Source organism: uncultured Allobosea sp. (genome assembly GCF_945957345.1).
GTDB lineage: Bacteria > Pseudomonadota > Alphaproteobacteria > Rhizobiales > Beijerinckiaceae > Allobosea.
Genome location: NZ_CAMFKW010000033.1, coordinates 1 through 54,631 on the forward strand (window position 1 = coordinate 1; position 54,631 = coordinate 54,631).

Genomic DNA, 54,631 nt, shown 5'->3' on the forward strand with positions numbered 1-54,631 from the left:
ACAAGATCGAGGTCGTGGTTCCCGACGAGCAGCTCTCGCTCGCCATCGGCCGCCGTGGCCAGAACGTGCGCCTAGCCTCGCAGCTCACCGGCTGGGACATCGACATCCTGACCGAGCAGGAGGAGTCGGAGCGCCGCCAGAAGGAATTCGTGCAGCGCACGGATCTGTTCATGAATGCGCTGAACGTCGACGAGACGGTCGGTCAGCTCCTGGCCTCGGAAGGCTTCCGCAATGTCGAGGAGCTCGCCTATGTCGATCTCTCCGAGCTCGCCTCGATCGAAGGCTTCGACGAGGACACCGCCGGCGAGATCCAGAGCCGTGCGCAGGAGCATCTCGCTGCCGTCGAGGCGGAGCTGGACGAGAAGCGTCGTGCGCTCGGTGTCGAGGACGCCTTGCGCGAGGTCGATGGCGTCACCACTTCCATGATGGTCGCGCTCGGCGAGAACGATGTGAAGAGCGTCGAGGATCTCGCGGGCTGCGCCACGGACGATCTTGTCGGCTGGACCGAGCGTAAGGACGGCGAGACCACCCGTCACGCTGGCTATCTCGACGGGTTCGACCTGTCGCGTCAGGACGCGGAAGCGATCATCATGGCCGCCCGTATCCATGCGGGCTGGGTCGAGGCGCCGGCCGAGGAGCCTGAGGCGGAAGCCGGCGAGGCGGCCGAGGCCTGAGTGGGATCGTCGCGATGAAGGCGGCTCGGAACGAGGGACCAGAACGGAGCTGCGTCGTGACGCGGACCGTGAAGGCGCCCGACGACCTGATCCGCTTCGTCGCCGGCCCTGACGGCACTTTGGTGCCGGATCTCAGGCGCAAGCTGCCCGGGCGCGGCGTCTGGGCCAGCCTCAGCCGCAAGACCGTGGCCGAGGCGATCAAACGCAAGGCCTTCGAGCGCTCGCTCAAGGCGAAGGTCGCGGTTCCCGCCGACCTTCCGGAGATGATCGATGCGCTGATGCTGCGCGATGCGCTGCAGGCGCTGTCGATGGCCAACAAGGCGGGGCTCGTCATCGCGGGCTTCGCCAAGGTCGAGGCTCTGATCGGCTCTGGCCGCTGCGTCGGCGTCATCGCCGCCAGCGACGGGGCCGAGGACGGCAAGCGCAAGATCGGCCAGGCTGTTAAGCGGCTTGGCGTGGCGCGCGAGGCTGAAGGGCTCAAGGCCCGTGAACTGCCCGTCGTCGCTATTTTCACGGCGGCGGATTTGGAATTGGCGTTAGGGCGGGCACATGTGATACATGCCGCGCTTGCTCCGGGACCGGCGGCCGAGGGTGTGCTCTCCCGCTGGCGTCGGCTCGTCCGGTATCGGACGGACGATACCGCCGCATCCGACCAGAACGACACCGAAGACACGACCGAACCGGCAGGACCGAACGCGGAATGACCGATACCAAGAACCCGGGCGACAAGACACTCTCCGTCAACCCGCCCAAGACCCTGTCGCTGAAGCGGCCTGTCGAGCAGAGCACTGTTCGCCAGAGCTTCTCGCATGGGCGTACGAAGCAGGTCGTCGTCGAGGTCAAGCGCCGCGCCGCCGGGCATGAGGTCAAGGAGCCCGTCGCGCCCCGTGCGCCGCAGGCCCCGGCTCCGCAGGCGACGTCGCCGCGCCCGGCCGCTCCGCAGCCGCCCCAGCGTCCCGCCGGCAGCATGCTGCTGCGCACCCTCTCCGACGAGGAGAAGGATGCTCGCCAGCGCGCCCTGTCGGAAGCCCGCAGCAGCGAGGCCGAAGCCCGCCGCATCGCCGAGGACGAGGCGCGCCAGCGCGCCGCCGCCGCCGAGCGAGAGCGTCAGGAGCGCGAAGCCGCCGCGGCGCGTCAGCGCCAGGAGGAAGAGCGCCGCCGTCAGGAAGACGACCAGAAGCGCCGCGTCGAAACGGCCGCCCGCCAGCGCGACGAGCAGCCGGTCCGCCCGGCGGCCCCGCCGCCGCAGGCTCGCGAGGCCGCGCCTGCGCCCCAGGCCCCGGCGCCGCAGCCGACCCAGTATTACGGCCGTCCGGCCCCGTCCGGCCCGCGCGAGTTCTCGTCGCGCCCGCCGATGCGCGATACCGGTGCCCGACCGCCGCGTCTCGACGGCCGTCCGCCGCGCTCCGATTCGCCGCGCCCGCCGCGTCTCGACACCACGGCTCCGTCCGAGCCGGCCGTCGTGCGCCCGGCCCGTCAGGCCCCGTCTTCCAGCGGCGCCCCGCGCAATCGCTCGGATGATGTCGACGTCAAGGCCGCCTTCCGCCGTCCCGGCCTGAGCGCCGGCGCTGGCCGTGGCCCGGCTCCCGCCGCGCCGAAGACGCCGAAGACCACCAACGACAAGCCGCGCGGCCGCCTGACGCTGTCGACCGCGACCGGGAGCGATGACGAGCGGACACGCTCGGTCGCCTCGTTCCGTCGGCGCGTGCAGCGCATGACCGGCCATCGCGCCTCGGACGCTCAGAAAGAGCGCGTGATGCGCGAGGTGATCATCCCCGAGACGATCACCATCCAGGAACTCGCGAACCGCATGACGGAGCGCGGCGTCGACGTCATCCGCCTGCTGATGAAGCAGGGCGCGATGCACAAGATCACCGACGTGATCGACGCCGACACCGCCCAGCTCATCGCCGAGGAAATGGGTCACACCGTCAAGCGCGTCGCCGAGTCCGACGTCGAGGAAGGCCTGTTCGACACGCCGGACACGGACGAGACCCTGGAGCCGCGGCCGTCGGTCGTGACCATCATGGGCCATGTCGACCACGGCAAGACCTCGCTGCTCGACGCGATCCGCAAGACCAAGGTCGTCACCGGCGAGGCCGGCGGCATCACCCAGCATATCGGCGCCTATCAGGTGACGACGCCGCTGGGCTCGCAGGTGACCTTCATCGACACGCCCGGCCACGCCGCCTTCACGGCGATGCGCGCCCGCGGCGCCAAGGTGACGGATATCGTCGTGCTGGTCGTGGCGGCCGATGACGGCGTCATGCCGCAGACGGCCGAGGCCATCAATCACGCCAAGGCGGCCGGCGTTCCGCTGATCGTCGCGATCAACAAGGTTGACAAGGCTGACGCCAACCCCGACCGCGTTCGCGCCGAGCTGCTCCAGTACGAGATCCAGGTCGAGACGCTGGGCGGCGAGACGCTCGAAGTCGAGGTGTCCGCCAAGACCGGCCACAATCTCGACAAGTTGCTCGAGGCGATCTCGCTGCAGGCAGAACTGCTCGACCTCAAGGCCAATCCGCATCGTCCGGCCGAAGGCACGGTTATCGAGGCCAAGCTCGATCGCGGCCGCGGCCCGGTCGCGACCGTCCTCGTCCAGCGCGGCACGCTGCGCACCGGCGACATCGTCGTCGCCGGCGCCGAATGGGGCCGCGTCCGAGCCCTGATCGCCGATACCGGCGCGCAGGTGAAGGAGGCTCCGCCCTCCATGCCGGTCGAGGTTCTCGGCTTCAACGGCACGCCCGAGGCCGGCGACCGCGTCGCGGTGGTCGAGTCCGAGGCCCGCGCCCGCGAGATCACCGATTACCGCGAGCGTCAGCGCCGCGATCGCCTTGCTGCCCGCGGCGCCGCTTCGGGCGCCGGTCGCTCGCTCGCCGAGATGATGCGCGAGCTCAAGGAAGGCGCCGGCCGCAAGGAGTTCCCGCTGGTCGTCAAGGGCGACGTGCAGGGTTCGGTCGAGGCCATCGTCGGCGCGCTCGAAAAAGTCGGCAACGACGAGGTGCGGGCCCGCGTCCTCTCCTCGGGCGTCGGCGCGATCACCGAGTCGGACATCACCCTCGCCCAGGCTTCGGGCGCGGTCGTGGTCGGCTTCAACGTCCGTGCGCATAAGGAAGCGCGCGAGGCGGCGGAGCGGGCCGGCGTCGAGATCCGCTACTACAACATCATCTATAACCTCATGGATGATGTGAAGGACGCGATGTCGGGCCTGCTGGCGCCGACCCTGCGCGAGACCATGCTCGGCAACGCCTCGATCCTCGAGATCTTCAACGTCTCGAAGGTCGGCAAGATCGCCGGCTGCCGCGTCACCGACGGCACGATCGAGCGCGGCGCCAATGTCCGCCTGATCCGCGACAACGTCGTGGTTCACGAGGGCAAGCTCGGCCAGCTCAAGCGCTTCAAGGACGACGCCAAGGAAGTCGTGGCCGGCCAGGAATGCGGCATGTCCTTCGAGAACTACCAGGACATGCGCGTCGGCGACGTGATCGAGTGCTATCGCGTCGAAGAGATCAAGCGCAGCCTCTGAGGGCTGCGTTGCCTGAAACAGCGCGTCATGGCCGGGCCTTGCGGTCCGGCCATCTCGTGACGAGAAGAGCGCGTCCAGCGCCTCATCTTTGAAGAGACGGCGGGCAAGGCCCGCCGGGACGTTTGGTCCGGTCCGATCCCGGAGAAACGAGAACCATGGCTAAACCTGCAAAACCCACAGGCCCATCCCAGCGGCAATTGCGCGTCGGCGAGCTGATCCGCCATGCGCTGGCCGAGATGCTCGCGCGGGGCGACATTCATGACGACGTGCTGGCGAAGCATGTCGTGACCGTGCCGGAGGTGCGCCTCTCGCCGGATCTCAAGCTCGCCACCTGCTACATCATGCCTCTTGGCGGACTGGACATTGCCCCGGTGCTCAAGGCGCTCGACGCCAACAAGCGTTACCTGCGCGGCGAAATCGCCCATCGCGTGAACCTGAAATACGCGCCGGACTTGCGTTTCCGCGCCGATGAGAGCTTCGCCGAGGCCGAGCGCATCGATGCGCTGCTCGACACCGAGGCCGTGCGCAGGGACACCCAGGTCCAGCGCCTCAGGATCGACCAGGACCACGAAGACGAAGCCCCTGAAGACGACCGCCGTGACGATGACCGCTGAGAACCCATCCGAAGCCGCCCCGAACCGCGACGTTGCGCCGGCGCCGCGCCCCAAGAAGCGCGACGTCCATGGCTGGGTCATCCTCGACAAGCCGATCGGCATGACCTCGACCCATGCGGTCAGCGTCGTGAAGCGCGCCTTCGGCGCCAAGAAGGCCGGCCATGCCGGCACGCTCGATCCGCTGGCCTCCGGCCTGCTGCCGATCGCGCTGGGCGAGGCGACCAAGACCGTTCCCTTCGTCATGGACGGCCGCAAGGCCTATCAGTTCACTGTCGCCTGGGGCACGCAGACCAATACCGATGACACCGAGGGCAGCGTTATCGCGACCTCGGACAAGCGCCCGGACGAGGCCGCGATCGCAGCCCTGCTGCCGCGCTTCACCGGCACGATCCTGCAGACGCCGCCCAAATTCTCGGCGATCAAGATCGCCGGTGAGCGCGCCTATGACCTCGCCCGCGACGGCGAGGAGGTCGAGCTGGAGGCGCGCCCCGTCGAGATCGACGCACTCCGCATCGTCAGCCATGACGGCGCCACCACCACTTTCGAGGCGGAATGCGGCAAGGGCACCTATGTCCGCGCCATCGCTCGCGATCTCGGCCTGGAACTCGGCTGCCTCGGCCATGTCGCGCATCTGCGCCGCACCCGCGTCGGGCCGTTCGCGGTCGCGGACGCCGCAAGCGTCGAGACCCTGCGCGAGAGCCCGGAAAGCGCGCTGACGGCCCTCCAGCCGGTCAAGGCGGCGCTGACGCTGATCCCGGAGATCGTGCTGCATCGCGACGCCGCGGCCCGCCTCAAGCGCGGCCAGAGCGCCCTGCTGCGCGGCGCCGGCGCTCCGATCGAGCTGGAGGCCGCCTACGCCACCTGCGCGGGTACGCTGGTCTCGACGGGCTCGGTCCAGAACGGTGAATTCGTCCCCCACCGCGTCTTCAATCTCTGAGAGCGGATGGGCGAAAGCCGCAGGAAGCAGAAGGTTGGGGGCCTCGCCCAGGATGGCAGGCTCCTGTTCTGGCGCATCGGCTGCGTTTTCGGCATCGTCGCCGTCATTCTCGCGACGGCCTGCTATTTCACTTACAGCCATAACCGCAAGCTCCTGGCGCGCGCCGAGCGCGCCGCCGGGACCGTGGTCGAGATGCGGCATGGCGGTGGTGACTCGACCTATCGGCCGGTCGTGAGCTTCCGTACGGCGCAGGGGCAGGCCGTCACCTTCATGACCTCATGGAGCACGAGCCCACCGGCCTATCGCAGGGGTGATCAAGTGACCGTGCTCTACGACGCTGCGGCGCCGGACAAGGCCGAGATCGAGGGCTTCCTGTCGCTGTGGCTGGGAACCCTGATCCTTGCCGGTCTGGTCACCGTCTTCGGGCTGCTCTCGGCGATCCTGATGATCGTAGCCAAGCGGGGCTAGAGCAACTCCAGCAAAAGTGCGCAGCGGTTTTGCGTCCGGAATTGCGTAAAAACAAAAGCTCTAGCGGCCTCAGGCCGCCCGCTTCAGCCCATCCCTTGCCCAGATCGCGCCTAGCGCCGCTACCAGCGCGTCGATATCGGCGTCGGAATGGAAGGGCGAGGGCGTGATCCGCAGCCGCTCCGTGCCGCGCGGCACGGTCGGATAGTTGATCGGCTGGACATAGATGTCGAAGCGGGCGAGCAACTCGTCGCTGATCGCCTTGCAGGCCTGCGCATCGCCGACCATCACCGGCACGATATGGCTGGGATTGGCGAGATGCGGGATGCCGATCGCGTCGAGCTTCGCCCGCAAAGCCGCGACGCGATCCTGCTGGCGCTCGCGCTCGGCCGAGCTTTCCTTGAGATGCCGGATCGCGGCGATCGCGCCGGCCGCCACCGCAGGCGGCAGCGAGCTGGAGAAGATGAAGCCGGAGGCGAAACTGCGGATGAAGTCGCATAGCGCGGCCGAGCCGGTGATATAGCCGCCGATCACGCCATAGGACTTCGCCAGCGTGCCTTGGATCAGGGTCAGCCGGTCGGTCAGCCCCTCGCGCTCCGAGATGCCGCCGCCGCGTGCGCCATAAAGCCCGACGGCATGGACCTCATCGATATAGGTCATCGCGCCGAATTCGTCGGCGATGTCGCAGATTTCGCGGACCGGGGCGATGTCGCCATCCATCGAATAGACCGACTCGAAGGCGATCAGCTTCGGCCGGTTCGGATCGAGCGCTGCGAGCTTGCGGCGCAGATCGTGCGGGTCGTTATGGGCGAAGATGTGCTTTTCGGCGCGCGAATGCCGGATGCCCTCGATCATCGAAGCATGGTTCAGCCCGTCCGTCAGCACGATGCAGCCGGGGATGCGCGCGGCCAGCGTCGAGAGCGAGGCCCAGTTCGAGACATAGCCGGAATTGAAGATCAGCGCGGCGTCCTTGCCGTGCAGGTCGGCCAGCTCGCGCTCCAGCAGGACATGGTAATGGTTGGTGCCGCCGATATTGCGGGTGCCGCCGGCGCCGGCGCCGCTGCCGTCGAGCGCCTCATGCATCGCGGCGAGCACCTTCGGATGCTGGCCCATGCCGAGATAGTCGTTCGAGCACCAGACAGTGACGTCGCGCGGGCCGCTCTCGCCATGATAGGTCGCGATAGGGAAGCGGCCGGCCTGGCGCTCCAGGTCGGCGAAGACGCGATAGCGGCCTTCACGGCGTAACCCGTCCAGCTCCTCGCGGAAGAAACTCTCGAAATCCATTCCAGCCTCCTGCGGCGCGCTTTCCTAGGCCTTTCGGGCGGCTTGCGGAATGGCGCGCGGTGTCGCGGCTGGAATTGTTCTACTTCGCCTTTTCGGCGAGCTCCAGAATCGTTTCGAGCAGGACGCGAACGGCGATGCCGGCATCGGCCTCGGTCATATTCTCCAGCGGCGAATGGCTGATGCCCTTCTCGTTGCGCACGAAGAGCATGGCGACGGGCGCGACCTGCGCGATCGCCATGGCGTCATGCCCGGCGCCGGAAGGCAGGCGCCGGCCGGCGAGGTTGCTTCCGGTCCGGGCGATGCCGGCGGCGAAGGCATCCTGCAGCCTGGGCTCCATCGGCACCGCCGCGGCTCTGGCATAGGGGACGATCTCGAGTCCGACGCCGCGCCGCGCCGCGATCTCCGCGAAGCCGGTCTGGATCTGCGCCTCCATCGACGCGAGCGTCTCGTTCTTCGGGGCGCGGTAGTCGATGGTGAACTCGACCGCGCCGGGCACGACATTGGTGGCGCCGGGCTCGGGGCGCAGCACGCCGACCGTTCCGACCGCCAGCTCATGCGCGCCGGCGATCCGCTCCAGCGCCAGCGCCATCTCGGCAGCGGCGGTCAAGGCATCCTTGCGCAACGCCATCGGCACGGTGCCGGCATGGCCCGCCTCGCCGGTGACGCGCACCCGCGCGCGGCTTTGCGCGTTGATGGCGGTGACGATGCCGACCGGCTCGTTCTCCGCCTCCAGCACCGGCCCCTGCTCGATATGGACTTCGAGATAGGCCTGGATCGAGCCGGGCTTGCGGGCCAGCGCCGCGATCCCCGCCGGATTGCCGCCGAAGGCGACGAGCGCCTCGCCGAGCTTCACGCCTTCGCTGTCGCGCGCTTCCAGCCAGGCCGGGTCATAGGCGCCGGCCAGCGCCTCCGAGGTCGAGAGATGCGTGGGAAAGCGGACATTCTCCTCGTCGCCGAAGCCGATCACCTCCAGCGGGAAGGGCAGGCTGATCCCGGCATCGCGCAAGGCCTGCGCCGCGAGGATGCCGGCGACGACGCCGAGATTGCCGTCGAAGCGCCCGCCATCCTTCACGGTGTCGATATGCGAGCCGATCAGCACGGCCGGCGCGCCCGGCACGGTGCCTTCGCGGCGGCCCTGCACCGAGCCTGCGGCGTCGATGAAGGCGTTGAGCCCCGCGACTTCCATCGCGCCCTTGACCCATTCCGCCGCCTGCTTGTGCGCCGGCGAGAGATAGAGCCGCGTCAGCTTGCCGGGCTCGTCGCTGAAGCGGTTGAGGCCGGCAAGCGCGGCGAAGGCGCGAGCGCCGAGGACGGCGGCGGAGGGGAGCGTCTGCTTCATGCCGCCAAGCTAGAGCAGGGTTCCGAAAACTGCGACCGGCAATTTCACCAAGCAGCTTCTCCGCCACGGCATCGTCCGCAGCATTCGCGCCGCCTCAGTAGGTGGCGCGGCCGCCGGAAAGATCGAACACGCCGGCCGTGGTGAAGCTGTTCTCGGCCGAGGCGAGGAACGCGACCATCGCGGCGACCTCGTCGGGCAGCAGGAAGCGTCCGCGCGGAATCTTCGCGAGCATGTAGCCGATATGCTCCTCGCTCATCTGGTCGAAGATGCGGGTGCGCGCGGCTGCGGGCGTGATGCAGTTCACCGCGATATCCTTGTCGGCGAGCTCCTTGCCGAGCGACTTCGTCAACGCGATCACCGCCGCCTTCGATGCGGAGTAGGCGGAGGCGTTGGGGTTGCCCTCCTTGCCGGCGATCGAGGCCACCAGGACGATGCGTCCGTAATTGCGCTTGACCATGCCGGGGATCACCGAGCGGCAGCAATGCAGCGTGCCGTCGACATTGAGCTTCATGACGCGGGCCCAGTCCTCCAGCGGGTATTCCCAGGTCTTGTGGTTGGGCCCGGCGATGCCGGCGCTGGTGACGAGGATATCGATGCTGCCATGCTGCGCCTCCAGCGCGTCGCTCGCCTTCTGGACGGCCTCGGCATCGGTCACATCGACGCCGACGCCGATCGCGCCATGGCCGATCTCTGCCGCGGCCTTGGCTGCGAGCGCTGCATCCACATCCCAGATCGCGACCGTCGCGCCACTCTGCGCGAAGCGCTCGGCGACGGCGCGGCCGATGCCTTGCGCCCCGCCGGTCACGATGGCGATGCGCTTCTTTAAATCGATTTGGTTCATGCCCAGCCCTCCCGAACTCTTATGCGAATCACCCTAGCCGGCCGGATTGGCAGCGGCCAGAGGGTGCGATGGCTTCGGACAAATCTGCAGACCCGCCATGCAAGGCGTTAAGGACGATTGCAAAAAAATCCGGAAGGAAGAGCCTCCGTCACGTGCCGGATCGAGGCGGCCAAGGCAGAGTCTGTGCCGGGTCGGAACGAGTCCGGCAGGCGGCGGCGGAGCCGTCGGCGGCTTTCGTTCCGGTTCGGTACAAGGCCTTGTTGCTGCAAGAGGATTGCCATTAACGCGCGTTCGCGGATCGCGGGAATAAGCCGTTCACCTTTGATCCGGCTTTGCCTTGACCCGGACTGCGGAACAGCCAAGACAATCACGATATTCGCAATGGGCTGCCACGCCCCTGACCGAGAACACCGTGAGCGCAACCGCCTCCCTCTCCATCGCCAGCGATGCCGGAAGCCGGAAGCGGCCAGGCTATGCCAAGCGCGATATCGGCGGCATCGGTATCGCCGTGATGGAGCGCGAGACGGCGGTCGCCGAGGTCACGGACGCGGTGCGGACCGGCGGCCACGTGAAGCTGGCCTTCTGCAACGCCAACCTGGTCAACGTTGCCGCTGGCAATGCCGCGCTTCAGCGCAGCCTCTCGACCTTCCTCGTGCTGGCGGACGGCATCGGCGTCGATCTCGGCAGCTGGCTGCTCTATGGCAAGGCCTTTCCGGCGAACCTTAACGGAACCGACTTCTTCCCGGCTCTGTTCGCCTGCCCCGGGCGGCCGATGCGGGTCGCCTTGCTGGGCGGCCGGCCAGGCGTCGCGGAGCGGGCTGCCGCGAACCTGACGCAGCTCTATCCGGCGCATCGTTTCAGCGTCGTCTCGCACGGCTATTTCTCCGCCGGAGAGGAGAGTGCGCTGCTCGACAGGCTGAAGGCGCAACGCCCCGACCTGCTGCTGGTGGCAATGGGCAACCCGCTGCAGGAGCGCTTCATCGCCGACAAGCTTGGGCCGCAGCATTGTTCCGTCGCGGCCGGTGTCGGGGCGCTCTTCGATTTCTTCGCCGACGAAGTCCCGCGAGCGCCTGAGCTCCTGCGCCAGGTGCGGCTTGAATGGCTCTACCGGTTCTGGCTCGAGCCGCGCCGGCTCTGGCGGCGCTATGTGCTCGGAAACCCGGCTTTCCTCCTGCGCATGGCCCGGCAATATGCAGCCGGCGGTCGGCGGAACGGCTGAGCTCCCGAGCGTCGCTTGAGCCGGACCGACGCGGTCGGAGATGGTTCGCCGCGGTGAACGGGCGGTTATTCGGCTGCTGGCTTGCGGTTCGCACGGCCGATCAGCCCGAAGATCGGCCCCGCCGAGACCATCACCAGGAAGACGCGGATGATGTGGTGGGCCGCGACGAAGGCGACTTCGGTATGGAGCGCCAGCGCGATCAGGCTCATCTCGGCGAGGCCGCCGGGCGAGTAGGCCAGGATCAGCGGGACATGGCCGTGCACGGAGAGCTGCGCGACGAGCCAGGCGAAGCCCAGCGTCAGCGCCAACAGGATCACGGTCGAACCGACCGAGAGCAGGAGCACGCGCAGGATGATGCGCGGCGCCGTGCCGACGAAGCGGCAGCCGATCGTCACGCCGAGGATGAGCTGCGCCGCATTGACGATCTCGGCCGGCGGCAGGGCGGCGCTCAGGCCCGTGACATGCACGATGGCGCTGACCAGCATCGGGCCGAGCAGGAATTTCGCCGGCATCCGCAGCCAGTGTCCGACGATCACGCCGGCGATGCCGCAGCCGATCAGCCAGAGCTCGGAACTAAAAGGTGTCTGCATGATCGATGGGCCGGCGACGCGCCCGCCGCCCAGCGTGACGCCACCGATCCATTGCACGATGAAGGGCAGCGTCATCACAACGAGCAGGATGCGGGCCGAATGGATCAGCGCGATGATGCGGGCATCGCCGCCCTTCTCCTCGCCGACCGTGACCATCTCGATCAGGCCGCCCGGCATGCCCGAGAAGAAGGCGGTGACCGGATCGAACCCGGCGACGCGGCGGAAATAGCTGACGCAGCACAGCCCGCAGGCGACCATGAACAGCACGAGCCCGGCGAGCGTCGGTAGCCAGTTCGGCAGTTGCGAAACCACGTCCGGCTTGAACGAGGCGCCCAGCATCACGCCGATCACCGCCGTCATCGGCGGGCGGATTACGGCCGGCGCGGCGACGGGCAGGTTGATCAGGGCGGCAAAGGTGCAGAACACCATCGAGCCCAGCATCCAGGGCAGCGGCAGCTTGGCCTGCACGAATAGCCAGCCGCCGAGGCCGCCGAGTGCCAGGGCGAGCGCAAAGCGGCGATAGGGAAAGCGGCTGGGAGCGAGCTGGCGCAATCCGCCGACGAAGTCGCCGAGAAGGACCTTCATCGGGTCGATCCGCCGCGCCCGGTTCGGCGGCGCGCGCCGATGGGACCAACTTCCGCAGCAAGTCGACAGGGATATGGGCGGTCTTGAAGCGTCAAGCGGCAGGTCCCTTTCAGGCTCGTCCTAGAATCTGTCGGCGCCATTGCACAGCCCATGCCGGGTATGCCGCCCCTGCGCGTCGCGCGGCCGGCACAATGCGGCCATGTGACTTTGTCATTGGCCGAATTGCGACGTTTCCTCAATGATTTGGCACTAGAGATGACATGCCGGGCCGTTCATCGGCCGCCGACCACTGGTTGAGGGTGATGAGCGAGGAGCGGCAGTCCGGCCGGCAGGATCGGGCGGGGTTCGAGGGCGACGCCCCGGCATGGCAGGAGCCGGCCGTTTCCGCACCGTCCGAAGCCGGGCTTTCCCACTCCGTCCCGATCGTCGAGGCTGAGCCGTCGGGCAGCACGATCCCAGGCAGATTCGGCTGGTTGCAGAGCCGCAGTCAGCGCCTTCGCTACTGGTGGCGCGGAGCAAGCCCGAATCTGCGCGGCTCGGTCTTCATGTTCTCGTCCATGCTCGTCTATGCGGTGATGGTCGCCGGCATCAAGCATGTCGGGCAGGGCATCCCGCTGGTGCAGATTCTGCTGATCCGGCAGGTGATCATGACCGCGATCCTGCTGCTCTTCGCGGCGGGGAGTCTGCGGCGGGCCCTGCACACCGACCGGGTCGGTCTCCAGATCTTCCGCAGCGTCGTCACGCTGCTCTCGATGCTGTGCGGCTTCACCGCGGTCGTGAAAATTCCGCTCGCCCAGGCGACAGCGATCGGCTTCAGCCAGGTGCTCTTCGTCACCATCGCGGCGGTGCTCTTCCTCAAGGAGGTCGTCGACGGCCGCCGCTGGGCCGCGACTGTGATCGGCTTCGCCGGCGTGCTGATCATGCTGCGGCCGAGTTCGGAGGGGCTCGACATCTATGCCCTGCTCGCGGTGGCCGGGGCGGTCTGCGGTGCCGCCATCACCGTCAGTGTCCGCAAGCTCGCCGCAAGCGAACGCACCGATACGATCCTGCTCTATCAGGGCATCGTGCTGATCGTGCTTCTCGCCTTGCCCACCTTCCTCTGGTGGCAGGCGCCGACGCCCAATCAATGGTTCTGGCTGATCACGCTCAGCCTTTTCGGCACGGCCGGGCAATGGCTGATCACCCGCGCCTATCAGGTCGGCGAGGCGGCGGCGTTGGCGCCGCTGGATTTCAGCCGGTTGCTGCTGGCGAGCTTCACCGGCTTCGTCTTCTTCGCCGAGATTCCGGCGCTCACGACCTGGTTCGGCGCGGCCGTCGTCATCGGCGCGACGCTCTACACGATCCGCAAGAACGCCCGGACGAGCCCGCCGCCCGCCTCGGCCTGAACGCCCGGGATTGCGCCGTTCCCATCCAGGGCGCTATGAATCGGCGCACGCCTCTCCCGCGTGCGGCCGCTGGGCCTTGAGCCCGCGGCACGACAGCCAGAGGCAAGGTCATGCGCATCGAAAACGACCCGAAGCTCGACTTCCGCGATGTGCTGATTCGCCCGAAGCGCTCGACGCTGGGCAGCCGCGCCGAGGTCGATGTCGAGCGCTCGTTCCGCTTCGCCCATACGGGGCGGGAGTGGAAGGGTTTTCCGCTGATCGCCGCCAATATGGACGTGGTCGGCACTATGGCGATGGCCCGCACGCTGCTGAAGCACGGTGCCATGGTCGCCCTGCACAAGCATTACAGCGCCGATGAATTGATCGCCTTCTTCCGCGAGCCGGGCTCGGCCAACGCCTTCTATTCGCTGGGCACCACCGATTCCGACCATGACAAGCTGAAGGCCGTGCACGCCCAATCGCCGATCACCAAGATCTGCCTCGACGTCGCCAACGGCTATACCGAGAAGTTCGTCGACACGGTCAAGGCGACGCGCGCCGCCTTCCCGGATGCGGCGATCATGGCGGGCAATGTCGTGACCGGCGACATGACCGAGGCGCTGATCCTGGCCGGCGCCGATATCGTCAAGGTCGGCATCGGGCCGGGCTCGGTCTGCACCACCCGCAAGATGACAGGCGTCGGCTATCCGCAGCTCTCCGCCATCATCGAATGCGCGGATGCGGCCCATGGCCTCAAGGGCTTTGTCTGCGGCGACGGCGGGCTCACCGTGCCGGGCGACGTCGCCAAGGCCTATGGCGGCGGCGCCGATTTCGTGATGATGGGTGGCATGCTCGCCGGCCATGACGAATGCGAGGGCGAGATTCGCTACGAGGAGCGCAATGGCGAGAAGGTGCCGGTCGCGATGACCTTCTACGGCATGTCCTCGGACACGGCGATGAACAAGTATTCCGGCGGCGTCGCCAAGTACCGGGCTTCCGAAGGCAAGACCGTCGAGGTGCCCTATCGCGGCCCGGTCGAGGGCACGATGCAGGAGCTGATGGGCGGCGTGCGCTCGGCGATGACCTATATCGGCGCGGTCCGCCTGAAGGAGGTGCCCAAGCGCACCACCTTCATCATGGTCGGCAGCCAGCTCAATACCATCTTCGGCAATTGAAACCGGCATGGCCGGGGCCGTCCGTCCACTCGTCTTTCGGCGCGCTATCGCTTTCCGATGGGCTGTTGCATAGTCCGCCATCAACACAGAAGGCCGCTGACGGCTTCGGGGAGACGGATATGACGTTCAGGATCTTGGGTGCGGTGGTTTTGCTCGCTGCGGGAGCTTCGGTGGCGCAGGCGCAGCAACTGGCGCCGAGCCCGACGCTCGACGCCGTCAAGGCGCGCGGCAATCTCGAATGCGGCGTGCATCTCGGCCTGCCCGGCTTCTCCTTCGCCAATGACAAGGGCGAGTGGAGCGGGCTCGATGTCGATTACTGCAAGGCGCTCGCCGCCGCGGTGCTCGGCGACGCCAACAAGGTGAAGTACACGCCGACCTCGGTGCAGCAGCGCTGGCCGATCCTGCAGTCCGGCCAGGTCGACGTGCTCTCGCGCAACTCGACCATCACCTTCTCGCGCAACGCGACGCTCGGCCTCAACTTCCAGGGCATCAATTTCTACGAGGGCCAGACCTTCATCGTCCGTAAGTCGGCCGGCGTGAAGGATGCCGCGGGTCTCGACGGCGCCTCGGTCTGCGTCGCCGCCGGCTCGACCGAGGAAAAGAACGCCGCCGACTGGTTCCGCGAGCGCAACCTCAAGGTGACCATCACCAATTTCCAGAAGAACGACGACGCCATCGCCGCCTATGACGCTGGCCGCTGCGACGCCTATACCGCCGGCGTCGGCGCGTTGGCCGGCCAGCGTGCGAAGCTCAAGAACCCCGACGATCACGTCATCCTGACCCAGCCGATCTCGAACGATCCGCAGGGCCCGGTGACGCGCTGGGGCGACGAGCGCTGGCAGCTCATCGTGCGCTGGGTGCTGAACGGCACGATCGCGGCGGAGATGCTGGGCGTCACCTCCAAGAATGTCGACGAGATGAAGGCCAATTCGAAGAACACCGAAGTGCGCCGCCTGCTCGGCGCCGAGGGTGGCTTCGGCGCGATGATGGGGCTCTCCAACGACTGGATGTACAACGCCATCAAGCAGGTCGGGAACTACGGCGAGAGCTACGAGCGCAATGTCGGCATGGGTTCGAGCCTGAAGCTCGAGCGCGGCCAGAACCAGCTCTGGACCAAGGGCGGCCTGCTCTTCACCCCGCCGTTCCAGTGAGAGCGGACGCCTAGCGACCCCGCCAGCGCGTCATCCTGGACAAGCGGCGTCAGCCGCGCCGATCCGGGATTCATGCCTGAACTGTTCCGGCATGGATCCCGGGTTTACGCTTCGCCCCGCCCGGGATGACCGCGCGTTTCCGACGCAAGTTGCGAAGGCCTCGCGGCATGAACGTCCTATCCTTCATCAACGACAAGCGGGTCCGGGACTGGTTCTACCAGATCGCCCTGATCCTGCTGCTCGTCGGCCTCACCGTGTTCTTCGTGCGCAATGCCTCGGAGAACATGGTCAAGGCCGGCATCGCCTCGGGCTTCGACTTCCTCTGGCGCACTTCGGGCATCGAGGTGCCTTTCGTCCTGACCGGCTACACCCAGTCGGACGACATCTTCGCCCTGTTCTGGGTCGGCGTTGCCAACACCATGCTGGTGACGGTGATCGCGATCGTGCTGGCAACGCTGCTCGGCTTCGCCATCGGCATTGCCAGGCTGTCCTCGCACTGGCTGCTTTCGACCATCGCCGGCGCCTATATCGAGTTCGTCCGCAACATCCCGCTCTTGTTCTTCGTGCTGTTCTGGTATTTCGGCGTCATCGCCGCCTTGCCGCAGCCGCGCCAGAGCATCGGCCTGTTCGGCGTCGCCTTCCTCAACAATCGCGGCATCACCATCCCGTTGCCCGATGCGCCCGGCAATTTCCGCTGGGCGGCGCTGGCGATCCTGGTGTCCTGGGTCTGCTACTGGCTGGCCAGCGCCTGGGCGCGCAAGCGCAAGGAGCGCACCGGGCAGGACGCGCCGCTGCTCGTCATTGGGGTCGGCCTGATCCTGGTCGTGCCGGCGCTCGCCATCGCCTGGGCCAGCCTCGCCACGCGCTGGGACATCCCCGTGCTGCGCGGCTTCAACTATCGCGGCGGCTTCGTCGTCATCCCTGAATTCGTCGCGCTGCTCGCGGCGCTCGTCACCTACACCGCCGGCTTCATCGCCGAGATCGTGCGCGGCGGCATCGAATCCGTGGCGAAGGGGCAAAGCGAGGCAGCTTCGGCGCTGGGTCTGCGCCCCGGCCGGATCCTCAGCCTCGTCGTCATCCCGCAGGCGCTTAGGGTGATGACCCCGCCATTGACCAACCAGTATCTGAATGTGCTCAAGAACTCGTCCTTCGGCGCGGCGATCGCCTATCCCGACGTGGTCAGCCTGTTCATGGGCTCGGCACTCAACAATACCGGTCAGGCGATCGAGATCATCGCGATGACGCTCGCGGTCTATCTGGTCATCGGCTTGGCCGTCTCCGCGCTGATGAACTGGTACAACGCCCGCATCGCCCTGGTGACGCGATGAACCGGTCCTCCTCCCTCTCGCTCTGGCGCGAGCGCCTGTTCGGTACGCCCTTCACCGGCTTCGTCTCGGTGGTGCTCTTCGTGCTGATCGCCTGGATCGCCATCCCGCTGATCCGCTGGGCCGTGATCGACGCGACCTGGGTGGGCTCGACGCGGGCCGATTGCGTCCCCGGCGGCGCCTGCTGGGTCTTCATCCGCGCCCGTTTCGGCCAGTTCATGTACGGGCTCTACCCTGTCGACCAGCGCTGGCGCGTCGATATCGCTGGCATCGCCTTCGTGCTGGGGATCGCGTCGGTCATCCTGGCGCCGCAGCGTCTCAAGCTGAAGCTTGGCCTTGTGATGCTGGTGATCCTGCCGCCGCTCGGTATCTGGCTGCTCTCGGGCGGTTTCGGCCTGCGCTATGTCGAGACGCGCGAATGGGGCGGACTGACGCTCACCCTGTTCATCTCGATCTATTCGAGCCTGATTGCGATTCCGCTCGGCATCCTCTTCGCGCTCGGCCGGCAATCGGAACTCAGGATCATCCGGCTGATCAGCGTGATCTTCATCGAGTTCTGGCGCGGCGTGCCGATCATCGCGGTGATCTTCCTCGCCTCGCTCCTGCTGCCCCTGATCCTGCCCGGCGGCATCGGCATCGACCGGCTGGCGCGTGCCGTGATCGGGCTCGGCTTCGTCATCGCCGCCTATATGGCGGAAGCGGTGCGCGGCGGCCTGCAGGCCCTGCCCAGGGGCCAGCGCGAGGCGGCGACGGCACTCGGCCTGAACTACTGGAAGGCGACCGGCCTGATCGTCCTGCCGCAGGCGCTGCGCATTTCGCTGCCGGCGATGACCAACGAGTTCATCGCGCTGATCAAGAACACGACGCTGGTGCTGGTGGTCTCGATCCTCGACCTGCTCGGCATCGCCCAGGCCTCGCTCGCCGACCCCAACTGGGTCGGCATGAACATGGAGGCCTATGCTTTCTCGGGCGCGATCTACTGGCTGATCTGCTTCGCGCTCTCGCGCTGGAGCCGCTCGCTGGAGAAGAGGCGGAGGCTATGAGGTTGCTGTCATTCTCGGGTCAAGCCCAGCATGACGAGCCCCCCATCGGGCAACAAAAAACCGGCCTTTCGGCCGGTTTTCTTTTGTTCGATGCCGCGAGCCGATCAGGCCCGGACCTTGCCCCGGTCGCGACGGCGGTCGGCGGCGGGCTGATAGGCGATGCGGGCGTGGTGGCTGCAATAGGGCAGGCCGGTCTGCGAGCGGGCGCCGCAGAAGCGGAACTCGGGGGTCGTCGGGTCGCCCATCGGCCAGCGGCACATGTACTCGCGCAGGTCCATGATGGTGACGCGCTCGGAGAACGGGATCACCACATCCTCGGACAGTGCAGGCGCGGCCTCGACCTCGATCTCTGCCTCGGGGGCGAAGTCCGGCGCCAGCGCATGGGCGCCGCGCGTCGGGGTTGAGGCTGCACCGGCCATCGGATGGCTCGGCGAGCGGGCCGGAGCCTTGCGCGGGGCGCTGTTGCGCGGCGCGGCGGGCTGCGCCGCGCTCTTGGCCCGGCCCGAGAGGCCGAGGCGATGGACCTTGCCGATCACCGCGTTGCGCGTGACATTGCCCAGCTCGGCCGCGATCTGGCTGGCGCTCAGCCCGTCGCTCCAGAGCTTCTTGAGCTGCTCGACGCGCTCTTCCGTCCATGCTCCGGCTTCGTTCATCCGCATCACCTGTCTTGTCCGGCGGGTCCCTTGCGAGGCCTGCCTTTAAGGGCGCTTCGTGACGGAATCCGGGACCGGCGGCTTTTGTCGCTGAGACAAAGCCGTTGCTGCCGCAACAGACGGTACAGGAGGCGCCGCACGAAATGTCGTATCTGACGAAGCCGACCATACAAGCTGCGGTGACTCGCGAACAAGAGTCGGCGAATCCCAATTCGGCTTTTCCCCAGACGATTCGCGATTGAGCGGTCAAGCGAATCCTTTCGGCAACACTGTCCCAGCGGCATTCAATTGACAGTCGCGGCCGCCTTAAGCATATTTATCCACAAGGTGACGCCGCCCCGCTCGGGCGGCGCTTATGTTTGGCGGATCAAGGTTCCGACGATGCGGATGACGGCGCGACGAGAGATCAGGAGCTGGGTGCGACGATAACGTCGTCACCGGGTCTTATCGTGGCTGCATGCCTGCAGCATCCATCCCGGATCGTCGTTCTCCGTTCAGCGCCAATCCGTTTCTCACCCGTCCCCTTCGCGAGGATCTTCGTCTCATGGCTCCCGCCCCTGTTTCCGCCAGCCAGTCCGTGCTCGTTCCGACCTATGCCCGCGCCCCCGTCGCCTTCGAGCGCGGCGAAGGCCCCTGGGCGATCACGGCCGATGGCACCCGCTATCTCGATTTCGGCGCCGGCATCGCGGTCAACGCGCTCGGCCACGCCCATCCGCATCTCGTCAAGACGCTGACCGAGCAGGCCGGCAAGATCTGGCACACCTCGAACCTCTATGGCGCGCCGGATGGCGAGCGGCTGGCCCGCCGGCTCTGCGAGGCGACCTTCGCCGAGCGTGTCTTCTTCACCAATTCGGGTGCCGAGGCGAACGAGTGCGCCATCAAGATGGCGCGGAAATACCATGCCGCGAAGGGCCATCCCGAGCGCTACCGCATCATCACCTTCGAGGGGGCCTTCCACGGCCGCACGCTGGCGACCATCGCCGCCGGCGGCCAGCAGAAATATATCGACGGCTTCGGCCCGAAGGTCGACGGCTTCGACCAGGTACCCTTCGACGACGAGAAGGCGCTGCGCGCCGCGATCACGCCGGAAACCGCCGCGCTGATGATCGAGCCGATCCAGGGCGAAGGCGGCCTGCGCTCGGTGCCGGCCCGCTTCCTCAAGCTGTTGCGCGATCTCTGCGACGAGAACGGCCTGATGCTGATCTTCGACGAAATCCAGACCGGCGTCGGCCGCACGGGCAAGTTTTTCGCCCACGAGAAATACGGCGTGACGCCCGACATCATGTCGATCGCCAAGGGCATCGGCGGCGGCTTCCCGATGGGCGCCTGCCTGGCGACCGAAGAGGCGGCCTCGGGCATGACGCTCGGCACCCATGGCACCACCTTCGGCGGCAATCCGCTCGCTATGGCCGTCGGCAATGCCGTGCTCGACGTCGTGCTGGCCCCCGGCTTCATCGAGAATGTCGGCCAGATCGCGCTCCGGCTGAAGCAGTCGCTGGCCGAGCTCAAGGACAAGCATCCGGACGTCATCGCCGAGATCCGCGGCGAGGGTCTGATGCTCGGCCTCAAGCTGCACACGCTGAACACCGACTTCGTCAACGAAGCCCGCGCCCAGGGCCTGCTCGTCGTCGGCGCCGGCGACAATGTCGTGCGCCTGCTGCCGCCGCTGATCATCACCGAGGCCGACGTGGCCGAGGCGGTGTCGCGTCTCGACAAGGCAGCATCCGCCGTCGAGGCCACGCTGAAGCGCCCGGCTGCCGAATAAGTTCATCCGCAAGACCCACACCAGCGAAGCGTAAGGAAGCGCCAGTGACGCGCCATTTCCTCGATCTCTCCGATTTCTCCGGCAACGAGCTGCGCGCGATCCTGCGCACCGGCGAGGAGATCAAGTCGCGACGCCGCACCCCTGCAGCCGTCGGCGACCGCGTGCTCGAGGGCAAGGTCATCGCCACCATCTTCGAGCAGCCGTCCTTGCGCACCCGCGTCTCCTTCGATGTGGGCATTCGTGAGCTCGGCGGTTCGCCGATGATGGTCGCCGGCCATGAGATCGAGCTCGGCGAGCGCGAGACCATTGCGGACACCGCCCGCGTGCTCTCGCGCTATGTCGATGCGATCATGATCCGCATCCTGGATCACGATTCGCTGGTCGAGATGGCGAAATACGCCACGGTGCCGGTGATCAACGGCCTGACCAAGCGCCAGCATCCCTGCCAGGTCATGGCCGATGTCATGACCTTCGAGCAGCGCAAGGGCGCGATCGAGGGCAAGCGCATTGCCTGGACCGGTGATACCAACAATGTGCTGACCTCCTGGGTCCATGCTGCCGGCCGGCTCGATTTCGAATTGTCCGTCGCGACGCCCGAGGAGCTGGCGCCGCCGCCGGCCTTGATCGCCTGGGCCAAGAAGCAGGGCGCCAAGATCACGCTGACCAACCGGCCCGAGGAGGCGGTCGAGGGCGCCGATTGCGTCATCACCGATTGCTGGGTCTCGATGGGCGACGAGGAAGGCAGCCGCCACAACCTGCTGCGGCCCTACCAAGTGGACGACAGGCTGATGCAGCGCGCCGAGAAGGACGCGATCTTCATGCACTGTCTGCCGGCCTCGCGCGGCGAGGAGGTCACGGACGCGATCATGGACGGCCCGCAATCGGCCGTCTTCGACGAGGCCGAGAACCGCCTGCATGCGCAGAAGGGCATCCTGGCCTGGTGCTTCGGCGGGGCGGCGGCCTGATGGCCCTGGACGACGTCATGGATACCGCCGGGCTCGACGATCGGGTCATCCCCTTCGCCGTGCCCGATCTCGACGTGCGCGGCCGCGTCGTGCGGCTGGGCGCGTCGATCGATACGATCCTCGATCGCCACGGCTATCCCGAGCCCGTCTCGCGCGTGCTCGGGGAGGCGGCGGCGCTGACTGTCCTGCTCGGCACCGCGCTCAAGTTCGAGGGTCGCTTCCAGCTCCAGACCAAGAGCGACGGCGCCATCCCGATGATGGTCGTCGATTTCAACGCGCCGGACAATTTCCGCGCCGTCGCCCATATCGACGAGGCCAAGCTCGTCGAGGCGATCGCGCTCGACAAGGTCTCGACGGGAGAGCTCCTCGGCGAGGGGCATCTCGCCATGACCGTCGACCAGGGCACGGCCACGACACGCTACCAGGGCATCGTGCCGCTGAAGCGCCAGAGCCTCGAAGAGGTCGCGCACCAGTATTTCCGCCAGTCCGAGCAGATCCCGACGCGGGTCCGCCTTGGCGTCGGGACCGTCACCACCGGCGGGCGCCCGCAATGGCGTGCCGGTGGCATCCTCGTGCAGTTCATGCCGCATTCGCCGGACCGCCTGCGCGCCGCCGACATGCATCCCGGCGACGCGCCCGAGGGCCATGAGATCCTCGCCGGCAACGATGATCCGGACGGCATCGCCGACGATGCCTGGATGGAGGCGCGCTCGCTGGTCGAGACGGTCGAGGATCACGAATTGCTCGACCCGACGCTGGAAAGCGAGCGGCTGCTCTATCGCCTGTTCCATGAGCGCGGCGCCCGCGTCTTCGAGCCGGTCACCGTGCATGAGGCCTGCCGCTGCTCGCGCGAGCGCGTACTCTCGATGCTGCGCGGTTTCGCGCCCGAGGATCGCAAGGCGATGATCGCCGACGACGGCAAGCTCGGCGTCACCTGCGAATTTTGCTCGCGGCGCTATTCCTTCGCCCCTGCCGAGGTCGAGGACGGTCAGGCGGCGGGCGAATAGGCGTTTTAGCACGCCGCTCCCGTCATGGTCGGGCTTGTCCCGACCATCCACGCCGTCATCGATGCCACGCGGTGTGCAAGACGTGGATGCTCGCCACAAAGGGCGAGCATGACGAGCGCGAGATTTCGGCTCGGCGAGTAACTTATCCCGCCTGGCACTCGGCCATCAGCTTGCGCATGAAGGCCTCGCCGGCCGCCAGTTGCTCCAGCGTGATGTATTCGTCCGGCTGGTGCGCCTGATCGATCGAGCCGGGCCCGCAGACCACGGTCGGGAGCCCCGCCTGCTGGAAATGCCCGGCTTCGGTCGCAAAGGCGACGGCGATCGTATGGTTCCGGCCGGAGAGCCGCATGGCGAGCCGCTCGGCCTCCGAACCCGGATCGGGCGCCAGACCGGGCACATCCGAAGTCATCTGCGTCTCGATCGCCGAACTCGGTGCGGTCGAGCGCATCCGCGCCAGCACCTTGTCGGCCACCTTCGCGAAGCGGGCGGGGCCGGCTTCGGGATCGGAACTCGGAACCGTTCGGATCTCCCAGAGGATTTCGCTGCGATCGGCCAGGATGTTGCGGGCGATGCCGCCATGGAATGTGCCGATATGGATGGTGTCATAGGGCGGGTCGAAGCGGCCGCTCGTGTCCGGCCGCTGCTTGGCATCCTCCGCCATATGGTCGAGCTCGGCCGCAAGCAGCGCGCCGGCATGAACGGCGCTGGCGCCCAGCTGCGGCTTGGAGGAATGCGCGGCGAAGCCCTTCACGATGGTCTGGAAGGTCCGCACGCCCTTATGCGCGTCGCAGATGTCGAGCATGGTCGGCTCGCCGACGATGACGGCGCGCGGCCGCGGCAGGGTCTTGCCCATGGCATTGATGCCGTCGACCACGCCGAGGCAGGTCACCTCCTCGTCATAGGACAGGAAGAGGTGGATCGGCATCTTCAGGTTCGCCGCCAGGAAATCCGGCACCAGTGCCAGCCCAAGCGCCAGGAAAGCCTTCATATCAACGGCACCGCGACCATAGGCCTTGCCGTCCTCGACATGCAGCGTGAACGGGTCGCGGCTCCAGGCCTGGCCTGCCACCGGCACCACGTCGGTATGGCCGGAGAGCACGATGCCGCCGCAATCCTGCGGACCGACGGTGGCGAACAGGGCGGCCTTATCGCCGGTCTCATTGGGGAAGCGCACCGAAGAGACGCCCCAGCCGGTGAGGTAATCCTCGACGAAATCGAGCAGGGCCAGGTTGGACTTGTCGCTCACCGTGTCGAAAGCAACGAGGCGGGCGAGCATCTCGAGCGGCGTATAGCGCTGCCCGGTTTCAGCGGAGGCGGTCAATGCAGAACCTTCTTCACATAGGGGGAATCGAGCGGGAAGAGCGGCACTTCGACATCGAAGATCGTACCGTTTTCGTCCTGCATGGCGTAGAAACCGTGCATCGAACCATCAGGCGTCGTCAGCGGGCAGCCCGAGGTGTAGTTGAAGCTCTCGCCCGGTCGCAGCACGGGCTGCTTGCCGACCACCCCCTCGCCGCGGACCTCGTGGACCTCGCCGCGTCCATCGGTGATGAACCAGTGCCGGGTCATCAACTGCACGGTCTGCGTCGAGAGATTCACGATCTCGATCGCATAGGCCCAGAAATAGCGGCCCTGCGCATGCGAGGATTCCGCATCCATGAAACTCGGCGCCGCGGTCACGCGCACGCCATGCGTCTGGGCCTGATACATCGAAGGCTCCGCTTCGGCCGGTCGCGGCTTTGCCGCCGTGATGTGTTATCGGCCAGCCGGCGCCAGCGTCAATGCGGGGATGCGGCGATTCTGGCGTGGACAACCCGGCGGCCTATGCATGCCCTGCTGTCGGCAAGCTTGGCCTTGGGGGGCCGTTTCGCTAGCTATGACCGATTGTCCCCAGCGGAATGCGCATGCTGACCTTCAAGCCCGGCATCCAGCCCGACAGCTCCATCCGCGCCTTCATCGAGGCGGGTGCGATCACGCTCGCGCGGTCGCCGGCCGAGGGGCAGATCCAGCCTGCGAGCCTCGACCTGCGCCTGGGCGCACGCGCCTATCGCGTCCGCGCCTCGTTCTTGCCCGGCCCGGAGCGCACGGTGCGCAGCCGGATCGAGGATCTCTCGCTGCACGAGATCGATCTGACGCAGGGCGCGGTCCTGGAGACCGACTGCGTCTATATCGCCGAATTGATGGAAGGCCTGCGCCTGCCCAAGGGCCTGCGCGCCGCTGCGAACCCGAAGAGCTCGACCGGCCGGCTCGACGTCTTCACCCGCGTCATCACCGACCGCGCCCGCGAGTTCGACCTCGTCGAGGACGGCTATGAGGGCCCGCTCTTCATCGAGATCTCGCCGCGCACCTTCCCGGTTCTGGTTCGCTCTGGCTCGCGTCTCTCGCAGATCCGCTTCCGCTCCGGAGAGACCCGCCTCGACGACCGAGCGCTCGGTGAAATCCACCTGCGCGAGACGCTGGTCAGCGCGGCCGAGCCCTCCTTCCAGGGCGGCGTCGCCGTCAGCGTCGATCTCTCGGGCTTCGACGGCCTGCTCGGCTATCGCGGCAAGCATCACACGGCGCTGATCGATGTCGATCGCGTCGGCGCCTATCGCGCCGCCGATTTCTGGGAGCCGATCCACGATGACGGCTCGGGCAGCATGATCCTCGATCCCGGCCAGTTCTACATCCTCGCCTCCAAGGAAGCGGTGCATGTCCCGCCGGATTATGCCGCCGAGATGACGCCTTTCGACGCGCTGGTCGGTGAGTTCCGCGTGCATTATGCCGGCTTCTTCGACCCGGGCTTCGGCCATCGCGCCGCCGGCGGCCAGGGCGCGCGCGCCGTACTGGAAGTCCGTTCCCGCGACGTGCCCTTCATCATCGAGGACGGCCAGATCGTCGGTCGCCTCGTCTATGAGAGCATGGCGGCCCGGCCGGAGGCGCTCTACGGCGCCGATCTCAAGTCGAACTACCAGGGCCAGGCGCTCAAGCTCTCCAAGCATTTCAAGGGTTGAGCGGGCGCCTGCTCGGTCTTCCCGCGATCGCCCGCGATTCCCGGATGACACCCGGCCCCGGACCCGCTATGAACGCGGGCCTGCCACGCGCTGCTTCGTCAGCGTGAAGGGCATGCGGGCGTAGTTCAGTGGTAGAACGTCAGCTTCCCAAGCTGAATGTCGTCGGTTCGATCCCGATCGCCCGCTCCAAATTTCCTGGAAAATTCAGCCTATCGTAGTGCCTTGGCCAGCCGATGACGGCGTTGCCGTGCCCGCGGCGCCCTTTGCGGCTCTGGCGCCGTCGATCACGATCGGCGTCCAGCTGCGTTCCGGCGATTTCAGCCAGTCCGCGATATGTTCGAAGACGATGCGCTGGAAGGGCTGGAGCGGCTGTCCGCTCTGCTCGGCGATCGCCATGATCCGGCTGAGTTCATCGGCGAAGTCGTGCTTGATCTCGCCGCCCAGGTGGTTCTCCAGATGCTTGAACAGGATGCCGAACAGGCTGATCTGGGCGCTGGTCAGCCCGGCGATGCAACTGCTGAGATCTTCCTGGGTCATTGTTCTGTCCGTGAAAATGGTGTGACGGTCGGGCTGCGGCTGCAGGGTGCAGGCAGGGGAGGGTGATCGGCGGCGTTTCAGAATTTCGACCAGCCGTCGTGGCGGCCGTTGATGGCGCGCAGCACCTTGCGCCGCAGCCGGGCGGGGACGGTCGGCGCCGGCTCGGCCTCGCCCCTTGCCGGTCGCGTGAAGGCCACGCGGTCGACCTTGCCGCTCAGCCGCTCCAGCGGAATCTGGAAGGAGGTGATGAGGGACTGAAGCCGCTTGGCCGAGTCTTCGCGCGTGCCGGCGACCGCATGGCTCTGCTCGACCATCGTCGCGCTCTGCTGCGTCATCTCGTCGAGATGGGCGACGACCTTGGCGACTTCCTCGATCCCGTTGGCCTGTTCCTCGGTGCGCTGCGCGAGGTTGCGGCTGTCCTGGTTGATCGTCGAGGAGCCGGTCGACAGCGTGCCGGAGATGTCGGCCGTCGTCGTCACGACATCGCAGAGCGTCTCGATCAGCGCGTTGACGCCCTCGCAGATATTACGCAGGTCGCCGGCCTTGTCGGCGATGTCGATGCGCGGATTGAGGTTCTTCTGCTTTGCGGCCGCGACGACCTCACGGGTTTCCGCGACCGTGAGCTGGAGGGCTTCCAGCGCATCGACCTCGTCCTTGCGCAGGAACAACGCGTGGGGACGACCGATGATCTCCGCGAGCTGATAGCCGGTCGCTGCCAGGAAATTCTCGTTGGCGCAGAGAACCGTTCCCGTGACGTCGAACTCGATCACGGCTTGGGAGCGATGGATCGCCGCGATCTGCGCTGAAGCAGTACCACTGCTGAAGAGGTTGAAGGCCATTGTTTGTCCCTGGCGCGATGTGACGCCGGGAAGAAAGCTCTAACCAAGTTAAATAACGAACGGTGTCGTTGAAGGGCATGCTCAACGGTTTGTTAATCAAGTTGAACCACTTGGGTCAAATTTATATTTTAGGCTGCTGTTTTGCAGGGAAAGGTGGTTTTCGGGCGATTATTCTACAGATTTTGTGGCTTTTGAATCGTGGGATGTTAACACGTTAAGAGCGGTTAACGCACTCTTAATGAGCATGCTGCAGGTTTGTTGTCGTTTGATAACTATAAGATACTATCGATTGACCTCGTCGGGAGCCTATGTTCTGCCGGATAAGGTCAAATGCTGAGCGCTGCGCTTTGGGAAGACGAAGATTTCGCGAAACTGAAGGTTGAAATCTCAACCTTGAGCAGCAATGTACCGCCCTCTGTGCGCGCTATGGTAGCAAGCACCGTCAAGCATTTCGCCGACGAGATGGTTGACGAGCTCTGGCGGGATCTCGCGCGCCATGTCCGGATTCAGGCCCTGTTCGACAACGAGGTCATCGCCCGGCGGTTTCGGGGCGCGCTGTCGCAATGGCTCGTCGAGACATTCCCGAAGGAGCCGATCGAAGCGACGCCCTTCCTCATGCGCCAGTCCGAGATCGGGTCGACCCATGCCCGCATCCAGATTCCGACTTCGCTGAGCCTGCTTGCAGCGCGCGTCTTCAAGCGCGGCATCTACAACAATCTCAAGCACACCCGGTTGTCGCGTGACGAGTTCGTCCAGGCGGCGCTCTACGTCGCGGGCGTGATCGATGTCGCGACGGCAGCGATCGTTGCCGCCCATATCAGCGGGCTCGATCGCAATCTGCGGGCGGAAGAGGCGCTTCGTCAGGTCTCGATCGATCATGACTTCCGCGCAGAGCGGGAAAAGCAGAAGGCGTCCCTCGCCGAATGGGCACAGGCGGTCTTCTTCGGGTCTCATATTGCCGGCGAGGCGGGTGGCGTGCTGCCGCTGAGCCGCTCCGAATTCGGCCTGTGGTTCTCCCACAGGGCGAACCTGCTCTTCGGCCGGACCGCGGAATATGCGTCGATCGCCCGACTCGTCGGCGAAGCGGACGGCCATGTCCGGCAATTGCGCGATGAAGTGGAGGCGGCGCGCCGCGAGGAGCATCTGCGCGAGATCAGGATGATCGCCGGCCAGATCAACAATCTCCTGAGCGTCCAGTTCAGCCATTCCTTCGACATGGGCAGCGCCAGGGACCCGCTGTCGCGCCTGTTGAACCGCCGCTATCTGCGGGCGGCCATCTCCCGCGAGGTCGCGCTGCGCCGCCGGACGAGCCGGCCTTTCTCGATGATCATGCTGGAGATTTCGCAGTTCGACGCGTTGCGTGCGCGCCTCGGCGAGGCCGGCGCCGACACGGTCGTCCAGCAGACGGCTGCCATGCTGCTGAACGCGGTGCGGTCGAGCGACACGGTCTTCAGCATGGGCCGCGAGACCTTCCTGATCATTCGCGTCGGGGCCGATGCCAGGGAGGCGGCGGTGTTCGCTCGCAGCATCGTCGAGAGCTATGCCGCGACCCATTTCTCGATCGAGGGCCAGACGGTGCTCCAGAACACGCTGAATGTCGGCGTCATCGAATATGACGGGCATCCCGATCCGCGCCGTCTCGTCGACCAGGTCGCCAACGCCTTGCGCAACGAGAAGGGCGGGAAGTAACCCGCCTTCCGCCTCGATAGGGCCGCGGTTTTCCGGTTGCGCGCCCTGCACACGACAATCCTTGCGTGCCTTGGGATCGAATCCGCGTTTCGCGGGTTGATCCGCTGCGCCACCGGTTCGGCGCAAGGAGCAGGATATGATGACGATCAGGCAGACAACCACCACCATCGCGGCCGTTCTGATGCTGGCCACGCCGGCCCTGGCGCAGCAGCGCGCGCTCGGCCCGTCGACGGGCACCGTGCGGCTCGAGCAGGTCCAGGCCGGTTTCATCGCCTCCGGCGAGGCCGGGGGCGGCACCTTGCGCTATCGCGGCCGTTCCTATCCGGTCACGGTCGGCGGGCTCGGCATCGGTTCGATCGGCGCGGCGCGCTCGGTTGCATCCGGTACGGTCTACGGGCTGCATCGCGTCTCGGACTTCGCCGGCGCCTATGTCCAGTTGAAGGAAGGCTGGGCTGTCGGTGATGCAGGCCGCGGCACGACCTGGCTGCGCAACGACAAGGGCGTGACGCTCAAGCTCGCCACCCGTCGCCAGGGGCTGCAGCTCCAGCTCGGCGCCGATGGCGTGCTGATCGGCTTCCGGAACTAACCCCAAGCCGCTTCGCGCGGATAAGGCGGCGCAGCCTCTAGGCTTTTGCGCCACCTCGACTATGTTGCGGGCACTTTGGATAACGTGCTCCGCCCTCTCGTAATCTGCGTCACCGCCGCCGTCCTGGCGGCGGTGCTGTGCGTGGGGCTGCGCCCCCTTCTCCTGCGCTATGCGCTGGCGCGGCCTAATGCGCGCTCCAGCCACAAGATACCCACGCCGCAGGGTGGCGGTATCGCCGTTCTCGCCGGCGCCTTCGCAGCGCTGGGAGGGGCGCTCTGGTTGGCGCCCGTCGAGGGCGAAGCGGCTCGCGCGGTTCTGGTGCTCTTCCTGGCGGTGACGGGACTTGGCATCGTCGGCGCCTGGGACGATATCCGGCCCTTGCCGGCAAGCATCCGGCTCGTTCTGCAGGCGGCCTGCGTCGGCTTCGTGCTGTTCCGCGCCGCCCCGGAATTGCGCCTGTTCCCCGAAATCATGCCCCTGTCGGTCGAGCGGGCTTTGGCGCTTCTGGCGGGCGTGTGGTTCGTCAATCTCGTCAATTTCATGGATGGGCTCGACTGGATAACCGTTGCCGGGATGGTGCCGTTGGCAGCCGCTCTAGCGCTCGCCGCCATGACGGGCGTGATCGATCCGGTGACGGGCTGGCTTGCCGCCGCGCTCTGTGGCGGCCTCCTCGGCTTCGCCCCTTTCAACCGGCCGGTGGCGCGCCTTTTCCTCGGCGATGTCGGCTCGCTGCCGATCGGGCTCGTCACGGCCTATCTGCTCTATCGGCTGGCCGGTACGGGCGCCTTCGCCGCGGCCCTGATCCTGCCGTTCTATCATATCGCCGATGCCACGATCACACTGCTCAGGCGTCTCGCCCGCGGCGAGAAGGTCTGGGAAGCCCATCGCTCGCATTTCTACCAGCAGGCGACGACGAACGGCTTCAGCGTGATGGGCGTTGTCGGCCGGGTCGCCCTGCTCAATCTCGCGCTTGTCGCGCTCGCGGGCGCATCGCTGGTCTGGCCGGCTCTTTGGGTACAATTCGCCTGCCTGGCAATCGCCGCCCTGCTCACCGGCCTGCTCTTGCATCGCTTCGCCACAGATCCGCGCCATGGCTGAGAAGCGCGTCCTCGTCACCGGTGCGAGCGGCTTCGTCGGGCCGCATGTCGTCGCGGCGCTGCTGCAGGCCGGTTATCGGCCGCGGCTCGCCCAACGCAATCCGCAGGCGGTCCCGGCGGGAGCGGAAGCCGTCGTGACCGGGGATCTGATAATGCCCGTCGACTGGCGCGTCGCGCTCGAGGATGTCGACCATGTCGTGCACATGGCCGGCCTCGCCCATGCCGGGCCGGGCCTCGACGCGGCACTCTACCGGCGCATCAACACCGAGGTCACGCTGGAGCTCGCCCGTGCCGCCGAAGCAGCCGGGGTCGGCCGCTTCGTCTATCTCTCTTCGATCAAGGCCATGACCGCCGCCTCCGACGGTCCGCCGCTGCGCGAGGACGCGCAGCCCGCGCCCGGAGACGTTTATGGCCGCTCAAAGCTCGCGGCGGAGCAAGGGCTTGCCGCGCTCGACCTCGATTGGATCGCGCTGCGCCCGGTCCTGATCTACGGGCCGGGTGTGAAGGCCAATATGGCCGCCTTGCTCCGGCTGGCGCGCCTGCCCGTGCCGTTGCCCCTCGGCGGCTTGAAGGCGCCACGCTCGCTGCTCGCCGTCGAGAACCTAGCCAGCGCCATCCTGTTCGCGCTGACCCCTGCCTGCCCGGCGCGACGGGCCTATGCGCTGTCCGATCCCGAGCCGATCAGCGTCTCCGATATGCTGGCGGCGATGCGTTCCGGCACAGGGCGTGGTCCCGGCCTGCTGCCTGTGCCCGAGGCCTGGCTGCGCCGGCTGGCGCGCCTTGCGGGTCGCGAGGAGACCTTCCTGAAGCTGGCGGGTAGCCTCGTCGCCCGGCCGGAGCGCCTGCTCAGTGCTGGCTGGCGGCCGCAGGCAGAGACGAAGGCTGCGCTGGCGCGGCTGGCTGCCGCGAGTCGCGCAAGCTGAAATCCGGGATCGCCTCGTCGAGCACGGCATTGGCCGCGGCATGGTCGTTGGCCTTCACGGCGGCCAGCAACTGCGCCAGCCAGGCTTCGATCCGGGCGCGGCCGGCGAAGATCGGCTTGGCGGCCATCACGCCGTCGAGCCCGGTCTCGGCCATCGGTTCGTCGCGGGCGAACAGGATCTCGTTCAAGCGCTCGCCGGGCCTGACGCCTGAGACGATGATCTCGATATCCTCGCCCGGCTCGAAGCCGGCGAGGCGGATCATTCGTTCGGCGAGGTCCATGATCCGCATCGGCTGGCCCATCTTGAGCACGTAGACGGCGGCCCGCTCGGCCTCGGCCTCGCTCGCGCGGGCATGGGAGGCAGCGGTCAGCACGAGGTCGCAGGCTTCGCGGATCGTCATGAAATAGCGGATCATCTCCGGGCTGGTGACCGTCACCGGGCCGCCGCGGGCGATCTGGGCCTTGAATTTCGGCACCACCGAGCCGGCCGAGCCGAGCACGTTGCCGAAGCGTACCGCGACGAGGCGGATGCCGGAATCCGCGGCGACGAGTTCGGCATCGCGCGACTGCGCATAGATCTCGGCGAAGCGCTTGGTCGCGCCCAGCATCGAGACCGGCTCGATTGCCTTGTCGGTGGAGATCAGCACGAAGGTCCGCGCGCCGGCGGCCACAGCCGCGTCGGTCACGTTCACCGAGCCGAAGATATTGGTCTTGATGCCCTCGCTCCAGTCGGCTTCCAGATAGGGCACGTGCTTGAGCGCTGCCGCATGGACGACGATGTCGGGCTTGAAACCGGCAAAGAGCGGCATGATGCGCTCGCGGTCGCGCACATCGGCCAGCACGCCGGAGACGGCGGTGTCAGGCGCGTGCACCGCGAGCTGCTCGGTGATCTGGAACAGGGCGGGTTCCGAGCTCTCGACCACGAGCAGCTCGGCCGCGCCGAAGGCGGCGCAGCGCAGGCATATCTCGGACCCGATCGAGCCGCCGCCGCCGGTGACGATGACGCGTTTGCCCTTCAGGAAGGAGCCCAGCCTTTCGCGATCGATCGAAACGGTCGAGCGGACCAGCAGATCCTCGATCTCGAGCGGCGCGACCTCGGTGTCGCGCACGCCCTCGCCGAGGCTGTCGATGCGCGAGATCGGCAAGGCGAGCTTGCGCGTGCGTGCCAGCCATCTCTCCGGCTGCGCCTCGGGCAACAGGGCGGAGGGCGTGGCGACGATGCGGCGGAAGGCTTCGCCGCGCTCCATCGCCTCGCCCGCGATCCGCTCGATATCGCCGAGCAGCCCGAGCACCGGAACGCCGCGGATCGACTGGCCGAGATCGTCGCTGCGTGGCGAGAGGATGCCGGCTGGCCGCAGGCGCCGCATCGTGCCGGCTTCCATGGCGCGGATCACCATCTCGACCTCGACGCCACGCCCGAGCAGCAGTGCCGGCAGGTTCGCCTCGCGTACGGCCGTGGTGCGCGAGCGCGCATATTTGAAATAGCGATAGGCGAGGCGGGGCCCGCCGAGCAGCGCGATCTGGACGAGCCAGTACAGCGCGATCGAGATCTTGCCGAAATAGAAGGCGCCGTAGAAGTTCGGCGCCACCAGCACATAGTCGACCGCGAGGAGCGAGACGGTCAGAACGGAGACCGCCTTGACGATGTTCGAGAGGTCCGGCAGCGAGGCGAAGCGCCATTTCGAGCGGTAGAGCGAGAACAGCCAGTAGATCAGCCCGGCATAGGCCACGAAGAAGGGCAGGAAGCGCGGCAGGTAGCGCAGATGCTCGTCGAGTAGCGCGCCCTCGAACCGCACGACGAAGACGAGCCAGATCGCCAGCGCCGTGACCGCGAGGTCATGCAGGACGACGGCGAGCTTCTTGAGATTCTGTTTGGGCAGGATGGCCATGTCCGGGCGGTATCCCGCTCCCTCGGCGGCTTGTCAACGCGTCGGGCGGGGACCGCCTGGAGCATCGGCCCGAAAATTGGGGCGCGGTTTTCGAATAAAGCCGGCGCAAATTCAAAGAACTAGCGCATTTCCGGGCGAAGTCGCTCAGCGGGCTTGCGGCCTGGCTTCCAGCGCGCTGAGGATGAAGGCGATCATCGCGTCCGAATCCGGGCCGGGAATGCATTCGCATTGCGTGATCAGCAGCGGGTGCATGAAGCGGATCATCGCCGTGCGGATGCAGCCCGTGGCATGGGCCGGCTCCATCGGCCGGAACTCGCCGCGCGCGATGCCGTCGGCGACGACACGGCGCAGCACGACGTCGAAACGCTCGATATGGGCGATGATCGCGTCCCAGCTCTCCTCCATCGCGGCGCAGACCATTTCCTGCATCCGGGCATGACCGGCGAAGCGGGCGGCGTTCAGGCGATAGGAGGTCGCGAGAATGTCGCGCAGGCGCTCGGCTGCGGGCCGGTCCTCGTCTGCGATAGTGGCGATCGCCTCTTCCTGCTCGCGCTTGTAGCGCTCCAGCACGGCCTCGTTGATCGACTTCTTGGAGTCGAAGAAGCGATAGACGTTGGCGGGGCTCATCCGCAGGGATTTGGCGATATCCGCCACGGTCGTCTTCTGGTACCCGATATCGCGGAAGAAGCGCTCGGCGGTGTCGACGATGGTCTGCCTGGTATCGCGTTCGGAGTTACTCACGGCGCCGCCGGCTGGGTTGTTTTAAACGAAAACGGTGAAGAATTGATCGTTATGACGAATTTCGTCATTCGTCAACGTAATGGTGAATAAAGACTTTTGCCTTGATGTGCATCAATCCTCCTGCTCGCTCCTGTCAGGAGAACCACCTGGGGCGATTGCGGTTCCCGAAATGACCGGCCGGGCGGACATGCGGGTTCGGGCGAGTTCGAGCAGCGCTTCGGTGTCGAAATGGCGTTCCAGATGCGCTGCAAGGGCATCCAGGGTCGCTTCGATCGCGTCTTCGTAATGCAGGCTCGATCCACGCCGCTGGTCGTCGATGGCAGAGAGCCACGCGGAGCGCACAGCGTCGGAAGCAAAGACGCCATGCAGATAGCTGCCGGCGACGCGCCCGTCCGGGCTCGCCGCCCCCTCCGCGCGCCCTTCGACCCGGAACGGCGCGCGGGCCGTGTCGGCACCGTACGTGCGGCCGAGATGGATTTCGTAGGCCCGGCCCGGAGCGCTGCTCCCGGCGTCGTTGAAATCCACCTCGCGGACGGTCTTCTCGGCATCAAGCGTGGTCTCGACATCGAGCAGGCCGAGGCCGGGCGCTTCTCCGGGCGGCCCTTCCAGCCCGAGCGGATCGCGTACGACTCTGCCGAGCATCTGATAGCCGCCGCACAGCCCGAGAACACGCCCGCCCCGGCGGCGATGGGCGAGGATATCGATATCCCAACCCTCCCGGCGCAGTGCAGCGAGATCGCGCAGCGTCGTCTTGGAGCCCGGCAGGATGACGAGGTCGGCGTCGCCCGGCAGCGGCTGACCCGGCCCGATCATGACGAGATCGACGTCCGCCTCCAGCTTGAGCGGGTCGAGATCGTCGAAATTGGCGATGCCCGGCAGGACAGGCACCGCGATTTTGACCAGCGCGCCGGACTTCCGCTCCGAGCGGATGTCGAGTCCGTCCTCCGCCGGCAGACGCACCGCATCCGCAAACCAGGGTACGACACCGAGACTGGGCCAGCCCGTCGCTTCCGCGATCGTCGCGACGCCGGGCGCGAACAATTCGACAGCGCCCCGGAAGCGGTTGATCGCGAAGGCGCGGATCATCGCCCGGTCTTCGGCGTCGAGCACGGCATGGGTTCCGACGAGGCTTGCGATCACGCCGCCGCGGTCGATATCGCCGATCAGCACGGCCGGGACATTCGCCGCGCGCGCAAATCCGAGATTGGCGATGTCGCGGGCGCGCAAATTCGTCTCCGCCGGCGATCCCGCGCCCTCGACGATCACGAGATCGGCGCCGTCGCCAAGGCGTTCGAAACTCTCCAGGACCTGCGGCAGGAAATCGCCGCGCCGGGCGAAGTCGCGCGAGGCGAGGCGGCCGGCGACGCGGCCCTGCAGGATGATCTGGCTGCCTTGCTCGCCTTCCGGCTTGAGCAGCACCGGATTCATGTCGGGATGAGGAGCGATGCGGGCGGCGCGGGCTTGCAGCGCCTGTGCCCGGCCGATCTCGCCTGCGCCGGTCGCGGCGGCATTGTTCGACATGTTCTGGGGTTTGAACGGCCGTACTTTCAGGCCACGATTCGCGAAAAGCCGGCACAGTCCGGCGACGATCAGCGACTTCCCGACATTGGAGCCGGTGCCGAGGATCATAATCGCGGGAACGGGGGAGCGGGCCATGCGCCTGCTTAGCGCGGTTCGCATAGGCGCGGAAACCGGCAGCGGCAATCTTCACGCAAGGAGAGTGGGAGAGTTTGGCGCGGAGCTCGCGCGTCGGGAGACGGCTTGCATCATCCTGACAAGGTTTGCCGGCCTCCTACGGCATCCTGCTGCGCCAAAGGGGCGAAGTCGCAACGGGCGTCCGTCGAAGGCCGGCTGAACTGAATAAACACTGAACGCTGACGAATGTCAACATTCATCATTCGCTATTTTCTGCGCAGCCCCGAGACCGGTTTTCCGCCGGGTGCGCAGGCCGGTCCGACATGTTAAACCCTCGGCTCCCGCCTTCGCCGAGCCGATCCCACCCCAGATGAATCCGATCCTCTCCGCCCTCCCCACGACCGTCTTCGAGGTTATGTCGCAGCTCGCGCGCGAAACCGGCGCGGTCAATCTCGGCCAGGGTTTTCCGGACGATCCCGGCCCGCTCGACGTGCGTCGGAAGGCGGCCGAGGCGGTGGTCGACGGCTGGAATCAGTACCCGCCGATGATGGGACTGCCCGAGCTGCGCGAGGCCGCGGCGAAGCATTACAAGCACTGGCAGGGGCTCGATCTCGACCCCAGCAGCGAGATCATGGTGACGTCCGGCGCGACCGAGGCGATCGCCGGCGCGCTGATGGCGCTGATCACGCCCGGCGACGAGGTCGTGCTGTTCGAGCCGATGTATGATGCCTATCTGCCGCTGGTGCGGCGCGCCGGCGGCATCCCGAAATTCGTGACGCTGACCCCGCCGCATTTCGGCCTGACCGAAGAGGCGCTGGCAAAAGCCTTCTCGCCGAAGACGAAAGTCGTGCTCTTCAACAATCCGCTGAACCCGACCGCGACGATCTTCGGCCAAGCCGATCTCGACCTGCTCGCCGATTTCTGCGTCCGGCATGACGCGATCGCGATCTGCGACGAGGTCTGGGAGCATGTCGTGTTCGACGGACATCGCCATGCCTCCGTGCTCGGACGTCCTGACATGCGCGAGCGCACCGTCAAGATCTCCTCGGCGGGCAAGATCTTCTCGCTGACCGGCTGGAAGGTCGGGCTCGTCATGGCGGCGCCGGCGATCATGCGCGTGCTGTCCAAGGCGCATCAGTTCCTCACCTTCACGACGCCGCCGAACCTTCAGGCCGCCGTCGCCTATGGCCTCGGCAAGGATGACGGCTATTACGAGGGTATGCGCGCCGATTTCCAGCGCTCGCGTGATCGCTTCGCAGCCGGCTTGCGGGATCTCGGCTTTGCCGTGCTGCCGAGCGCCGGCACCTATTTCCTCAATGTCGACATCGCCCCGCTCGGCGAGAGCGACGATGTCGACTTCTGCCGCAGGCTGGTGACCGAGAATGGTGTCGCCGCGATCCCGGTCAGCGCTTTTTATGCCGAGGGCGCGGTGAAGAACGTCGTCCGCTTCTGCTTCGCCAAGCGCGACGCGACGCTGGATGCCGCGCTGGAGCGATTGGTGGCACGCCGGCCGCGTTGAGAGAGGGGCGGCGGGATCAGCTCTCGATCAGCTTGGCTGCAACCACGCCGGCCGCTCCGAGCCGCTTCTGCAAATCGGCTGCAACCGCGCTTCCATTGGCCGCCTTGAGCGCGGCCTGGGTCGCCGCCATCAACTGCGCCAAAGCCTGCTGCGCCAGCGCCTTGTCCTTGTTGCGGCGCGCGAGTTGGAGCATCGCCTCGGCCTGGTTGGCCCGTGTCTGCACCCAGAGCAGCGGTGCGCGGTCTTGGCGATATTCTTCCAGCGCGGCGGCGAAGGCGGCGATCGCCTCCTCGATCACGACGGGTTCGCTATAGCGTTCGCCCATTGCGGCAAGCACGCTGCCCATCTGGTCCTGGAGTTCGGCCCAGCGCATCGGCGTGCGGCCGCGGTCCGTCGCCTGGGAGACCCGGTTGAGTCCGTTGAAGGCGCGCTCCAGCAGGGACAAGTCGCTGCGGCGCCGGCCGAGCGTCGCGCGGGCGCGCGAGATCATGTGCTCGGCTTCGAGCCAGCGGGCCTCGTCGTCGCTGCGCTTCCAGACGGCGAGCGCGGTGGCATAGGTCGCGACCGCCTCCTCCAGCAGGTTGTCATCCTTCTGCGAGACGCCGAGATTGACCGCGAGCCGGCCCAACCGCAGCTTCAGCGCGCGCCAGAGCGCGGGCGCCTCGTCATGGCGGAGATCTTCGAGCCCGGCCCGGCAATGTGTGAGAGCCTGGTCGAGCAGCTTGGCGTCGCTGGTCAGCGCGCCGAGCTTGTCGAGCGAGGCGGCGAGCGCTTCCTGGGCCTCGGCGAAGGCGACGGTATCGGCCAGGCTGTCCAGCCCTTCGAGCAGCCGTCGCAGGGCGGGGATAGCGGCGTCATAGCCCTCCCGACCGCCGAAATCCTCGCTGATCCGGGCCAGCGTCTTCGCCTGGTCGAGTGCCGTATCGCGGCTGCGGTCGATCGCGGCGAGGCCGATCAGGGCGGAGGCTTCGCCAAAGCGGGCGGCGGCTTCGCGATAAGCCTCGGCCGTGGTGCGCAGAAAACTGAGCGCGGCCCGGTCGGCGCGATTTTCGCCGATCAGCAGCCGCCGTTCGAGCGGGAGCGCCGACAGGTCGGAAGAGCCACCGATGGCATGGAGCTCGGCCTGGGCGAGGTTTTTGTCGGCTTCGGGGAAGCGCCCCTCGGTGATCGCCTTGGCTGCCTCGCCACGCAGGCGCCTGATCTCGGTGTCGCCCAGCGTTGCAGTCAGGCGCGCGGCCAGCGCAAGAAAATCGGTAGCCTTGCGATCGAGCAGGCTCTCGCTTGGCAAGGAGGAGCCGGCGCGGCGCAGCCAGTCCGCCATCATGGCCGCCATCGCCATCGGCGATATGCCGCGATGTCCGGCGACGCGCGCCAGGAGCGGAGCGATCTGGTCGGATTGGCTGATGGCTGCCTCCTGCTCCGGTCCGATGATGCTGGGATCGCCGCGGGCCCGTCCGGACACGCGGCGATCGAAATCGACTTACTTCGCGGCGATGACCGCGATCTCGACCGTGAACTGCGGCGCAGCCAGCTTGGCCTCGACCGTGGCCCGGCCCGGCGTGGCGCCGGCGACGACCCACTTGTCCCAGACGGCGTTCATCTCGGCGAAGGTCGACATGTCGGAGAGCCAGATGTTGACCATCAGCAGCTTCGTCTTGTCGGTGCCGGCCTCGGCCAGGAGGCCGTCGATGATGCCGAGGATGTCGGCGGTCTGCTCGCCGACGCTCTTGCCGGCAGCCTTGTCCGCGACCTGGCCGGCCAGATAGACGGTGTTGCCGTGCACGACGGCCTTGGACATGCGCGGGCCGACGCCGATACGCTGAATGCTCATAGTCTGATCTCCTTGAACGGACGCCTCGCTGGTAGCCCGGCCCGTCCGGTTTCGCAAACGATATGCGGATGACCTAAGGGAAGTATCGGCCAAAAATGCGATCCGCGGGCTCCCGAACGCTCAGGCGAAGCTCGCCCAGCCCGCCCAGAGCGCCGCATAGCGTCCGGCCTTGCCGATGAAGACGAGGACGGTGAAGCGCCAGAACGGGTAGTTCAGCGTCCCCGCCGCGAAGGTCAAGGGATCGCCGACGATTGGCAGCCAGGCAAGGAGTAGCGAGGGCCAGCCGAAGCGGGCGAACAGGCTCTGTGCCTGGGCGAAGCGCTTGGGATCGGGCCGCAGGCGGGCCGGCAGCTTGTCGACGCCGTGGCGCGCGATCATCAGGCCGAGCCACCAGTTGAGGATCGAGCCGGCCGTGTTCGCCATGCTTGCCGTCAGGAAGAGTGCGAGCGGATCGACGCTCTTCGCCGCCAGCAGCCCGACGAAGACGGCTTCCGACTGAGCCGGCAGCAGCGTTGCGGCGACGAAGGCCGCGGCCGCCATCGCGGTGAGGGATGAGAGGTCGAGCATCACGAGAGCATCGCGGCCAGCGCCTTGACCGTGTTGGCATTGCGCAGCGTGCCGATGCCGAGCTTTTTGGTCGTCAGATGCGAGAGCAGCCTTGCTTCGCTCGGCTCCCCCGCGAAATCGATCCAGAGATCGCCGTCTACAAGCGCAAGGCCCATGCCGGGCGTTGCGATAGCCTCGAGCCGGGGGAGAAATTCGGGCCCGAGTGGCTGGCGCATGACGCGGATGCCGATATGGGCACCGTTCCTGCCGGGGAAGGGATTCCGGGCGGCGAGCCGCCTCCAGGTTGGCGCCGTGCGCAGGATGATGTCGACAGGCTTGCCGAAACGGGCCGCGAAGGCCGCTTCCAGCCGGCCCTCGATCTCCGGAAGCGGTGCCTCCTCGCCCTCGAAGATCATGTTGCCGGTGGCGACCCAAGTGCGCGGATCGGCGAAGCCGAGTTCTGCCGCCATGGCTTTCAGGTCGGCCATCACCAGCCGCTTGCCCGGGCCGAGCACGATCGAATGCAGCAGGGCGACATAGGTCGTCATCGCGCGTGTGCGGCCAGGCGCTACAGCCGGCGCAGCGCGACCTGCTGGATGCGATGGCTCGCGCCCTTGGTCAGGATCAGGCTGGCACGCTGGCGGGTCGGCAGGATGTTGTCCTGCAGGTTCGGCAGGTTGATGCCGGTCCAGAGCTTCTCGGCGATGGCGAGCGCCTCCTCCTCGCCGATCTCCGCATATTTGCGGAAGAACGAGCGCGGATCGCGGAAGGCCGTCTGGCGCAGCGTCATGAAGCGGTTGACGTACCAGCGGTGCAGGTCGTTCTCGTCGGCATCGAGATAGACCGAGAAATCGAAATAGTCGGAGACGAACGGGATGGCCGTGCCGTCCTTCGGCATCCGGCTCGGCTGCAGGACGTTGAGTCCTTCGAGGATCAGGATATCAGGGCGCTCGACCGTCACGGTCTCGCCCGGCACGACATCGTAGACGAGATGCGAATAGACCGGCGCGGTCACCCGCGGCTTGCCGGCCTTGACGTCCGAGAGGAAGCGCAGGATCGCCGCGCCGTCATAGCTCTCCGGGAAACCCTTGCGCTGCATCAGTCCGCGCCGTTCCAGCTCGGCATTGGGCAGCAGGAAGCCGTCGGTGGTGACGAGTTCGACCTTCGGCGTGTTCGGCCAGCGCGAGAGCAGCGCCTTCAGCACGCGCGCCGTGGTCGACTTGCCGACGGCGACCGAGCCGGCGACGCCGATCACATAGGGCACCTTGACCTCGGATTCGGCCATCAGGAAGCGCTGCGTCGCCTTGAACAGCCCCTGTGTCGCCGCGACATAGAGCGAGAGCAGGCGCGACAGCGGCAGGTAGATCGCCACGATCTCGTCGAGCGAGATCGGGTCGTTGATCGATTGCAGCTTGGTGAGATCATCGACGGAGAGCGTCAGCGGCTGGTCTGCGCGCAGATGCGCCCACTCGTCGCGCGAGAAGGCGCGATAGGGCGAGACCAGATCGCGTTCGGGCGGAGAGGAGATCAGGCGCTGGTCCATGACGCGGCCCGCAATCCAGGCTTCGAGATTCAAGGGAGGGTCATCCTGCCGGGTCCATCCTCACGCAACTCAACCGGCTGATTACCGGGGTCTGGCCGCCTTTTCCGCCAGTCCGGAGCGGGCCGTGCGGGCCTCAAGCTGGCTCAAGACGTCTTGCAATGCAACATCGCGCGCCTTGAGGACAACCAAAAGATGATAGAGCACGTCGGCACTCTCGGCGATCAGTTCGGCGCGATCACCCTTCACGGCTGCGATAACGGCCTCGACCGCCTCCTCGCCGAACTTCTTAGCAGCGCGCTCGGGGCCGGCGGCGATGAGCTTCGCCGTCCAGGACTCATCGGGCGAGGCTGCGGCGCGCTCGGCGACGCGGGCCTCGAGATCGGAGAGGGTGAAGCCCGTCATCTCAGTCCAGTCTCATCCTGAGGCCGGCTTCCGCCATATGCGCCTTGGCCTGCCCGATCGTGTAGGTACCGAAATGGAAGATCGAGGCGGCGAGCACGGCCGAGGCATGGCCTTGCGCGACCCCTGCGACGAGATCGTCGAGATCGCCGACGCCGCCGGATGCGATGACCGGGACCGGGACGGCGTCCGCGATCGCGCGCGTCAGGCCGAGATCGTAGCCGGCCTTGGTGCCGTCGCGGTCCATCGAGGTGACCAGCAATTCACCCGCGCCGAGCGAGACGACCTCGCGCGCGAAGGCGACGGCCTCGATGCCGGTGGCGTTGCGCCCGCCATGGGTGAAGATCTCCCAACGGCCGGGCGAGACCTGCTTGGCGTCGATCGCGACGACGACGCATTGGTCGCCGAATTTCTCGGCCGCTTCCTTGACGAACTGGCGGTTGGTTACGGCGGCCGTATTGATCGAGACCTTGTCGGCTCCGGCGAGCAGCAGCGCGCGGATATCCTCGACCTTGCGCACGCCGCCGCCGACGGTGAGCGGCATGAAGCAGGCCTCGGCCGTGCGCGTCACCACGTCGAACAGGATGCCGCGGTCCTCATGGCTCGCGGTGATGTCGAGGAAGCAGAGCTCGTCGGCGCCGGCCGCGTCATAGGCCTTGGCGGCCTCGACGGGGTCGCCGGCATCGATGAGGTCGACGAACTTGACGCCCTTGACGACACGGCCGTCCTTGACGTCGAGGCAGGGGATGATGCGGGTCTTCAGGGTCATCGGCGGCAACGCTGTCCTGCGGGCGCAGGGCGGATTGATCGCAAAGGGCAACCCTGCTCTGCTGGCGGCGACTGATAGCAGTCCAATGAGGGGAGTTCCATGGTTATCGCATCGATGATCCGCCGAGCCGGAATTGCCGCCGGCCTTGCTTTCGCAGCCACTACAGGTACGCAGGCGCAGACGGCCCCGAGCCTGCTCGACGCCGTCCAGAGCCGCGGCGCGCTTCAGGTCTGCACCACCGGCGACTACAAGCCCTTCACCCTGGCGAAGGACGGTTCCTTCGAGGGCATCGATATCGAGCTGGCGAAATCGCTCGCCAAGGCGCTCGGCGTCGAGGCCAAGTTCGTCCAGACGAAATGGGCCGACCTGCTGACCGACATGGGCTCGGGCAAATGCGATGTCGCGATGGGCGGCATCTCGGTGACGCTAGACCGGCAGAAGAAGGTGTTCTTCTCCTCACCCTACCTCGTCAACGGCAAGGCGCCGATCGTGCGCTGCGCCGACAAGGCGAAGTTCCAGACCGTCGCCGATATCGACAAGCCGGAGACCCGCGTCATCGTCAATCCCGGCGGCACCAACGAGCGTTTCGTGCGGGCCAATTTCAAGCAGGCCAAGATCGAGGTCTTCCCCGACAACGTCACGATCTTCGACCAGATCCTCGCAGGCAAGGCCGACCTGATGATCGCCGAGTCGATCGAGGTGAAGGTGCAGGAGAAGGCCAAGCCCGGCCTCTGCGCGGTCAATCCCGACGAGCCACTGCAATATGGCGAGATGGGCTACATGCTCCCGCGCGGCGACGCGACCTTCAAGGGCTTCGTCGACCAGTGGCTGCATCTGGCCAAGGCGACCGGCGAATTCGCAAAGATCTACGATCAGTTCGTGCGCTGAGCCACTGTCCTTCCGCGCGAAGTGATGCGCGGGTTCGGGCATGCCACCTTCTTCGTCATGGTCGGCCTTGTGCCGACCATCCACGTCTTCACTGGTCGAATGTTGCATTCAAGACGTGGATGCTCGCCACAAGGGCGAGCATGACGGCGCCTGGAGCGAGCGACTGCGAGGAGGTCGGAGAGGAGATTCAGGCGGCCAGCCGCTTCAGCGCTGCCGCGGGATCGATCCGCCCGTCATAGAGCGCCCGGCCGGTGATCGCGCCTTCGAGGATCGCGGCATCAGTGGCGCAGAGCCGCTCGATATCGGCCATCGAGGCGAGCCCGCCCGAGGCGATCACCGGGATCGATACAGCCTGCGCCAGCGCGATCGTGCCCTCCCAGTTGATGCCTTGGAGCATGCCGTCGCGGGCGATGTCGGTGTAGACGATCGCGGCGACACCGGCATCCTCGAAGCGCTTGCCGAGATCGGCCGCGGCCAGCGAGGAGGTCTCGGCCCAGCCTTCCACGGCGACGAAGCCGTCGCGCGCGTCGATGCCGACCGCGACCCGCCCCGGAAACGCCTTCGCCGCCTCGCGCACGAAGCCGGGATCGCGCACCGCCGCCGTGCCGATGATGACGCGACGGATGCCTTTCTCGAGCCAGCCTGCGACCGTCGTCATGTCGCGGATACCGCCGCCGAGCTGCACCGGAAACGCGACGCGCTTCAGGATAGCCTCGACCGCCGCCGCGTTCATCGGCTTGCCGGCGAAGGCGCCGTCGAGATCGACGACATGCAGCCACGGGAAGCCCTGGGCCTCGAACTCGGCGGCTTGCGCGGCCGGATCGTCGTTGAAGACCGTGGCCTGCGCCATGTCGCCCTGCTTCAGCCGAACGCAGCGGCCTTCCTTCAGGTCGATCGCGGGAAAGAGGATCATGGTGCCCAGCTCAGGAAATTCGTGATGAGCTTCAGCCCCAGCTTCTGGCTCTTCTCGGGGTGGAATTGAGTGCCCGCGACGTTGCCATGCGCGACCATCGCGGTCACCGGCCCGCCATGGTCGGTCAGGGCCAGCACGTCCTGCGGCCGCGACGCTGCCAGCGCATAGGAATGCACGAAATAGGCGTGCAGCCCCTGCGGGCCGGTCTCGATGCCGTCGAGCAGGGGGTGCTCATCCTGCTTGTGCAGCGTGTTCCAGCCCATATGCGGGATCTTGAGGGCGTCGTCCTTCGGCTTGATCAGCGTGACGTCGCCGGGAATCCAGCCGAGTCCTTGCGTGGTCGTGTATTCCAGCCCACGCGAGGCGAGGAGCTGCATGCCGACGCAGATGCCGAGGAAGGGGCGGCCTTTGGCCCGCACGACCTCCTCCAGCGTCTCGACCATGCCCGGCACGGCATCGAGCCCGCGCCGGCAATCGGCGAAGGCGCCGACGCCCGGCAGCACGATGCGATCGGCCGCGCGCACCACGTCGGTATCGCTGGTGACATGGATGGTCGAAGGGATGCCAGCCTCGGTTGCCGCCCGCTCGAAGGCTTTCGCGGCCGAGTGCAGGTTGCCCGAGCCGTAATCGATGATCGCGACGCTCTGGCTCATCGTCCGCGAGCCTCCGGGAACAGGCCGATGATCGGCAGCGGCCCACTCGGCCGGGGGCCGGCCGCAGCCGGTGCGGCCTCGATGCGGGGCAGCGTCGCCTCACCGGCCAGCGCCCGCTCGAAATAGCGGCGCTCGGCTTCGGCCAGCGTGCGGGCCTCGACGACATCGGCGAGCCGCCAGCCCTGGCGGGCGAGCTTGCGGGTGACGAGGTTGTTGCCCTCGACGCCGAGGAGCAGCGCGACCGCCCAATAGATCAGCGTGAGCGCGCTGGCATGCAGGCCGAAGCGGCTGTTCAGATAGAACACGGCAGCCCAGAACAGCACGAACAGCAGCGTCGCCAGCCAGAGCCGCTTGCCCAGCAGCCAGAGACCGGTGAACAGGAAGGCGCCCCAGGCGAAATGCTCGGGGACGAGCCGCGCCTGCTCGATCTCCTCGCGCCGGTCGCCACCATCGGGCGGCGGCGTCATGACGGTGTAGAACGGCATCCGGACCTCCTACAGCGCGCCCTTGGTCGAGGGGACGCGGTCGCCCTCGCGCGGATCGACGTCCAGTGCCTGCCGCAGCGCCCGCGCCAGCCCCTTGAAGCAGCTCTCGGCGATGTGATGGGCGTTGTCGCCATAGAGCGTCTCGACGTGGAGCGTAATGCCGGCATTGATCGCGAAGGCCTGGAAGAACTCGCGCACCAGCTCGGTGTCGAAGGTGCCGATCTTATGCGCCTTGAACTCGGTGCGGAACACCAGGAACGGCCGGCCCGAGACGTCGACGGCGACGCGGGTCAGCGTCTCGTCCATCGGCAGATGGACATCGGCATAGCGTCGGATGCCCTTCTTGGTGCCGAGCGCCTGTTTCAGGGCCTCGCCCATGGCGATGCCGGCATCCTCGACCGAGTGGTGGTAGTCGATATGCGTGTCGCCCTTCACCTTGACCGTGAGATCAACAAGCGAATGGCGGGCGAAGAGGTCGAGCATATGGTCGAAGAAGCCGACGCCGGTGGCGATATCGGCCTTGCCGGTGCCGTCGATCAGGAGCGAGACCGCAATATCGGTCTCGTTGGTGCGGCGCTTCACTTCGCCCGAACGCATGCTGGCCTCTCAAGCCTCTAGATCGTCGCGCGTCCGATAGGACGCGATAACGACGATCTATCGATATGTTATCGCATCGGATTTGTCCGAAAAGTGGAATCCACTTTTCGGTCCGATGCTATAGCGGGAAACGGCCCCGCTTTAGCAGGGGCGGGCGGCGATGGCCACTGGGGCGGGGCCTCAGCCGTCATGCTCGCCCTTGTGGCGAGCATCCACGTCTTGAACACCGTGTGCCACGAAGGAAGACGTGGATGGTCGGGACAAGCCCGACCATGACGGAAAAACCGTAGCTCACACCTTCGCCAGCGCCTGCTCCAGGTCGGCGATCAGGTCGTCAGGGTGCTCAAGCCCGATCGAGAGGCGGATCAGCCCGTCGCTGACGCCCATCGCAGCGCGCACCTCAGGCGTGAAGCGCTGATGCGTCGTCGTCGCCGGATGGACGATCAGGCTCTTGGCGTCGCCGAGATTGTTCGAGATGCGGATCAGCTTGCAGGCGTCGAGCAGGCGATAGGCGCCTTCCTTGCCGCCGGGCACTTCGAAGGCGATCATCGTCGAGGGGCCGCTCATCTGGCGCTTGATGATCTCGGCCTGCGGATGGTTCTTGTGGCCGGGGAAGATCACCTTGGTCGGCTTGCTCTGTGCCGCCAGCCAGTCGGCGACCGCCGTCGCGTTCTGCGCCTGCTTGGCGACGCGCAAAGGCAGCGTCTCTAGCGCCTTCAGCATCACCCAGGCGTTGAAGGGCGACAGGATCGGGCCGGTCTGGCGCAGGTAGTTCTGGATATCGGCCTCGATCAGCTCCTTCGAGCCGAGGATCAGCCCGCCGAGGCAGCGGCCCTGGCCGTCGATATGCTTGGTCGCGGAATAGACGACGATATCGGCGCCGAGCTCGAGCGGGCGCTGGAAGAGCGGCGTGGCGAAGACATTGTCGACCACGAGCTTGGCGCCGGCCTCCTTGGCGATCTTGGCGATGGCCGCGATGTCCAGCACTTCGAGCGTCGGGTTCGATGGCGATTCCAGGAAGAACAGCTTGGTGTTGGGGCGCACCGCCCTGCGCCAGGCGTCGAGATCGGTGCCCTCGACCAGCGTGGTCTCGACGCCGTAGCGCGGCAGATGGTCCTCGATGATGTAGCGACAGGAGCCGAAGAGAGCGCTCGCAGCCACGACATGGTCGCCGGCCCGCACCGGCGCCATCATCGCAGCGGTGACGGCCGCCATGCCGGTAGCCGTGGCGCGGCAGGCCTCGGCCCCCTCGAAGGAGGCCATGCGGGCCTCCAGCATCGCCGTCGTCGGATTGCCGAGCCGGCCATACTGGAAGCCGGGATCGGTGTTCAGGAAGCGGCCTTCGGCCTGCGCGGCATTGTCGTAGACATGGCCCTGCGTCAGGTAGAGGGCTTCCGATGTCTCGCCGAACTGGGATCGCAGGATGCCGTCATGGACGAGGCGGGTCTCGGGATGCAGCTTGGCTGCGGCTTTGTCCGGTGACGACATGGAACTCTCGATCCGTTCTTTATAACGGACAGGAGCAGTATCAGCTCCCAAGGAGTTCGTAAAGAAGAACGGAATTTCCTTTTTTTGGGAGCTGAGCGGGGGGAAACGCCTCCGGCTCAGGCTTGCCGTCCGCCGGAACGTCCGAGCGGCCTCAGGAAGCCGGTGAGGTCGGCCGTGACATGATGGACATGGCCGGCCTCGATCGCGACCTGCTCCCAGGCCTCGCGGAAGGGGTCGGGCGTCTTCGGCACGATCAGCACGGTCTTCATGCCGAGATCGCTGGGGACGATCAGGTTCTTCTCGATATCCTCGAACATCGCGGCGCGGCCGGGATCGACGGAGTGCTTGGCGAGGAAATTCTCGTAGGTCGCACGTTCGGGCTTCGGCAGGAAGCCGGCATGGACGATGTCGAAGATATCCTCGAACTGGTCGAGGATGCCGAGCTTGCCGGCGACGTTCTTCGCGTGGCCGACCGAGCCGTTGGTCAGGATCAGCTTGCGGCCGGGCAGCGCCGCGAGCGCCGCGCCGAGCTCCGGATTGGGTTCGAGCAGCGTCAGGTCGATGTCATGGGCGAAGTCGAGGAACCGATCGGGATCGATCTGGTGCTCCTCCATCAGCCCCTTCAGCGTCGTGCCGTAGCGGTGATAGTAATATTGCCGCAGCGCATGCGAGGAAAGGCCGTCGAGCCCGAACAATTCCTGCAGGAACAGGGTGATGCGCTCGTTGACCTGCGGCCAGACACGGCATTCATGCGAGTACAGCGTGTTGTCGAGGTCGAAGATCCAGTGGTCGACATGCGCGAAGCCTTCCGCCGTCAGCGGCGGGGTCGCGGCAGGTGTGTCTGCGAGTATTTTCATTGGACTCCGAGATGTGGCGAGCCGGAGTCTGCGCCGCAAGTCCTTGGCGGGGGCTTAATCAAGGTGGCTCTTGAAACCCTTGATACTGTCATCCCGGGTCTGCGCTTCGCTACGCCCGGGATGACGGTGTCAGAGTTTTATCTCAACGCCGGATGATCGTGCCGGCGCCGGTATCGGTGAAGAGCTCGATCAGCGCCGCATGCGGCACCTTGCCGTCGAGGATGACGACGGCCTCGACACCCTTCTCCAGCGCGTAGATACAGGTCTCGATCTTCGGGATCATGCCGCCGGAGATCGTGCCGTCTGCGATCAGGTGGCGGCATTCCTCGACCGTGAGCTCCGGAATGAGCTGCTTGTCCTTGTTCAGCACGCCCGGCACGTCGGTGAGCAGCAGCAGGCGCTTGGCATTGAGCGCCCCGGCAATCGCGCCAGCGAAAGTGTCTGCGTTGACATTATAGGTCTGGCCGTCGGCGGCGGCGCAGACCGGCGCCAGCACCGGGATCAATTCGGCCTTCAGCACCGCGTCCAGAACGGTGGTGTTGACCTTCTCGGGCTCGCCGACGAAGCCGAGGTCCAGGACTTCCTCGATCTTGGAATCGGGGTCGACGACGGTACGGGTCACCTTGCGGGCGGTGACCATGTTGCCGTCCTTGCCGCAGAGCCCGATGGCCCGCCCGCCCTCGCGGGTGATGTAGCCGACGATCTCCTTGTTGACCGAGCCGGCCAGCACCATCTCGACGACCTCGACGGTCGCCTCGTCGGTGACGCGCAGGCCCTGCTTGAACTCGGACTGGATGCCGAGCTTCTTCAGCATCGCCGCGATCTGCGGGCCGCCGCCATGGCAGACGACCGGCTTCAGGCCGGACTGCTCGAGCAGCACGATGTCCTCGGCGAAATCCTCGGCAGTGGCCGCGTCGCCCATGGCGTTGCCGCCATACTTGATGACGATGATCTCCTGGTCGTAGCGCTGCATATGCGGCAGCGCCTGCACCAGGAGCTCGGCGGATTGCGACGGCGTCAGATGGGGATGGTCGGTCATTCGGGCAGGCTCCGCGCGGCCGCAAGGACAGATGCGGGCGCTTCTAGCTCAAGATCGGCCGAGGCGGAAGAACGCTGACGCCGCTCAGCCGCGCTTCGCGGTCACAGCGGCGACGGCGAGCCCGAGCCAGCCGCCGAGCATGAACCAGCCGCCGGTCGGAGCCGCCCGCGGGAACAACGCCTCGTTGGCGAAGCCGCGCCGGGCGAGATCGACCGCGAACAGGCATGCGCCGACCATGATCGCCGAGAGCGCGATTCGCGCCAGCAGGTCATGGAGATGCCCGCCCCGGCGCGCCGCGGTCGCGCCGATGACGACGGAGGCATGGAACAGCAGCATCTGCCCGGCGGTCTGGACATGGCCCGGGTCGATCGCGACATGGGCCGCCGCCGCCAGCAGGGCGACGCCGACGAAGCCCATCAGGGCGGCAAGCGCGAGATGCAGGCGCGTCGCGGTCATGGCGTTTAGCCGTGCTCCGCCAGCACGCGGCCGATCGCGGCGCGGAATTCCGGGATGCCCATGCCGGTTTCGCTGGAGGTCAGCAGCACTTCCGGGAAGGCGGCCGGACGGCGCTTGATCTCGTCATAGGTCGCCTCGGTCATGAAGGTCTGATCGGCCTTCTTCAGCGCATCGCCCTTGGTCAGCACGACCTGATAGGACACGGCGGCCTTGTCGAGCGTCTCCAGCACGGCGCCGTCGACATCCTTGATGCCGTGGCGGGCGTCGATCAGCACATAGACGCGCATCAGGTTGGAGCGGCCGCGCAGGTAGTCGTGGATCAACTTCGTCCAGGCCGCGACCTTCTCCTTGCCGACGGCGGCATAGCCGTATCCGGGCATGTCGACGATGGTCGGCGCATGGGGCGAGTAAACCGGAACCGGTTTTTCGCGAGAGCCGCGCTTGCCGCCTTGAGGTCCCGCCCCTGCGGGCTCCTCGTGCTCGACCTGGCGGAAGAAATTGAGCTGCTGCGTCCGGCCGGGCGTATGCGAGGTCCGCGCCAGCGCGTTGCGTCGCGTCAGCGCGTTGATCAGACTGGACTTGCCGACATTGGAACGCCCGGCGAAGGCGATCTCCTGCCCGACCATCGGCGGCAGGTCGTCGATCTTGGTCGAGGCCCAGACGAAATCCCACGACCCCTCGAAGAGCTTGCGGGCGGCCTCGATCTCCTCGGCGTCATAGGGTTTTGTCGTGGATGTGGTCATGGAGCCCTGCCTACACGGCTGCGCGAAGCGCGTCGATATCGGCGCCCTGGATCGCGTCGACATGACGCGCGATCTTGTCCGCCGGCCAGTCCCACCAGCGGATCGCCAGCAATTCCGCGATGATCTCGGGCGCGAAACGCATCTTCACGACGCGGCCGGGATTGCCGGCGACGACCGCATAAGCAGGCACGTCCTTGGTCACCTGCGCCCGCGTGCCGATGATCGCACCGTCGCCGATCGTCACGCCCGGCATGATCACCGCCTCGCGCCCGATCCAGACATCGTTGCCGATCACCATGTCGCCGCGATTGTTCGGGCCGGGGCGCTTCAGGCTTTCGGGATCGCCGAGGCCGAACATCTGGAAGGGAAAGGTCGAGAAGCCGCCGATCGGGTGGTTGGCGCCGTTCATGATGAACTGCGCCGCCTGCGCGATGGCGACGAATTTGCCGATGATGAGCCGGTCGCCGATGAAGTCGAAATGATAGCGCACGCAGCGGGCGACGAAATGCTCCGGCCCGCGCGAGTCGTCGTAATAGCTGTAGTCGCCGATCTCGATCAGCGGATGGTCGACCACCGCCTTCAGGAAGGCCGTGCCCTTCCAGCCGGGGATGGGATGGCGCGTGCTCGGATCGGGCAAGGGCATCGGGACGGCCTTCAAAAGCGAAGGGCGGGAAACCCCGCCCTTCGATCTCTCACTTCTTGTTGCTGTTGGCGGGGTTGGGTGCGCCGCCTGCGGCTGCCGGCTTCTTGCCGAACATGCCCTTGAGGTTGTCGAATAACTCGATCTTCACCCCGTTCTTCTTCATGATGTAGCCCTGCTGGGTCACCGAGAGCAGGTTGTTCCAGCTCCAGTAGATCACCAGGCCGGCCGGGAACGAGCCGAGCAGGAAGGTGAAGAACACCGGCATCCAGGTGAACATCATCTTCTGCACCGGGTCCGGCGGCTCCGGGTTCATCTTCATCTGGATGAACATCGTCACACCCATGATCAGCGGCCAGGCGCCGAGATGCAGCATGGCTGGCGGCGTGAACGGGATCAGCCCGAACAGGTTGAACAGGTTGGTCGGGTCCGGCGCCGCGAGATCGTGGATCCAGCCGAAGAACGGCGCATGCCGCATTTCGATGGTGATGAACAGGATCTTGTAGAGCGCGAAGAACACCGGGATCTGCAGCAGCACCGGCCAGCAGCCGGCGACCGGATTGATCTTCTGCGTCTTGTACAGCTCCATCAGAGCCTGCTGCTGCTTCATCTTGTCGTCGGCATAGCGCTCGCGGATCGCCGTCATTTCCGGCTGCAGCGCCTTCATCTTCGCCATCGAGGCGTAGGACTTGTTGGCGAGCGGGAAGAACAGGCCCTTGAGCAGCACCGTGACGATCAGGATCGCGACACCGAAATTGCCGATGTGCTTGTAGATCCAGTCGAGCACGAAGAAGAGCGGCTTGGTGAAGAAATAGAACCAGCCCCAGTCGATCAGCAGGTCGAAGCGCTTGATCTGCTGGCTTTCCTCATAGCCGTTGATCGCCGCGACCTCCTTGGCGCCGGCGAAGAGCCGGGCATTGGACGAGGCCGTGGCGCCGGGCGCCACCGCGATGCCCTCGCCGAGGAAATCGGCCTGATAGGTGCGGCCGGTGCCGGTCTGGACCGAGGAATAGCGGCCCTCGTACTTGCGTTGCTGGTCGGGGACGACCGCGGCCGCCCAGTACTTGTCGGTGATGCCGACGAAGCCGCCGACGGCGTCCTTCCAGGTCTTGCCGGTCGTGCCCGGCGAGAGCAGCGGCTCCTTGTCGAGCTTGTCGTAGGTGTATTCCTGCAGGCCCTGTTCGCCGAGATAGCCGACGAGACCCTCGTGCAGCACGTAATAGCCGAGCGTATGCGGCTTGCCCTGGCGGACGATCTGGCCATAGGGGAACAGGGTCACGGCCGCGCCGCCCTTGTTCTCGACCTCGTCGCGGATCGTGAACATGGCGTTGTCGTCGACGCTGATGACGCGCTTGAAGGTCAGGCCCTGGCCGTTGTTCCAGCTCAGCGTCACCGGCTTGGCCGGGGTCAGCACCTGGTTGTCGGCGGTCCAGACCGTCGTGGCGTTCGGCAGCGTCACCGCCGTGCCGGGTGCAGCGACCCAGCCGAAATCGGAATAATAGGCGTCAGGCCCGCCGACCGGCGAGAGCAGCACGATGATCGGGCTCTTCGGGTCGACCGTCTCGTGATAGGCCTTGAGCGAGACGTCGTCGATGCGCGCGCCGGTCAGCGAGATCGAGCCGGCGATCTTGGGCGTGTCGATCTTGATGCGTGGGCTAGCCGCCAGCGCCTGCTCGCGTGTGCCGATCGATTGCGTCGCGGCAGCGCCGGGCGCGGCCGATCCTGCGGGCTGGCCGGGTCCGGCGGGGGCCGGGGTGGAGCCGGGCGTCGCGGCGGCCTGCTGGCTCTGGGCCTGCTGGGTCTGCCGGGCGGCCTCCTGCTGCTTGTCCATCTGCGGCTTGGCGTAGAAGAACTGCCAGCCGAGCAGGATGATCACCGACAGGACGATCGCGAGAAGCAGATTGCGGTTGTCTTCTTTCATCATGGTCGGGAACGGATCTCGCTTGGTCCGGTAAAGGCGCGGCGGGTCAGGCTTGCGACGGGGTGCCGCGCTTGGGATGCGGGCGGCGCCTGTCGGCATGCGGCTTGTGAGGCTTTGCCCGGTCGATGGCAATCGAAAGATCGGCGACGAGCGTCTTAAAGTGAGCAGTCAGCACGTCGGAGCGCGCGACGATCACGACGTCGCAGGGGCGCTCGGTCTGGCTGGCGAGCGCTTGCTTGGCCGCTTCGCGCAGGCGCCGGCGGATACGGTTGCGCTTCACGGCATTGCCGGTCTTGCGCGAGGCGGTGAGGCCGAGTCTCAAGGCCACGGGTTCGCCGCCCTTGCGGGCCTCGTCGGGCGCGGCGTCGCGCACCTGCGCCATGAAGGCGGACGAACGAAAACGGCGGCCGTGTTCGGCCGCCGCCAGGAATTCTTTGCGTTGCGTCAGACGGGCGAGGCGCATGGCGATTGGCCTGTCTTCCGAAACCGGCGCGCTGTCGTGACGCGCCAGGGCTCGTCAGGCCGACAGGCGCTTGCGGCCGTGGGCGCGGCGAGCGGCGATGACCTTGCGGCCGCCCTTGGTCGCCATACGGGCGCGATAGCCGTGGCGGCGCTTGCGAACCAGCTTGCTGGGTTGATAGGTTCTCTTCACGGTCCGTCTCCGGGGCCTTTATGAGCACGACGGCCGCGGCTTTCCGGGGAAAGCATGGCCAACCGAGCCTGTCATGCGATAAGGGTCGGCGCCGCCTTTCGGCTGCGCAGGTCGCGGGCTTATGACGGATGGACGACACCAAGTCAACGCCAAACTGGCAGCCATGAGCCTGAGTGCGACGAAGCTTCGCGGTCTCTGCGATGCCGGCTTGCGATTCCCCGCGACATCCCCGATATAGCGGGCGGGAGGTTGGCGAGGGACGTCTCACTCGCCAACCGGGTCAGGTCCGGAAGGAAGCAGCCCTAACGAGACCGAACGGGTCTTCGTCCAGCCTCCCACCTCATGCGCCCGATAAAGCGCCGGTCCGCATTACGGAACCAGCGCGGCGCCATTGACCCTCGCCTCCCGATTGGCGAAACCAGTCCGCATGACCGACCAGATCGACGCCGCCTCTGCTGACGAACCGGGCTTCGCCGGTTTCGATCCGGCGCCTGCGCCGCAGCCGTCCGCGAATGGCGCGCCCGCGCCCTATCGCGTGCTCGCTCGCAAGTACCGCCCGGCGCATTTCGGCGACCTGATCGGCCAGGAAGCGATGGTGCGCACGCTGACCAACGCTTTCGCGGCCGGCCGCATACCGCAGGCCTGGATGCTGACCGGCGTGCGCGGCGTCGGCAAGACCACGACCGCCCGCATCCTGGCGCGTGCCCTCAATTTCCAGACGCCGGACGGACAGGGCGCCCCGACCACGGACCTGCGCGAATTCGGCATCCATTGCCGCGAGATCATCGAGGGCCGCCATATCGACGTGATGGAGATCGACGCGGCCTCCAACAACAGCGTCGACAACATCCGCCAGATCAACGACGCCGTGCGCTATGCGCCCGTCTCAGCCCGCTACAAGGTCTATATCGTCGACGAGGTGCACATGCTCTCGACCGGCGCCTTCAACGCTTTCCTGAAGACGCTGGAGGAGCCGCCGCCGCATGCGAAATTCATCTTCGCGACGACGGAAATCCGCAAGGTGCCGATCACGGTGCTGTCGCGCTGCCAGCGCTTCGACCTGCGCCGCGTCGAATCCGATATGCTGGTCGATCATCTCGCCAATATTTGCCGGGCCGAGAGCGTCGATGCCGAGCAGGAGGCGCTCGCGGCGATCGCCCGCGCCGCCGAGGGCTCGGTGCGCGATTCGCTCTCGATCCTCGACCAGTCCATCGCCCATGCGGCCGGCCGCATCACGCTCGA

General features: G+C 66.7%; 55 protein-coding genes, 1 tRNA gene and 1 other RNA gene (1 of these 57 cut by a window edge). 25 read left to right on the forward strand and 32 right to left on the reverse strand.

The window, feature by feature from the left end:
• From Q0Q36_RS16450 to Q0Q36_RS16475, 6 genes are all read left to right on the forward strand, one after another.
• On the forward strand, window positions 1-674 hold a 674-nt coding region (locus Q0Q36_RS16450), incomplete at its 5' end, for a helix-hairpin-helix domain-containing protein (RefSeq protein WP_293799348.1).
• A gap of 14 nt (window positions 675-688) precedes the next feature.
• Window positions 689-1,378, forward strand: a complete 690-nt coding sequence (locus Q0Q36_RS16455) for an RNA-binding protein (RefSeq protein WP_293799349.1) — start codon at window positions 689-691, stop codon at window positions 1,376-1,378.
• Window positions 1,375-4,200, forward strand: coding sequence for a translation initiation factor IF-2 (infB, locus tag Q0Q36_RS16460; protein WP_293799350.1), 2,826 nt, complete (start codon window positions 1,375-1,377; stop codon window positions 4,198-4,200). Before Q0Q36_RS16455 ends, infB begins: the two co-directional genes overlap by 4 nt.
• A 155-nt stretch (window positions 4,201-4,355) precedes the next feature.
• Window positions 4,356-4,814 (forward strand): 30S ribosome-binding factor RbfA, encoded by a 459-nt coding sequence (gene rbfA, locus Q0Q36_RS16465; RefSeq protein ID WP_293799352.1) that lies wholly within the window; start codon window positions 4,356-4,358, stop codon window positions 4,812-4,814.
• Window positions 4,804-5,751, forward strand: a complete 948-nt coding sequence (gene truB / locus Q0Q36_RS16470) for a tRNA pseudouridine(55) synthase TruB (RefSeq protein WP_293799429.1) — start codon at window positions 4,804-4,806, stop codon at window positions 5,749-5,751. The genes rbfA and truB overlap by 11 nt, the downstream gene beginning before the upstream one ends.
• Before the next feature lie 6 nt (window positions 5,752-5,757).
• The gene (locus Q0Q36_RS16475; protein WP_293799354.1) at window positions 5,758-6,219 is read left to right on the forward strand and encodes a DUF3592 domain-containing protein; all 462 of its coding nucleotides are present in this window, start codon (window positions 5,758-5,760) and stop codon (window positions 6,217-6,219) included.
• A gap of 69 nt (window positions 6,220-6,288) precedes the next feature.
• Here the strand turns inward: Q0Q36_RS16475 and hemA are convergent, their stop codons facing one another.
• The 3 genes from hemA to Q0Q36_RS16490 form a co-directional block, all read right to left on the reverse strand.
• A complete protein-coding gene (hemA, locus tag Q0Q36_RS16480) occupies window positions 6,289-7,500 on the reverse strand; it encodes a 5-aminolevulinate synthase (protein ID WP_293799356.1) in 1,212 nt (403 codons plus the stop codon).
• A gap of 79 nt (window positions 7,501-7,579) precedes the next feature.
• Window positions 7,580-8,839 (reverse strand): allantoate amidohydrolase, encoded by a 1,260-nt coding sequence (locus Q0Q36_RS16485; protein WP_293799358.1) that lies wholly within the window; start codon window positions 8,837-8,839, stop codon window positions 7,580-7,582.
• Window positions 8,840-8,933: 94 nt separating this feature from the next.
• A complete protein-coding gene (locus Q0Q36_RS16490) occupies window positions 8,934-9,680 on the reverse strand; it encodes an SDR family NAD(P)-dependent oxidoreductase (protein ID WP_293799360.1) in 747 nt (248 codons plus the stop codon).
• A 412-nt stretch (window positions 9,681-10,092) separates the two neighbouring features.
• Here Q0Q36_RS16490 and Q0Q36_RS16495 point away from each other — a divergent pair, with 412 nt between their 5' ends.
• Window positions 10,093-10,899, forward strand: a complete 807-nt coding sequence (locus tag Q0Q36_RS16495; RefSeq protein WP_293799362.1) for a WecB/TagA/CpsF family glycosyltransferase — start codon at window positions 10,093-10,095, stop codon at window positions 10,897-10,899.
• A 65-nt stretch (window positions 10,900-10,964) separates the two neighbouring features.
• Here the strand turns inward: Q0Q36_RS16495 and Q0Q36_RS16500 are convergent, their stop codons facing one another.
• Window positions 10,965-12,074 carry an AbrB family transcriptional regulator gene (locus Q0Q36_RS16500; RefSeq protein WP_293799363.1) on the reverse strand — a complete coding sequence of 370 codons (1,110 nt, stop codon included), beginning with the start codon at window positions 12,072-12,074 and terminating at the stop codon, window positions 10,965-10,967.
• A gap of 260 nt (window positions 12,075-12,334) precedes the next feature.
• Here Q0Q36_RS16500 and Q0Q36_RS16505 point away from each other — a divergent pair, with 260 nt between their 5' ends.
• The 5 genes from Q0Q36_RS16505 (at window position 12,335) to Q0Q36_RS16525 (ending at window position 18,132) form a co-directional block, all read left to right on the forward strand.
• The gene (locus tag Q0Q36_RS16505; protein ID WP_293799364.1) at window positions 12,335-13,459 is read left to right on the forward strand and encodes a DMT family transporter; all 1,125 of its coding nucleotides are present in this window, start codon (window positions 12,335-12,337) and stop codon (window positions 13,457-13,459) included.
• Window positions 13,460-13,569: 110 nt separating this feature from the next.
• Entirely contained in the window at window positions 13,570-14,613 is a 1,044-nt protein-coding gene (locus tag Q0Q36_RS16510; protein ID WP_293799365.1) for a GMP reductase, read from the forward strand.
• Between the two features lie 119 nt (window positions 14,614-14,732).
• Complete coding sequence (locus tag Q0Q36_RS16515; protein WP_293799366.1) at window positions 14,733-15,764, forward strand: amino acid ABC transporter substrate-binding protein; 1,032 nt, start codon at window positions 14,733-14,735, stop codon at window positions 15,762-15,764.
• 167 nt (window positions 15,765-15,931) lie between these two features.
• The gene (locus Q0Q36_RS16520; protein ID WP_293799367.1) at window positions 15,932-17,092 is read left to right on the forward strand and encodes an ABC transporter permease subunit; all 1,161 of its coding nucleotides are present in this window, start codon (window positions 15,932-15,934) and stop codon (window positions 17,090-17,092) included.
• Window positions 17,089-18,132: an amino acid ABC transporter permease gene (locus Q0Q36_RS16525; RefSeq protein WP_293799368.1), complete on the forward strand. Its 1,044-nt coding sequence runs from the start codon at window positions 17,089-17,091 to the stop codon at window positions 18,130-18,132. Before Q0Q36_RS16520 ends, Q0Q36_RS16525 begins: the two co-directional genes overlap by 4 nt.
• A 104-nt stretch (window positions 18,133-18,236) precedes the next feature.
• Here the strand turns inward: Q0Q36_RS16525 and Q0Q36_RS16530 are convergent, their stop codons facing one another.
• The gene (locus tag Q0Q36_RS16530) at window positions 18,237-18,785 is read right to left on the reverse strand and encodes a GcrA family cell cycle regulator (protein ID WP_293799369.1); all 549 of its coding nucleotides are present in this window, start codon (window positions 18,783-18,785) and stop codon (window positions 18,237-18,239) included.
• 544 nt (window positions 18,786-19,329) lie between these two features.
• On the opposite strand from Q0Q36_RS16530, the gene Q0Q36_RS16535 reads away from it, so the two are divergent.
• Genes Q0Q36_RS16535 through Q0Q36_RS16545 form a run of 3 tightly spaced genes read left to right on the forward strand, consistent with a single transcriptional unit; the run spans window position 19,330 to window position 22,522 of the window.
• A complete protein-coding gene (locus tag Q0Q36_RS16535) occupies window positions 19,330-20,550 on the forward strand; it encodes an aspartate aminotransferase family protein (protein WP_293799370.1) in 1,221 nt (406 codons plus the stop codon).
• 44 nt (window positions 20,551-20,594) lie between these two features.
• Window positions 20,595-21,515, forward strand: coding sequence for an ornithine carbamoyltransferase (gene argF, locus Q0Q36_RS16540; RefSeq protein WP_293799371.1), 921 nt, complete (start codon window positions 20,595-20,597; stop codon window positions 21,513-21,515).
• Window positions 21,515-22,522 carry an Hsp33 family molecular chaperone gene (locus Q0Q36_RS16545; protein WP_293799372.1) on the forward strand — a complete coding sequence of 336 codons (1,008 nt, stop codon included), beginning with the start codon at window positions 21,515-21,517 and terminating at the stop codon, window positions 22,520-22,522. The genes argF and Q0Q36_RS16545 overlap by 1 nt, the downstream gene beginning before the upstream one ends.
• 142 nt (window positions 22,523-22,664) lie before the next feature.
• Here the strand turns inward: Q0Q36_RS16545 and argE are convergent, their stop codons facing one another.
• Window positions 22,665-23,843 (reverse strand): acetylornithine deacetylase, encoded by a 1,179-nt coding sequence (gene argE / locus Q0Q36_RS16550; protein ID WP_293799373.1) that lies wholly within the window; start codon window positions 23,841-23,843, stop codon window positions 22,665-22,667.
• Window positions 23,840-24,232 carry a Co2+/Mg2+ efflux protein ApaG gene (apaG, locus tag Q0Q36_RS16555; protein WP_257733099.1) on the reverse strand — a complete coding sequence of 131 codons (393 nt, stop codon included), beginning with the start codon at window positions 24,230-24,232 and terminating at the stop codon, window positions 23,840-23,842. The genes argE and apaG overlap by 4 nt, the downstream gene beginning before the upstream one ends.
• A 194-nt stretch (window positions 24,233-24,426) precedes the next feature.
• Here apaG and Q0Q36_RS16560 point away from each other — a divergent pair, with 194 nt between their 5' ends.
• Together Q0Q36_RS16560 and Q0Q36_RS16565 are read left to right on the forward strand one after the other, a co-directional pair.
• Window positions 24,427-25,515, forward strand: a complete 1,089-nt coding sequence (locus Q0Q36_RS16560; RefSeq protein ID WP_293799374.1) for a 2'-deoxycytidine 5'-triphosphate deaminase — start codon at window positions 24,427-24,429, stop codon at window positions 25,513-25,515.
• Between the two features lie 114 nt (window positions 25,516-25,629).
• Window positions 25,630-25,704, forward strand: a tRNA-Gly gene (locus tag Q0Q36_RS16565).
• Window positions 25,705-25,719: 15 nt separating this feature from the next.
• Here the strand turns inward: Q0Q36_RS16565 and Q0Q36_RS16570 are convergent.
• On the reverse strand, window positions 25,720-26,052 hold the full coding sequence (locus tag Q0Q36_RS16570) for a hypothetical protein (protein WP_293799375.1): 333 nt from the start codon (window positions 26,050-26,052) through the stop codon (window positions 25,720-25,722).
• A gap of 77 nt (window positions 26,053-26,129) precedes the next feature.
• Window positions 26,130-26,891: a PAS domain S-box protein gene (locus tag Q0Q36_RS16575; RefSeq protein ID WP_293799376.1), complete on the reverse strand. Its 762-nt coding sequence runs from the start codon at window positions 26,889-26,891 to the stop codon at window positions 26,130-26,132.
• Between the two features lie 426 nt (window positions 26,892-27,317).
• On the opposite strand from Q0Q36_RS16575, the gene Q0Q36_RS16580 reads away from it, so the two are divergent.
• From Q0Q36_RS16580 to Q0Q36_RS16595, 4 genes are all read left to right on the forward strand, one after another.
• Window positions 27,318-28,580 carry a GGDEF domain-containing protein gene (locus Q0Q36_RS16580; RefSeq protein WP_293799377.1) on the forward strand — a complete coding sequence of 421 codons (1,263 nt, stop codon included), beginning with the start codon at window positions 27,318-27,320 and terminating at the stop codon, window positions 28,578-28,580.
• Window positions 28,581-28,716: 136 nt separating this feature from the next.
• Window positions 28,717-29,166, forward strand: a complete 450-nt coding sequence (locus Q0Q36_RS16585) for a hypothetical protein (RefSeq protein WP_265057093.1) — start codon at window positions 28,717-28,719, stop codon at window positions 29,164-29,166.
• 84 nt (window positions 29,167-29,250) lie between these two features.
• Complete coding sequence (locus tag Q0Q36_RS16590; protein WP_293799379.1) at window positions 29,251-30,264, forward strand: glycosyltransferase family 4 protein; 1,014 nt, start codon at window positions 29,251-29,253, stop codon at window positions 30,262-30,264.
• A complete protein-coding gene (locus Q0Q36_RS16595) occupies window positions 30,257-31,186 on the forward strand; it encodes an NAD-dependent epimerase/dehydratase family protein (protein ID WP_293799380.1) in 930 nt (309 codons plus the stop codon). The genes Q0Q36_RS16590 and Q0Q36_RS16595 overlap by 8 nt, the downstream gene beginning before the upstream one ends.
• On the opposite strand, the gene Q0Q36_RS16600 is transcribed toward Q0Q36_RS16595, so the two are convergent.
• The 3 genes from Q0Q36_RS16600 to Q0Q36_RS16610 form a co-directional block, all read right to left on the reverse strand.
• Window positions 31,110-33,065 (reverse strand): SDR family NAD(P)-dependent oxidoreductase, encoded by a 1,956-nt coding sequence (locus Q0Q36_RS16600; RefSeq protein ID WP_293799431.1) that lies wholly within the window; start codon window positions 33,063-33,065, stop codon window positions 31,110-31,112. The two genes, Q0Q36_RS16595 and Q0Q36_RS16600, sit on opposite strands and share 77 nt — an antisense overlap.
• A gap of 153 nt (window positions 33,066-33,218) precedes the next feature.
• Window positions 33,219-33,815: a TetR family transcriptional regulator gene (locus tag Q0Q36_RS16605; protein WP_293799381.1), complete on the reverse strand. Its 597-nt coding sequence runs from the start codon at window positions 33,813-33,815 to the stop codon at window positions 33,219-33,221.
• Between the two features lie 111 nt (window positions 33,816-33,926).
• The gene (locus tag Q0Q36_RS16610) at window positions 33,927-35,471 is read right to left on the reverse strand and encodes a cobyric acid synthase (protein ID WP_293799382.1); all 1,545 of its coding nucleotides are present in this window, start codon (window positions 35,469-35,471) and stop codon (window positions 33,927-33,929) included.
• Between the two features lie 349 nt (window positions 35,472-35,820).
• On the opposite strand from Q0Q36_RS16610, the gene Q0Q36_RS16615 reads away from it, so the two are divergent.
• Complete coding sequence (locus tag Q0Q36_RS16615) at window positions 35,821-36,969, forward strand: aminotransferase (protein ID WP_293799383.1); 1,149 nt, start codon at window positions 35,821-35,823, stop codon at window positions 36,967-36,969.
• Between the two features lie 16 nt (window positions 36,970-36,985).
• Here Q0Q36_RS16615 and Q0Q36_RS16620 read toward each other — a convergent pair whose 3' ends face one another.
• From Q0Q36_RS16620 to hisF, 7 genes are all read right to left on the reverse strand, one after another.
• A complete protein-coding gene (locus Q0Q36_RS16620) occupies window positions 36,986-38,431 on the reverse strand; it encodes a hypothetical protein (protein ID WP_293799385.1) in 1,446 nt (481 codons plus the stop codon).
• Between the two features lie 18 nt (window positions 38,432-38,449).
• Window positions 38,450-38,800 carry a RidA family protein gene (locus Q0Q36_RS16625; protein WP_257733118.1) on the reverse strand — a complete coding sequence of 117 codons (351 nt, stop codon included), beginning with the start codon at window positions 38,798-38,800 and terminating at the stop codon, window positions 38,450-38,452.
• A gap of 120 nt (window positions 38,801-38,920) precedes the next feature.
• Window positions 38,921-39,367, reverse strand: coding sequence for a VTT domain-containing protein (locus tag Q0Q36_RS16630; RefSeq protein ID WP_293799387.1), 447 nt, complete (start codon window positions 39,365-39,367; stop codon window positions 38,921-38,923).
• Complete coding sequence (locus tag Q0Q36_RS16635) at window positions 39,367-39,894, reverse strand: DUF1697 domain-containing protein (protein ID WP_293799389.1); 528 nt, start codon at window positions 39,892-39,894, stop codon at window positions 39,367-39,369. Before Q0Q36_RS16635 ends, Q0Q36_RS16630 begins: the two co-directional genes overlap by 1 nt.
• Window positions 39,895-39,914: 20 nt before the next feature.
• On the reverse strand, window positions 39,915-40,889 hold the full coding sequence (coaA, locus tag Q0Q36_RS16640; protein ID WP_293799432.1) for a type I pantothenate kinase: 975 nt from the start codon (window positions 40,887-40,889) through the stop codon (window positions 39,915-39,917).
• An 81-nt stretch (window positions 40,890-40,970) separates the two neighbouring features.
• Window positions 40,971-41,291 (reverse strand): phosphoribosyl-ATP diphosphatase, encoded by a 321-nt coding sequence (locus tag Q0Q36_RS16645; RefSeq protein WP_293799391.1) that lies wholly within the window; start codon window positions 41,289-41,291, stop codon window positions 40,971-40,973.
• A 1-nt stretch (window position 41,292) separates the two neighbouring features.
• Entirely contained in the window at window positions 41,293-42,057 is a 765-nt protein-coding gene (hisF, locus tag Q0Q36_RS16650; RefSeq protein WP_293799393.1) for an imidazole glycerol phosphate synthase subunit HisF, read from the reverse strand.
• Between the two features lie 99 nt (window positions 42,058-42,156).
• On the opposite strand from hisF, the gene Q0Q36_RS16655 reads away from it, so the two are divergent.
• Complete coding sequence (locus Q0Q36_RS16655) at window positions 42,157-42,945, forward strand: transporter substrate-binding domain-containing protein (protein WP_293799395.1); 789 nt, start codon at window positions 42,157-42,159, stop codon at window positions 42,943-42,945.
• A gap of 187 nt (window positions 42,946-43,132) precedes the next feature.
• On the opposite strand, the gene hisA is transcribed toward Q0Q36_RS16655, so the two are convergent.
• From hisA to rpmH, 13 genes are all read right to left on the reverse strand, one after another.
• Window positions 43,133-43,867 (reverse strand): 1-(5-phosphoribosyl)-5-[(5-phosphoribosylamino)methylideneamino]imidazole-4-carboxamide isomerase, encoded by a 735-nt coding sequence (hisA, locus tag Q0Q36_RS16660; protein ID WP_293799434.1) that lies wholly within the window; start codon window positions 43,865-43,867, stop codon window positions 43,133-43,135.
• Window positions 43,855-44,511 (reverse strand): imidazole glycerol phosphate synthase subunit HisH, encoded by a 657-nt coding sequence (hisH, locus tag Q0Q36_RS16665; RefSeq protein WP_293799397.1) that lies wholly within the window; start codon window positions 44,509-44,511, stop codon window positions 43,855-43,857. Before hisH ends, hisA begins: the two co-directional genes overlap by 13 nt.
• A complete protein-coding gene (locus Q0Q36_RS16670) occupies window positions 44,508-44,996 on the reverse strand; it encodes a DUF2628 domain-containing protein (protein ID WP_293799398.1) in 489 nt (162 codons plus the stop codon). The genes hisH and Q0Q36_RS16670 overlap by 4 nt, the downstream gene beginning before the upstream one ends.
• A 9-nt stretch (window positions 44,997-45,005) precedes the next feature.
• Complete coding sequence (gene hisB, locus Q0Q36_RS16675) at window positions 45,006-45,593, reverse strand: imidazoleglycerol-phosphate dehydratase HisB (protein WP_293799399.1); 588 nt, start codon at window positions 45,591-45,593, stop codon at window positions 45,006-45,008.
• A 291-nt stretch (window positions 45,594-45,884) separates the two neighbouring features.
• Complete coding sequence (locus Q0Q36_RS16680) at window positions 45,885-47,081, reverse strand: O-succinylhomoserine sulfhydrylase (protein ID WP_293799400.1); 1,197 nt, start codon at window positions 47,079-47,081, stop codon at window positions 45,885-45,887.
• A 116-nt stretch (window positions 47,082-47,197) separates the two neighbouring features.
• On the reverse strand, window positions 47,198-47,938 hold the full coding sequence (locus Q0Q36_RS16685; protein WP_293799402.1) for a pyrimidine 5'-nucleotidase: 741 nt from the start codon (window positions 47,936-47,938) through the stop codon (window positions 47,198-47,200).
• Window positions 47,939-48,080: 142 nt separating this feature from the next.
• Window positions 48,081-48,977 (reverse strand): acetylglutamate kinase, encoded by an 897-nt coding sequence (argB, locus tag Q0Q36_RS16690; protein ID WP_293799404.1) that lies wholly within the window; start codon window positions 48,975-48,977, stop codon window positions 48,081-48,083.
• 84 nt (window positions 48,978-49,061) lie between these two features.
• Window positions 49,062-49,433 carry a DUF423 domain-containing protein gene (locus Q0Q36_RS16695; RefSeq protein ID WP_293799406.1) on the reverse strand — a complete coding sequence of 124 codons (372 nt, stop codon included), beginning with the start codon at window positions 49,431-49,433 and terminating at the stop codon, window positions 49,062-49,064.
• A gap of 5 nt (window positions 49,434-49,438) precedes the next feature.
• Window positions 49,439-50,176 (reverse strand): GTP-binding protein, encoded by a 738-nt coding sequence (locus tag Q0Q36_RS16700; RefSeq protein ID WP_293799407.1) that lies wholly within the window; start codon window positions 50,174-50,176, stop codon window positions 49,439-49,441.
• Between the two features lie 10 nt (window positions 50,177-50,186).
• Window positions 50,187-50,819: a CatB-related O-acetyltransferase gene (locus tag Q0Q36_RS16705; RefSeq protein WP_293799408.1), complete on the reverse strand. Its 633-nt coding sequence runs from the start codon at window positions 50,817-50,819 to the stop codon at window positions 50,187-50,189.
• A 49-nt stretch (window positions 50,820-50,868) separates the two neighbouring features.
• A complete protein-coding gene (yidC, locus tag Q0Q36_RS16710; RefSeq protein WP_293799435.1) occupies window positions 50,869-52,737 on the reverse strand; it encodes a membrane protein insertase YidC in 1,869 nt (622 codons plus the stop codon).
• A 46-nt stretch (window positions 52,738-52,783) separates the two neighbouring features.
• Window positions 52,784-53,200, reverse strand: a complete 417-nt coding sequence (gene rnpA / locus Q0Q36_RS16715; RefSeq protein WP_293799409.1) for a ribonuclease P protein component — start codon at window positions 53,198-53,200, stop codon at window positions 52,784-52,786.
• 54 nt (window positions 53,201-53,254) lie between these two features.
• Complete coding sequence (rpmH, locus tag Q0Q36_RS16720) at window positions 53,255-53,389, reverse strand: 50S ribosomal protein L34 (RefSeq protein ID WP_038364779.1); 135 nt, start codon at window positions 53,387-53,389, stop codon at window positions 53,255-53,257.
• A 242-nt stretch (window positions 53,390-53,631) separates the two neighbouring features.
• Here rpmH and ffs point away from each other — a divergent pair.
• Window positions 53,632-53,730: signal recognition particle sRNA small type (gene ffs, locus Q0Q36_RS16725), an RNA gene on the forward strand.
• A gap of 86 nt (window positions 53,731-53,816) precedes the next feature.
• On the forward strand, window positions 53,817-54,631 hold the 5' end (the start) of the coding sequence (locus Q0Q36_RS16730) for a DNA polymerase III subunit gamma/tau (protein WP_293799414.1). It continues 1,057 nt past the right edge of the window; the window shows 815 of its 1,872 coding nt (coding positions 1-815); it begins with the start codon at window positions 53,817-53,819; its stop codon lies beyond the right edge, outside the window.

What these genes read in the sequence shown, in the direction of transcription:
- Q0Q36_RS16455 (WP_293799349.1), top strand. Translation starts at nt 689, where the DNA reads ATGAAGGCGGCTCGGAACGAGGGACCAGAACGGAGCTGCGTCGTGACG.
- infB (WP_293799350.1), top strand. Translation starts at nt 1,375, where the DNA reads ATGACCGATACCAAGAACCCGGGCGACAAGACACTCTCCGTCAACCCG.
- rbfA (WP_293799352.1), top strand. Translation starts at nt 4,356, where the DNA reads ATGGCTAAACCTGCAAAACCCACAGGCCCATCCCAGCGGCAATTGCGC.
- truB (WP_293799429.1), top strand. Translation starts at nt 4,804, where the DNA reads ATGACCGCTGAGAACCCATCCGAAGCCGCCCCGAACCGCGACGTTGCG.
- Q0Q36_RS16475 (WP_293799354.1), top strand. Translation starts at nt 5,758, where the DNA reads ATGGGCGAAAGCCGCAGGAAGCAGAAGGTTGGGGGCCTCGCCCAGGAT.
- hemA (WP_293799356.1), bottom strand. Translation starts at nt 7,500, where the DNA reads ATGGATTTCGAGAGTTTCTTCCGCGAGGAGCTGGACGGGTTACGCCGT.
- Q0Q36_RS16485 (WP_293799358.1), bottom strand. Translation starts at nt 8,839, where the DNA reads ATGAAGCAGACGCTCCCCTCCGCCGCCGTCCTCGGCGCTCGCGCCTTC.
- Q0Q36_RS16490 (WP_293799360.1), bottom strand. Translation starts at nt 9,680, where the DNA reads ATGAACCAAATCGATTTAAAGAAGCGCATCGCCATCGTGACCGGCGGG.
- Q0Q36_RS16500 (WP_293799363.1), bottom strand. Translation starts at nt 12,074, where the DNA reads ATGAAGGTCCTTCTCGGCGACTTCGTCGGCGGATTGCGCCAGCTCGCT.
- Q0Q36_RS16505 (WP_293799364.1), top strand. Translation starts at nt 12,335, where the DNA reads ATGCCGGGCCGTTCATCGGCCGCCGACCACTGGTTGAGGGTGATGAGC.
- Q0Q36_RS16510 (WP_293799365.1), top strand. Translation starts at nt 13,570, where the DNA reads ATGCGCATCGAAAACGACCCGAAGCTCGACTTCCGCGATGTGCTGATT.
- Q0Q36_RS16515 (WP_293799366.1), top strand. Translation starts at nt 14,733, where the DNA reads ATGACGTTCAGGATCTTGGGTGCGGTGGTTTTGCTCGCTGCGGGAGCT.
- Q0Q36_RS16520 (WP_293799367.1), top strand. Translation starts at nt 15,932, where the DNA reads ATGAACGTCCTATCCTTCATCAACGACAAGCGGGTCCGGGACTGGTTC.
- Q0Q36_RS16525 (WP_293799368.1), top strand. Translation starts at nt 17,089, where the DNA reads ATGAACCGGTCCTCCTCCCTCTCGCTCTGGCGCGAGCGCCTGTTCGGT.
- Q0Q36_RS16530 (WP_293799369.1), bottom strand. Translation starts at nt 18,785, where the DNA reads ATGAACGAAGCCGGAGCATGGACGGAAGAGCGCGTCGAGCAGCTCAAG.
- Q0Q36_RS16535 (WP_293799370.1), top strand. Translation starts at nt 19,330, where the DNA reads ATGGCTCCCGCCCCTGTTTCCGCCAGCCAGTCCGTGCTCGTTCCGACC.
- Q0Q36_RS16545 (WP_293799372.1), top strand. Translation starts at nt 21,515, where the DNA reads ATGGCCCTGGACGACGTCATGGATACCGCCGGGCTCGACGATCGGGTC.
- apaG (WP_257733099.1), bottom strand. Translation starts at nt 24,232, where the DNA reads ATGTATCAGGCCCAGACGCATGGCGTGCGCGTGACCGCGGCGCCGAGT.
- Q0Q36_RS16560 (WP_293799374.1), top strand. Translation starts at nt 24,427, where the DNA reads ATGCTGACCTTCAAGCCCGGCATCCAGCCCGACAGCTCCATCCGCGCC.
- Q0Q36_RS16570 (WP_293799375.1), bottom strand. Translation starts at nt 26,052, where the DNA reads ATGACCCAGGAAGATCTCAGCAGTTGCATCGCCGGGCTGACCAGCGCC.
- Q0Q36_RS16575 (WP_293799376.1), bottom strand. Translation starts at nt 26,891, where the DNA reads ATGGCCTTCAACCTCTTCAGCAGTGGTACTGCTTCAGCGCAGATCGCG.
- Q0Q36_RS16580 (WP_293799377.1), top strand. Translation starts at nt 27,318, where the DNA reads ATGGTAGCAAGCACCGTCAAGCATTTCGCCGACGAGATGGTTGACGAG.
- Q0Q36_RS16585 (WP_265057093.1), top strand. Translation starts at nt 28,717, where the DNA reads ATGATGACGATCAGGCAGACAACCACCACCATCGCGGCCGTTCTGATG.
- Q0Q36_RS16595 (WP_293799380.1), top strand. Translation starts at nt 30,257, where the DNA reads ATGGCTGAGAAGCGCGTCCTCGTCACCGGTGCGAGCGGCTTCGTCGGG.
- Q0Q36_RS16610 (WP_293799382.1), bottom strand. Translation starts at nt 35,471, where the DNA reads ATGGCCCGCTCCCCCGTTCCCGCGATTATGATCCTCGGCACCGGCTCC.
- Q0Q36_RS16615 (WP_293799383.1), top strand. Translation starts at nt 35,821, where the DNA reads ATGAATCCGATCCTCTCCGCCCTCCCCACGACCGTCTTCGAGGTTATG.
- Q0Q36_RS16625 (WP_257733118.1), bottom strand. Translation starts at nt 38,800, where the DNA reads ATGAGCATTCAGCGTATCGGCGTCGGCCCGCGCATGTCCAAGGCCGTC.
- Q0Q36_RS16630 (WP_293799387.1), bottom strand. Translation starts at nt 39,367, where the DNA reads ATGCTCGACCTCTCATCCCTCACCGCGATGGCGGCCGCGGCCTTCGTC.
- Q0Q36_RS16635 (WP_293799389.1), bottom strand. Translation starts at nt 39,894, where the DNA reads ATGACGACCTATGTCGCCCTGCTGCATTCGATCGTGCTCGGCCCGGGC.
- coaA (WP_293799432.1), bottom strand. Translation starts at nt 40,889, where the DNA reads ATGGACCAGCGCCTGATCTCCTCTCCGCCCGAACGCGATCTGGTCTCG.
- Q0Q36_RS16645 (WP_293799391.1), bottom strand. Translation starts at nt 41,291, where the DNA reads ATGACGGGCTTCACCCTCTCCGATCTCGAGGCCCGCGTCGCCGAGCGC.
- hisF (WP_293799393.1), bottom strand. Translation starts at nt 42,057, where the DNA reads ATGACCCTGAAGACCCGCATCATCCCCTGCCTCGACGTCAAGGACGGC.
- Q0Q36_RS16655 (WP_293799395.1), top strand. Translation starts at nt 42,157, where the DNA reads ATGGTTATCGCATCGATGATCCGCCGAGCCGGAATTGCCGCCGGCCTT.
- hisH (WP_293799397.1), bottom strand. Translation starts at nt 44,511, where the DNA reads ATGAGCCAGAGCGTCGCGATCATCGATTACGGCTCGGGCAACCTGCAC.
- Q0Q36_RS16670 (WP_293799398.1), bottom strand. Translation starts at nt 44,996, where the DNA reads ATGCCGTTCTACACCGTCATGACGCCGCCGCCCGATGGTGGCGACCGG.
- hisB (WP_293799399.1), bottom strand. Translation starts at nt 45,593, where the DNA reads ATGCGTTCGGGCGAAGTGAAGCGCCGCACCAACGAGACCGATATTGCG.
- Q0Q36_RS16680 (WP_293799400.1), bottom strand. Translation starts at nt 47,081, where the DNA reads ATGTCGTCACCGGACAAAGCCGCAGCCAAGCTGCATCCCGAGACCCGC.
- Q0Q36_RS16685 (WP_293799402.1), bottom strand. Translation starts at nt 47,938, where the DNA reads ATGAAAATACTCGCAGACACACCTGCCGCGACCCCGCCGCTGACGGCG.
- argB (WP_293799404.1), bottom strand. Translation starts at nt 48,977, where the DNA reads ATGACCGACCATCCCCATCTGACGCCGTCGCAATCCGCCGAGCTCCTG.
- Q0Q36_RS16695 (WP_293799406.1), bottom strand. Translation starts at nt 49,433, where the DNA reads ATGACCGCGACGCGCCTGCATCTCGCGCTTGCCGCCCTGATGGGCTTC.
- Q0Q36_RS16700 (WP_293799407.1), bottom strand. Translation starts at nt 50,176, where the DNA reads ATGACCACATCCACGACAAAACCCTATGACGCCGAGGAGATCGAGGCC.
- Q0Q36_RS16705 (WP_293799408.1), bottom strand. Translation starts at nt 50,819, where the DNA reads ATGCCCTTGCCCGATCCGAGCACGCGCCATCCCATCCCCGGCTGGAAG.
- yidC (WP_293799435.1), bottom strand. Translation starts at nt 52,737, where the DNA reads ATGAAAGAAGACAACCGCAATCTGCTTCTCGCGATCGTCCTGTCGGTG.
- rnpA (WP_293799409.1), bottom strand. Translation starts at nt 53,200, where the DNA reads ATGCGCCTCGCCCGTCTGACGCAACGCAAAGAATTCCTGGCGGCGGCC.